The sequence below is a fragment of the Myxococcus sp. XM-1-1-1 genome, from assembly GCF_020037095.1.
Classification (GTDB): domain Bacteria; phylum Myxococcota; class Myxococcia; order Myxococcales; family Myxococcaceae; genus Myxococcus; species Myxococcus fulvus.
The window spans coordinates 345,075-402,745 of record NZ_JAIQDH010000005.1 but is presented as its reverse complement, the minus strand read 5'-3'; the positions used below and the strand labels follow the sequence as shown (position 1 = coordinate 402,745).

The window sequence follows — 57,671 nt, the reverse complement described above, 5'->3', positions numbered from 1 at the left end:
TTCACCGAGCGGCCCATCAGCGGCTTCAGCCCGTCGAACGAGCCGCGATTCCCGGTGAAGCCGTGGAGCAGCACGAGCGGTCGGGGGCCTTCGCCCCACGTCTCGTACGCCAGCGTCACGCCCATGGTCCCTCTCCGAGTGCGGCGGCCATTCTCGCGAAGAGCTGCCGGTGGTCATCCACGTTCGCGGCCCGGTCCACGCGCACCTCCACCAGGTGCAGGCCGCCTTCCAGTCCTTCACGCACCGCCGCTCGCAGCGCCGCGGGCGTCGTGGGCCGATGCAGCCGAGCCCCACCCAGCGCCGCCGCGTGCGACAGGTCCACGCCGTGCGGCGTGCCGAACAATGCCTCGAACTCGTCCGGCTTCGCCGCCTGCGCGATGGGTAGGAACGAGAAGATGCCGCCGCCGTCGTTGTTCACCGCGACCACCGTGAGCGGAACGCGCGAGCGCGCCGCCGTCACGAACGCGCCCACGTCGTGCAGCAGCGCCAGATCCCCCGTCAGCAGCACGGCGGGACGCGACGCCGCGGCCGCGACACCGAGCGCGCTGGAGATGATGCCGTCGATTCCATTCGCGCCCCGGTTGGCCAGCACGCGCAGCGGCACACCACTCGCCGGGGCGAACGCGTCCACGTCCCGGATGGGCATGCTGCTGGAGACGAACAGCGGGACCTCGGCCGGAAGCGCGGCCACCACCTCGCGAGCGATGCGCGGCTCGCTGAGCAAGTCCGGTCGCTCGGCGAAGGCCGTCTCCAACGCGCCGCGCACCATCCGCTCCGCGGCGAGGAAGCCCTGGGTCCACCGGCCCACGCTCCGCTTCACGCCCTTCGCCAGCGCGGCACACGCCGCCACTGCCGAGCCCTCCACCACCGTGGCCGCGCGGTGCGCGGGGTCGAACAGCGCCCCCCCGTCACTGAAGAGCACGATGTCCGCGCCCGAGCCGTCCAGCCACTGCTGCGGCACCTTGGGCGTCAGCCCACCCCCGAACCGCAGCACCAGCTCCGGCCGATGCGCCCTGGCGAACGGCGCGTGACGAAGCATCGCGTCGTAGTGCGAGAGCGTCAGCGGACCGCCGCCATACCGAGCCTGGGACGTGGCCTCCGCCAGCACCGGGTAGCCCGTGGCCTGCGACAGCGCGGAGATGGCCTCGGCGAAACCGTCCACTTCGTCGCGAGGACCGCAGACGATGACACCCCGCTCCGTCGCGGCGATGCGCTGACGCACCGACTCCAGCACCGCCGCGTCCGGCACCGGCGCGGGCGCGGCGATGCGCGTGAACGGCATCCCCGGGCGACCGTGCTTCGCGAGCGCGGACAGGCGCTCCTCACCATATGCCTCGGTCACCGGCGCGAGCGGCTCGCGGAAGGGCACGTTGAGCTGCACGGCGCCCCGAGGGGCCCGCAGCGAGGTGGCCACGGCGCGGGCGGCGGTCGCGCGCAGGTGAGACAGCGCCACGTCGCTCGACTCCGGCACGCCCACGTCCGTGAAGCTGCGCGCGTGCTCACCATAGAAGCGCGCCTGCGGCACCGTCTGCGCCGCGCCCCACCCCTGCAGCTCCAGCGGTCGGTCCGCGGTGAGCACGATGAGGGGCACCTGGGACAGCGAGGCCTCGATGACCGCCGGGTAGAAGTGCGCGCCCGCGGTGCCGCTCGTCGCGACCAGGATCACCGGCGTGCGCGATTGCTTCGCGAGCCCCAACCCGAAGAAGGCCGCGCTCCGCTCGTCGATGACGGACCAGGTGCGAAGGCCCTCCGCGCGCGCGCAGGCGATGGCCAGCGGCGAGGAGCGCGACCCCGGACACACCACCGCGTGTCGCGCGCCGCCGCGCACCAGCTCCTCCACGAGCGCGCGAGCCCACAGCAGGTTGAGATTACTGTCGCCCGACATCCCCGCCTCCCAACGCACGCAACACGGCCAGACTCTTCATCTCCGTCTCCCGCCACTCCGCCTCCGCGATGGAGCCGGCCACGATTCCGCAACCCACGTACAGCCGCGCGCGAGCACCCCGCACCCGCGCCGAGCGCAGCCCCACCATCAGGTGCGCCCGCTCGGGCCCCACCCACCCCACCGGCCCCGCGTACCAGCCCCGGTCCAGCCCCTCGTGCTCCACCAGGAAGGACAACGCGCGCTCCCGAGGCGTCCCGCCCACCGCCGGCGTCGGATGCAGCGCCTCCACCACCTGCGCGGCCGACACCCCCTCGCGCAGCCGCGCGCCGATGCCCGTGCGCAGGTGCACCACGTTCTTCAACGCCAGCAGCTGGGGCTCCGCGTCGGAGTGGACCTCGTCCGCGAGCGTGCGCAGCGCCGCGAGGATGTAGCGGACCACCGCGGCGTGCTCACGCGCGTCCTTGTCCTGTCCTCGCAACCCCTCGGCCTCGCGCGGCGCCGCGGTGCCCGCCAGGGCCTCCGTCTCCAGCGCCCGGCCCTCCACCCGACACAGCGTCTCCGGCGTCGCGCCCAGGAAGCACGTCCCGTCCAGCGCGCGGAAAAGGAAGGTGGCGCAGCGCGGGTTCTGCTCACGCAGCCTCGCCAGCACGTCCACCACGTCGAACGCCTCGGCGGCCTCCACATCCACGGGCCGCGCCAGCACGACCTTCTGGAGCTGTCCCGAGGCAATCGCCTCCAGCGCCCGCTCCACGCGCGCCTCGAACTCCGGCCGCGACGACACCACCGTGAGCGCGACGTCCGCGCCCCGCGCGTGGCGATACCCCGCGGAGAACCGCGCGCGGACCCGCTCGAGCCGCGAGCGCACCACGTCCTCGCCCCCTCGCTCCTCGGGCGCGAACGCGGCCACCGCCAGCCCGCTCCCGGTGCGCCACACCAGCACCTCCGGCAGCGTCCAGCGCGCCACGCCATGCGCGGCCCACGCCTCGTCCACCACCCCCGCCGCGCCGAAGCGGAGCCCGCCGAACCAGGGACCCGGCATGTCCGACGGAGATGGGCCCAACCACCGCAACGAGAGGACACCCAAGGAGCCCAGCACCGCGGGGACCTGTGCGGGCACGGTCGCCTCGACGACCGCCGCCTCGCCCCAGCCCGCCGCCGCCTCGCGCGCCAGGGGCCGCTCCCAATACACCGTCGGAACGCCCAGCGAATCCGCTCCGGAGAGTGGATCCACCGCCGCCAGGGGCATCATTCCGGCCACCCAGCGCTGGCCCTCAACGGGATTGAGCGTCTTCATCAGCGGTCCTCATCCGCGACTGCCCTGAAATCACCTTCGGTTGTCTTCTAAGCCATAACGGCTATACATGCACCAAGGAGTTCAAAACCTCTTGAACTCGGTGGATGGGAGGGCTCGTGGGAGGCAAGCAGCCAGACGAATCCGCGCCGGCGGTGGCCGGGAAGGAGACGGGCGCGCGGCGTGTGCTCCGAGCCTTCCGTCCCGAGGGCACGCGGGTGCGTGCGGGCTCGGTGGAGGTGGGTGGACCGGGGTTCGTGGTGATGGCGGGGCCGTGCGCCGTCGAAGGTCTGGAGCAGGTGGACCGGACTGCCGCCGCCGTGGCCCAGGCGGGCGCCCACGTGCTGAGGGGTGGCGTGTTCAAGCCCCGCACCAGTCCCTATGCGTTCCAAGGAATGGGCGAGCCCGGCCTGCACCTGCTGGCCGAGGCGGGCCGTCGCCACGGGCTGCCCATCATCAGTGAGGTGATGGAGACCGCGCAGATTCCCTTCATGGCGGAGTCCTCGGACATCCTCCAGGTGGGCGCGCGGAACATGCAGAACTTCTCGCTGCTGCGCGCGCTGGGCAAGGTGCGCCGGCCGGTGTTGGTGAAGCGGGGCCTGTCGGCGACGCTGCAGGAGTGGCTGCTGGCGGCGGAGTACGTGCTCGAGGGCGGCAACGAGCAGGTGATGCTGTGCGAGCGGGGCATCCGGACGTTCGAGACAGAGATGCGCAACACGCTGGACCTGGCGGCGGTCGCCTGGGCCAAGCAGCGCACGCACCTGCCCGTCATCGTCGACCCGTCCCATGCGACGGGGCAGGTGGACCTCATCCTGCCCATGTCCCTGGCCGCCGCGGCGGCGGGCGCGGACGGGCTGCTGATTGAAGTCCATCCCCGGCCCGAGCAGGCGCTGTGCGATGGGAACCAGGCGCTGACGCCGGAGCGCTTCCAAACGTTGATGCAGCGGCTACCACCCGTGCTAGACGCGGTGGGTCGACATCTTTGGCGGCCGGAGAGTCCGGCCCAGGTCGTGAGGGCGAGATGAGCACCGAAGTCCGTCAGATGTTCTCCTCCATCGCCACGAAGTACGACGTGACGAACGAGGTCCTGTCGTTCGGCATCCATCGTCTGTGGCGACGGACGGCGGTGCGCCTGAGCCAGGCGAAGCCGGGGGACAGCGTCCTCGACTGCGCCTCCGGCACGGGTGACCTGGCGCTCGCGTTCAAGCGCAAGGTGGGCGCCACGGGCCACGTGATTGGCACCGACTTCTGCGCGGAGATGCTGGAGAGCGGCCCCGCCAAGGCGGCGAAGGCGGGGCTCCCAGTGGACTTCCAGGTGGCCGACGCCATGGACCTGCCCTTCGAGGACAACCGCTTCGACGTGGCGTCCATCGCCTTCGGCATCCGCAACGTGGATGACCCGGTGAAGTGCCTGAGCGAGATGGGCCGCGTGGTGAAGCCGGGCGGCCGCGTCGTCGTGCTGGAGTTCGGTCAGCCCACGGGCGTCTTCGGCGCGCTGTTCCGCTTCTACAGCAAGACGGTGATGCCCACGGTGGGCGGCCTGCTCACCGGCAACCGCGCGGCGTATGAGTACCTGCCCCGCACGTCGGCGGCGTTCCCCGCGGGGGAGCGCTTCCTGTCGCTGATGGACCAGTCCGGCGCCTATGCGGAGCGAAGCGCGCATCCGCTGACGTTCGGAACGGCGAACGTGTATGTCGGCCTCGTCCGCTGAGCCGCGGCAACACCTCGTCGAGAATGTCCTCTCCTCGGTGGATCCCCGGCTCAGGCCGGCACTGAGGGACGCCCTCACGCGCCCGGGGCCCACGCCCCGTCCCGCTGCGGGGCAGACCGTGGTGCTGGGTGGCCACCGGGGCGCCGGCAAGTCCACGCTGCTGCCCCGCGTGGCCCGGCTGCTCGGGCGCACGGGCGTGGACCTGGACGCGCACCTGGAGAAGACGCACGGACGTCCGCTGCGCACCTGGGTGGCCCAGGCCCCCGCCGAGTTCCGCGCCGCCGAGCGCCGCGCGCTGCTGGAGCTGCCCCCCGGGGGGCTCGTGGCCGTGGGCGGCGGGTTCCTGTCGCATCACCCGGACGCGCTCGCCGGCACCTTCACCCTCATCATCCCCGTGACGTTCGAGACCTACCGCGAGCGGCTGCTCACGGACCGGACGCGCCCCCGGCTGCGACCGGAGGTCTCCCTGGAAGAGGAGATCGCCTCCATCTTCCGCGAGCGCGAGGCGCTGCACGCCCGCGTTCCCACCGTCGCCCTGGTGGACTTCCTCCGGGGCTGCCTGCATCCCGAGGAGGTCTTGTGACGCCCGCCCGGCGCATCGTGACGCTGCCCCCCACCCTGCTCGGCCCCGACGCCGTGCACTTCGCCCGGGGGTGCCAGCGTCGCGGCGCCGACGTGCTGGAGATTCGCACCGACCTGCACGCCCCCGACGCCGTGGACGCCGCCGCGCTCGCGGACGTGCTCCCGCTGCTCGTGTCCGAGCGTGGCAAGCCCCTTCCTCCCGCCTGGGTCGCCGCCGCGTGGCGCGTGGACCGGGACCTGATGGACGCCACCGGGCAGAAGGGCCCGCTCGACGCGCCCTCCGGCAAGCTGCTCGCGTCGCACCACGCGGACCGGCAGCTCACCACCGATGAAGCGCTCGCGCTGTGGTCGCGCGAGCTGCCCGCCGACGCGCTGGTGAAGCACGTGGAGCCCATGACGGACCCGGCCCACCTCTCCGTGCTGCTGGAGACGCAGCGACAGCTGGGCGAGCGCTTCGGCGTGTCGCGCGTCACCGTGCTCGGCATGGGCGCGGTGGCGCTGCCGGCGCGCGCGGTGCTGGCGCGCAACAACCTGCTCGACTACGTGGCCGCGGGCGGCTCCTGGGCCGCGGCGCCGGGACAGCGGCTGCTCGACGACGCCGTGCGCGAGTGGAGGGGCGCGGACCGCACGACGCTCCCCGCCCCCCTGCGCCTGGGCATCTTCGGGACGGCCATCACCCACTCCCGCTCGCCCCGCATCCACCGCCAGCCTTTCGACCGCATCGACCTCCCCGAGGACGGACCCGTCGAGGCGGTGCTCGACTCGCTCGTGCCCCACTACGGCGGCTTCGCCGTCACCAGCCCCTTCAAGCTGCGGCTCGCGAAGCACACCGGCTCGTCGCTGGACGCCATCAACACCCTGGTCCGCCGGGGCTCCCAGTGGGAGTCCTTCAACACCGACACCGAGGGCGCCCGGAAGGTCCTGGAGCGCCTGGACGCGAAGGACGTCGTCATCCTGGGCGACGGCGGGGCGACCTCCGCGCTGCGCACCGTGGCCGCCGAGCGTGGCCAGGCGCTGCGAGTCCTGCGGCGCGCCGACATCCAGGGGCCGGTGACGGGGGCCGTCGTGTGGACCTGGCCGGACCGGGTGGCTCCACCGGATTCCCTGCGATTCGAGCGAGCACGCGTCGCGGTGATCGCGTACGGTGCGCCCGGCCGACGCATCGCGGCGGAGATCACGCGGCGCGGCGGAACCCCGGTCCTGCTGGGTGCGGCGTGGTTCGTCGCGCAGGCCCGGCGACAGCGCCAGCTCTGGGAGACCGCGACATGAACACCTTCGGCGTCCTCTTTCGCTTGACGACCTTTGGCGAGAGCCACGGCCCCGCGCTCGGCGCGGTGGTGGACGGCTGCCCCGCGGGTGTGCCGCTGACGAGCGCTCGCATCCAGGCCGCGCTGGACCGCCGCCGCCCGGGCCAGTCCGCGCTCGTCACACCCCGCAACGAGCCGGACCAGGTGGAGATCCTCTCCGGTGTGTTCGAGGACAAGACGCTCGGCACGCCCATCGCCGCCATCGTCCGCAACACCAACCAGCGCTCCGGTGACTACAAGGAGCTCAAGCAGGTGGACCGGCCCGGCCACGCGGACGCCGTGTGGCGCGAGCGCTACAAGCACCGCGACCACCGCGGCGGCGGGCGCACCAGCGGCCGCGAGACGCTCTGCCGCGTCATCGGCGGCACCATCGCCGAGGCGTACCTGGAGCGGGACATGCCCACCCTGAGCACCGTCGCGTACGTGTCCCAGGTGGGCGACCTCATCGCCTCCGTGCCCGCCCCGGGCCTGACGCGCGCCATGGTGGACGCACACCCCACGCGCTGCCCCGATGAGGCGGTGCGCGAGGAGATGTCCCGCCGCATCCTCGCCGCCAAGGAGGCCGGAGACAGCCTGGGCGGCTCCATCGACATCCGCGTGGAGGGCCTGCCGGTGGGACTGGGCGAGCCCATCTTCGGGAAGATCAAGGCGCTCATCGCCCAGGCCCTGGGCAGCGTGGGCGCCGTCACCGGCGTCGTCTGGGGACCGCCGGACCTGATGCAGCGCATCGGTCAGCCGGGCACCCAGTTCCACTCCGTGAAGGACGTCTACGGCGGCATCCAGGGCGGGCTCACCAACGGCGAGCCGCTCCAGGTCCGCGCCTACTTCAAACCCCCAGCGACGCTGGCGGACCACGCGAAGGGTGGCCGTCACGACCCGTGCATCATGCCCCGCGCCGTCCCGGTGCTGGAGTCCATGGTGTCCCTGGTCATCGCAGACCTCGTCCAACAGATGAACGCACGCCCCAACACCCTATGACCCCCTACCCTCCCGGCGCCTACCGTCCACCCAACGATCGCTGGGGACCCTTCACCCGACTCGCCAGGCGCCTCCCCGAGGGAAGCCTCGCGGTGGTGGACCGCACCGTCGCCAGGCTCCACCCGACGCTCCTCCCCGCGCTCGAGGCCCGCGCGCCTCGCGCCATCGTCCAATTGGTGGGCGGTGAGAGCGCCAAGAGCTTCGCGGCGCTGGAGAAGGTGCTCGCCGCGGGCCTGTCCCTGCCGCGCTCGGGCACGCTCGTCGCCGTGGGCGGCGGCACCGTGGGAGATGTCTCCACCGTGGCCGCGCACCTGCTCAAGCGCGGCGTGCGGCTGGTGCAGGTGCCCACCACGTTGCTCGCCGCCGTCGACAGCAGCCTCGGCGGCAAGGGCGCGGTGGACCTCACCGTGAAGGGCCGCGTGGTGAAGAACCCCGCCGGCGTCTTCCACTACGCCGACGAGTCGTGGATCTGCCCGGAGCTGTTCGCCTCGCTGTCGCCCACGCAGGTGCGGGAGGGCTCGCTCGAGGCGTGGAAGATGGTCATCAGCCTGGATGCGGCCCTGTTCCGCCGCTACACGCGCACGCCCCCCGCGCTGGAGAGGCTGGTCAAGCACGCGCGCGGGCTCAAGGAGAAGGTCTGCGCCCAGGACCCGTACGAGTTCCAGGGCCTGCGCCGGGTGCTCAACTTCGGCCACACCTTCGGCCACGTGCTGGAGAGCGTGTCCCACTTCAAGCTGTCGCACGGCGACGCGGTGGGGCTGGGCATCCTGCTGGCCCTGGACGTGGGCCGCCACCTGGGCGTCACCCCCGAGCCCATCGCCGCCCAGGCGGAGGCCGCGCTGGAGAACGGCCCCGGCGTGCTCGGCCGCGAGCGCGTGGCCCAACTGCTGCGCCCCGCATCGCTCAAGACCATCACCACCCTGCTCGACGCCGACAAGAAGGCCGGCGCCAAGGGCGAGCTGCGCATGGTGCTGCTGACGGCCATCGGCGCCACCGAGGTCCGCGACGTGGGCCCGGAGACGTGGCGCGCGCTGTGGCCCGCGTGGGCGAAGGGGGTGCGCCCGTGAGCGCCAGCACCCATCGCATCGTGGTGGAGACCTCGGGCCTGAAGGCTTCGCCCCTCACGCCGCCCGTGTCCAAGTCGGACGCGCAGCGGGCGCTGGTGCTGGGCCACCTCACCGGCTCCTGGCCGCTGCCCTCCGTGCAGGCCGAGTCCGACGAGGACCTGCCCGCCGACGTGCGCGTGCTGCGCCGGGGCGTGGAGGCCCTGCGCCTTCCGGCCGGCCCCGTGCGAGACGTGGACTGCGCCGACGGTGGCGCCCCGTTCCGCATCCTGGCCACCCAGGTCGCGGTGACGCCCGGCGCGCGCGTGCGCCTCACCGGCACCCCTCGCCTGGGCGAGCGTCCCCACGGGCCGCTCTTCACGTCGCTGAAGGACGCGCTCGGCCCCGCGGGGCTCACCCTCACCGAGGGACAGCCCTGGCCGGTGGAAATCACCGCGCCCACGGACACGTCCTCCGTCGAGCCCGTGTTCCGTGTCCCCGGCTCGCAGAGCAGCCAGTACGCCTCCAGCCTCCTGTTGGGCTGCGCGGCGCTGTACCTGCGCGAGCGCCGCGCGTGGAGCGTGGACATCGAGGGCACGCTGACGAGCGCGGGCTACCTGGACCTCACGCTGACGTGGCTGGAGCGCTTCGGCTTCGAGCTGAAGAAGTCCGCCTCCCGCTACACCGTCTGCGGCTACACCCCGCCGCCGAGCGTCCCCACGCTCCCGGGCGACTGGTCCTCGCTGGGCTACCTGCTGCTCGTGGCCTGGAAGGCCGGCGGCACCGTGGAGCGCGCGGACACGGCCAGCGCCCATCCGGACCAGGCCATCCTCCGGCTCATCGAGCAGGTGGGCTTGAGGACCGAACCCGCGTCGGAGGCGCACGTCCTGCAGGTGACGGGACGGCCCACGGGCGGCCTGCGGGCTTCGGGCAAGGAGTGCCCGGACCTGTTGCCGACCCTGGCGGCGCTCGCCTGTGTGCTCCCCGCGCCCTCCACGCTCACGGACGTCGGAATCCTCCGACTGAAGGAGAGCGACCGGTTGGAAGGCATCCGGGACCTGGTGACGGCCTTCGGCGGCAAGGCGGAGCTGGAGGATGACACCCTCCTCGTGACGTCCCCGTCCACGCCGCCCGCCCGTTTCGAGATGGACAGCCGGGGTGACCACCGGCTCGCCATGACGGCCGCGACCCTGAGCGTGCTGTCCGGAGTGACCCTCGTCCTCACCGGCCCCGAGTGTGTCGAGAAGAGCTTTCCGGGCTTCTGGCGTCAGCTCACCCGCTCGGGCGTCCGCATTTCAGCGTCCCCGTAGGAAACATCAGTGTCTCCCTCACCGACTTATCGTTCTTTTTTGTTGAAAGCGATCTGCGCCCTGTGAAATCTCCGCCCATGCCCAAGGACACGCTGACGATCACCGACAATCGGACCGGCAAGACGTACGAGGTCCCGGTCGAGCACGGCTGTATTCGCACCAACGCCCTCCGCCAGATCAAGGTCTCGGACGATGACTTCGGTCTGATGGGCTACGACCCGGCGTTCCTCAACACCGCGAACTGTAAGAGCGCCATCACCTTCATCGACGGTGACAAGGGCATCCTGGAGTACCGCGGCTACCCCATCGAGCAGCTGGCCGAGAAGTCCAGCTATCTGGAGGTCGCCTACCTCCTGCTGAACGGTGAGCTCCCCACCCCGAAGGAGCTGGAGCAGTTCGTCCACCTGGTGACGCACCACACGTTCGTGCACGAGAACGTGAAGTCCTTCATGGACGGGTTCCGCTACGACGCGCACCCCATGTCCATGCTGGGCTCCACCGTGGCCGCGCTGTCCAGCTTCTACCCGGACGCGAAGAACACCAAGGATGCGCTCAGCCGCCGCATCCAGATCACCCGGCTCATCGCCAAGATGCCCACCCTGGCCGCGTTCTCCTACCGGCACACGATGGGCCTGCCCTACATCTACCCGGACAATGACCTGTCCTACGTCGCCAACTTCCTGGCGATGGTGAAGCGCATCGGCACCACCACCTACAAGGTGCACCCGGTGCTCGAGCGCGCGCTCGACGTCCTCTTCATCCTGCACGCGGACCACGAGCAGAACTGCTCGACGACGTCCGTGCGCACGGTGGGCTCGTCGGAAGTGGACCCGTACTCGGCCGTCACGGCGGGCATCGGCGCCCTCTACGGCCCGCTGCACGGCGGCGCCAACGAGGCGGTGCTGCGCATGCTGCGTGAGATCGGCCACATCTCCAAGGTCCCGGACTTCATCAAGTCGGTGAAGAGCGGCGAGGGCGAGAAGAAGCTGATGGGCTTCGGCCACCGCGTCTACAAGTCGTACGATCCGCGCGCCAAGGTCATCAAGCGCGTGGCGGACGAGGTCTTCGAGGTGACGGGCAAGAACCCGTTGCTGGAGCTGGCCGTGGAGCTGGAGCGCATCGCGCTGCAGGACGAGTACTTCGTCAAGCGCAAGCTCTACCCGAACGTCGACTTCTACTCCGGCCTCATCTACGAGGCGATGGGCTTCCAGGCGGAGATGTTCCCCGTCCTCTTCGCCATCCCCCGCACGGTGGGCTGGTGCGCGCAGTGGGAGGAGATGGTCCTGGACTCCGAGCAGAAGATCGCCCGTCCGCGCCAGGTCTACACGGGCCAGAAGCGCCGGGACTACGTCCCCATGGACAAGCGCGCCGCGAAGTAGGCCGCGGTCCTCCGTGAGGTGAGAAGGGGCGAGGGACCCAAGAGGTTCCCGCCCCTTTCTGCTTGCGGGCCACCCTGCCCCGCACCGCCTCAGCCCGTGTGGGCCGCGCCGAGCTCCGCGTAGAGCGACTCGATGAGCGCCGCGTGCTTCTGCTCCACGGCCTTGCGGCGGACCTTCAGCGTGGGCGTCAAATCACCGGCGTCCACGGAGAGCTCCTGCTCCAGCACCGCGAAGCGCTTGATGGTCTCGAAGCGGGACAGCTTCGGGTTGATGTCGCGGTCCAGCTTCTCCTGGAGCAGCTGGCGCAGGCGCGCGTCGCGGGCGAGCGTGCCCACGTCCTCGGGCCAGCCCTTCTCCTTCGCCAGGGCGCGCACCTTCTCCACGTCCAGCGCCAGCAGGGCCACCAGGTAGTTGCGCCGCTCGCCCACCACCACCGCGTGGCCCACCGCGGGCAGCGACTTGAGCAGCTCCTCGATGTTTCCCGGGGCCGTCTTCTTCCCGCCAGAGGTGACGATGATCTCCTTCTTGCGGCCGGTGATGTGCAGGTAGCCCTCGCCGTCCAGTTGCCCCACGTCCCCCGAGTGCAGCCACCCGCCCTCCAGCAGCTCCGCGGTGGCCTCCGGGTTCTTGTAGTAGCCCATGCACACGTTGCCGCCCTTGACGAGGATCTCCCCGTCCTCGGCGATGCGCACCTCCACGCCGATCATCGCGCGCCCCACGGTGCCCAGGTGCGTGGCCTCCTGGGTGTTGACGGTGCCGGGGCCGGACACCTCCGTCATGCCCCACACCTCGTGGATGAAGATGTCGATGGAGGCGAAGAACTCCAGCACCTCCCGGGCGATGGGCGCCGCCGCGGTGGCGAAGAAGTCCACCCGCTCCATGCCGATGCGGGCCTTGAGCGGCTCGAACACCAGCCGCTGCGCCAGCTTGTACTGCGCGTCCAGCGTCACGGGGATGCGCTCGTGGCGCTGGGCCCGGGAGTGGTACTCGGACGCCACGCCGCGCGCCCAGGACACGATGCGGCGCTTGAGCGGGGGCTGGGAGCGCAGGCCCTCCTCCGCCTTGGCCCGGAACTTCTCCCACACGCGGGGCACGCCGAAGAAGAACGTGGGGCGCACGTCCTTGAGGTTGCCCGGCATCGCCTCCACCGAGTCGGCGAAGTACACCTGGACGCCGAGCATCAGCGGGCTGTGCAGCGAGATGACCTGCTCGGCGATGTGCGACAGCGGCAGATACGAGAGGATGACGCCGTCCTGCTTGCCGAACTCCACGGCCATGATGAGCTGGCGCGACGTCCAGGCGATGTTGTGGTGGCTGAGCATCACCCCCTTGGGGTGGCCCGTCGTCCCGGAGGTGTAGATGAGCGTACACAGCGCCTCCGGCTGGAGCGCATTGACGCTGTCCCAGTAGGGCTTGTCGTCCACGCCCGTGCCGCGCGCCAGCACCTCCGAGTAGCGCCACACGCCCTCGGGCAGGGGCCCCTCCGGCACGTCCAGGGCGATGATGTGGCGCAGCTTGGGCAGCCGGGCCTTGAGCGCCAGGCCCGTGGCCAGGTGCTTCTCGTTCTCCACGACGAGGACGGTGGCCTCACAGTGGCCCAGGATGTACTCGAGCTGCTCGAGCGCGCTGGTGGTGTACAGGCCCACCGGCACCCCGCCCATGGCCATGGCGGCCAGGTCCGCGACGTGCCACTCCTCGCGGTTGAAGCTGATGATGCCCAGCGGCTGGCCCGCGCCGTAGCCCAGGCTCCTCAGGCCCAGGGCGAAGGCCTTGACCTTCTGGGCGTACTCGAACCAGGAGGTGGGGACATAGGCGCGTCCTCGACGCGTCCAGAGGGCCGGCCGATGCTCATGCTGCGCGGCCCGGTCATGGAGGGCATGCACCATCGTCTTCGGGAGGTCCATCCGACGGACGCTACCGGATGTAGGGCCCTCACCACCACGCCCCCTTTTCGCGGACGTTGACAGCTGGTTGGAGGGCTTTGTATGCCGCGCCCGACCATGAGCATCGACTTCACCTGCCAGAAGTGCGAGGCAAGCTTCGAGCTTGACGTTCAAGACCTCATCGAGGGGACGGAGAAGATCGTCTGTCCCCACTGCGACGCGAAGGCGCCCGCGAATCTCACGGAGGACTTCGTCGCCGCGCTCTCGGAGATGCGCGCGCAGATCGCCGTGCTCGACAAGAAGTTCGCCGTCTCCATGACGCTGGAGTCGGAGGACGTCGCGGACACCCTCGACGACGAGGATGAAGACGAGGACGAGGACTCCGAGGACGAGGATGACGACCTCGACGAGGATGAGGACGAGGACGTCGACGACGAAGAGGACTACGACGACGAGGACGAGGACGACGAGCGCCGCTGACGTTCGCTCCCTTGCCCTCCGGGCGGCCGGTTCGTGGCGCCCAGGGCAACCGGGCGGAAGCCGTACCCTCCCGACAGGGGTGCGGGTGCGTAGCTTCAGGGTGTGAGAACACCCAACCGCGCCACTTTCTTCTTCGCCCCCCTCTCGGCGCTGTTGCTGGCGCTGGGGGGGACGTTGCTGCTCCCCGCCTTCACGGCGCCCGGTGCTGTCGCCGCCACCCTGCCTGGCGCCACCGAGCAACCCTGCATCACCGAGCACGGGGGCGACCCCAAGGCCTGCTCGGAGCTGGTCGAACTGGAAGTCCAGGACGTCGTGCCGCTGATGGAGGCCCAGACGCACGCGGTGGTCCTCACCACCAAGGACCGCCAGGTGGTGCTGCCCGTCTTCGTGGACGAGGCCTCCGCCGTCTCCATCGCCTTCCGCCTGGCCAAGCGCGAGCCGCCGCAGCCGCTGGCCCAGGACCTCCTGGACAACGTGGTGGACGAGCTGGGCGGCAAGGTGACGGAGGTCCGCATCGACGACCTGCGCGACAACGTCTACTCGGGCCGCGTCTTCCTGGAGCAGGGCGCGAAGAAGATGACGCTGGAGGCCCGGCCCTCGGACTCCATCGCCATGGCGCTCACCAGCCACGCGCGCATCCGCGTCACGCGCAAGGTGCTCACGCTCGCGGGCATCAGCCGCGAGGAGATCGAATCCCTCCAGGAGGGCGGCCCTGGCGTGGGTGGCAGCGGCCCGGGAGGCCTGATGGACGAGCCCGCCCCGCTGCCTCCTCCCGGCATGCCCGCCCCGGGCAGCGCGCCTCCCATCGACATGGACGCGGAGGTGCTGCCGCCGGGCCACCCGCCGCTGGGCGGGCCCAAGGGCACGGGGAAGACCCTCGAGCTGTGACGCGCCCCATTGGACGCGAGAAAGCCCGGCCCCCCCTCCCAGGGAAGCCGGGCTTTCTTGCTGAAGCTCGGTACTTGGACGCGAAGAGTTAGTCCCCCGAGCGCGAAGCTGTCAAGCCACGCACCCGGGCGCCTAGGATGCGCGCACCTATGCGCAAGGCGAAGATCATCTGCACCCTGGGGCCCGCAACGAGCTCGCTGGAGGCCATCGAGGGCCTCATCCGCGCGGGCATGAACGTGGCCCGGCTGAACTTCTCGCACGGCACGCATGACGAGCACCGCCACCGGGTGTCCCTCATCCGCAAGGCGGCCCAGCGGCTGAAGCTGCCGGTGGCCATCCTCCAGGACATCCAGGGGCCGAAGATCCGCCTGGGAAAGTTCGAGGGAGGACAGCTCGTGGTGAAGCCGGGCCAACGCGTCACGGTGACGACCCGGGCCGTGGTGGGCCAGGGCTCCATCATCCCCACCCCCATCAAGTCCCTGGTGAAGGACGTGGCGGCCAGGGACGCCATCCTGCTGGACGACGGCCGGGTGCGCCTGCGGGTGCGCAAGGTGTCCGGCCAGGACGTGCTGTGCGAGGTGGAGGTGGGCGGCCTGCTCAAGGACCACAAGGGGTTGAACCTGCCCGGCTCGCCCATGTCCGTGCCCACGATTACCGCCAAGGACGAGGCGGACCTCGCCTTCGGCCAGGAGGTGGGCGTGGACTACGTGGCGCTGTCCTTCGTGCGCACCGCCGAGGACATCCACCGCGCCCGCAAGCACGTGGCGAAGAACAAGACGCCGCTCATCGCCAAGATTGAGAAGCCCCAGGCCGTGGAGCAGTTGGAGGCCATCGCCCGCGCCGCGGACGGCATCATGGTGGCGCGCGGGGACCTGGGCGTGGAGATGCCGCTGGAGCAGCTGCCCGCCATCCAGAAGCACATGGTGAAGGTGGTCAACCAGATGGGCGGCCTGGTCATCGTCGCCACGGAGATGCTGGAGAGCATGGTGGGCAACCCGCGCCCCACGCGCGCGGAGGTGTCCGACGTGGCCAACGCGATTCTCGACGGCGCGGACGCGGTGATGCTGTCGGGCGAGACGGCCGCGGGGCGCTACCCCACGGAGGCCGCGGCCACCATGGCCCGCATCGTCGAGGAGACGGAGCGCGGCGTGACGCGCCACCAGCACCACTCCCCCTTCGAGCGCTCGGAGGATCTGGGCACGGGCGTGGCGGCGGCGGCGGTGGCGGCGGCCGGTCAGCTCAACATCGGGACGATTGTCGCGTACACGGAGAGCGGCCACACCGCGCGCCTCATCTCCGAGTTCCGCCCCAACGCGCGCATCATCGCGCTGACGCCGAGCGAGACCACCGTCAACCGGATGTCGCTGTACTGGGGCGTGACGGGGCTGCAGGTGCGCCGGGTGCGCTCCACCGACGCGATGCTGGGCCAGGTGCGAAAGCTGTGCCTGCGCGAGGGCATCTGCGAGGAGGGCGCGCCCGTCGTCGTCGTCGCGGGCGTGCCGCTCAACATCCCGGGGAACACCAACCTGATGAGCATCCACCGCGTGTGAGCGCGGTGGACGCGCGTCGTCAGAGCACCTTCTGCTCGAAGTCGTAGATCTTCTCGACGGAGAGCTGGCGGTAGCGGTCCATGTTGAGGGCGCGGCGGGCGCACTCCCAGACGAGCTCGTTGGGGGTGCGCTGCGGCTCCTTCTTCTTGCGGCGTTTGACTTCGGCCTTGATGGACTTCAGCGCCACGCGCGGGTGGTAGCAGAACGCGGCGGAGAACAGCAGGTGCCCGCCGAAGGGGATGAGCCGGGCCTCCAGGATGTCGCCCGTCTCCAGCCCCGCGATGTGGCGGCGCTCCGTCACGTCGAAGTCCTTGCCCGAGTACAGCTCGCGCAGCCGCACCAGGCCCTTGGCCAGCTTGCGGACCTCGAAGAGCCCGTGGACCGTCTCGGTGAAGCTGCGGAAGGCGTTGGCTTCCTCGGGCGGGGTGTTGGCCAGCCGCTGCTCGTAGAACTCCGCGGCCGGTGTCTTGCCAGTGAGCGGCGAGACGCGGTCGTAGAGGTAGAAGTCGAGGAACGACGCCATGCGCAGCTCGAAGAGCTTGTCGTCCTCGAAGACCTCTCCCGTCAGGCGGAAGTACTCCGCCTTGGCCGCGAGGAGGTCCTCCTTCCGGGACTCCGCGCTGCCGAAGGCGATGAGCTGGTCCAGGTACGGCTGGTAGGAGAGCGGTGACAGCGGGGAGTCCATATTGGGTGGTAGATCCTACCCCGCCATCAGCTTCGCGAAGCGGCCGAAGAGATAGCGTGCGTCGTGGGGGCCCGGAGAGGCCTCGGGGTGGTACTGCACGCTGAAGGCCCGCGCGTCCGGGACGGCCAGACCCTCCACCGTGCCATCGTTCAGGTTGATGTGCGTCACCACGGCCTTGCCCTTGAGGCTGGCGTCGTCCACGGCGAACCCGTGGTTCTGCGCGGTGATCTCCACCTTGCCCGTCGTCAAATCCTTCACGGGCTGGTTGCCGCCGCGGTGGCCGAACTTCATCTTGTACGTCCGGCCGCCCAGCGCCAGGGCCATGATCTGATGCCCCAGGCAGATGCCGAACACCGGCACCTTGCCCAGCAGCGCCGCCACCGTGCGGTCCGCGCCCTTCACCGCCGCCGGGTCTCCGGGGCCGTTGGCCAGGAAGACGCCGTGGGGCTTGCGGGCCAGCACCTCGTCCGCCGTGGTGTGGGACGGCACCACCGTCACGCGGCAGCCCACGTCGACCAGGAAGTGCAGCATCGACTTCTTCAGGCCGTAGTCGTACGCGACGACGTCGAAGCGGGGCTCGCCCTGGGGGTGGGCCTCGCCGATGCCCGTGAAGACGTCCGGAGAGGGCGCGGTGAAGGTGTACGGCGTCTTGGTGGACACGCCGGTGGCCAGGTCCAGGCCCTCCATGCCGTGCGCCGTGCGGGCGCGCTCGGCCAGGGCGTTCGGGGACAGGCCCTCGCTGGAGATGACGCCCATCTGCGCGCCGTGGGTGCGCAGGTGGCGGACCAGGCGGCGGGTGTCCAGGCCCTCGATGCCGGCGACGTTGTGGCGCTTCAGGTACGCGTCCAGCGACTCCTTCGAGCGCCAGTTGGAGGGCTGGCTCGCGAGGGCGCGCACCACCATGCCCACCGCGTGCGGCTTGCCCGCCTCCTCGTCCTCCGGCGTCGTGCCGACGTTGCCCATCTCCGGGTAGGACATGGTGACGATCTGCCCGACGTACGAGGGGTCCGTGAGGATCTCCTGGTAGCCGTACATGGACGTGTTGAAGACCACCTCACCCACCGTCTCGCCGACCGCGCCGAAAGCGCGACCCTCGAAGGTGGTGCCATCCGCCAGGGCGAGCACTGCCCGCTTCGTCATCACCGCGACTCCTTCACCTGACCGTCGGCGTACACCTTCCGGCCAGAAACCCAGGTCTGCACCACGCGTCCCTTCTGCTTACGGCCATGGAAGGGGGTATTCCGGCTGCGGGAATAGAACCGGTGGGCATCCACCGTCCACTCCTCCGAGGGGTCCACCACGGTGATGTCCGCCGGAGCCCCGGGGGCCAGGTGGCCGCCCGGCAGGCCGAACGCCTTCGCCGGGCCATGCGAGAGCAGTTCCACCGCCCGCTTCGCGTCCAGCCGCCCCGCGTGCACCAGCTCCATCGTCAGCCCGAGGGCCGTCTCCAGCCCCACGATTCCGTTGATGCCCTTCTCGAACTCCACCTGCTTGTCCAGCACGCCATGGGGCGCGTGGTCCGTGGCGATGGCGTCGATGGTGCCATCGACGATGGCCTCGCGCAGCGCCTCCACGTCCCGGTCCGCGCGCAGGGGCGGCGCCATCTTCGCGTGCGTGTCGTAGTCCCCCACCGCCCGGTCATCCAGGATGAGGTGGTGCGGCGTCACCTCGGCCGTCACGAAGAGGCCCCGGCGCTTGGCCTCGCGGATGAGCCGCACGCTGCCCTCGCAGGACACGTGGGCGATGTGCAGCCGGCCCTTCGTCTCCTCGAGCAGCACCAGGTCGCGCGCCACCATGGCCACCTCGGCGGACGCGGGGATGCCGCGCAGGCCCAGCCGAGTGGACGTGGGCCCCTCGTGCATGGCGCCACCGGCGGACAGCGTGAGGTCCTCCTCGTGCACCATCACCGGCACGCCGAACTGCGTGGCGTACTGGAGCGCGCGGCGCATCAGGGCCGCGTTCATCACCGGCCGGCCGTCGTCGGTGATCGCCACGCAGCCGGAGGAGATGAGCTCGCCCGTCTCCGCCAGCTCCTCGCCCTTGAGGCCCTTGGTGATGGCCCCCGCGGGATACACGTGGCACAGGTTCGCGGCGCGGGCGCGCGACAGCACCAGCTCCGTGACGAGCCCGCTGTCGTTGACCACCTTGGTGTTGGGCATGGCCACCACGGCGGTGAAGCCTCCGGCCACGGCGGCGCGGCAGCCGGTGAGCACCGTCTCCTTGCCCTCCTCGCCTGGCTCGCGCAGGTGCACGTGCAGGTCGATGAAGCCCGGCAGCACCCACTTGCCGTCGGCGTCCACCACCTCGGCCCCGGCGGGCGCGGACAGCGGCGCGTCGGAGACCTGGGCCACCTTGCCGTCCTGCACCAGGACGTCGCGCACGCCGTCCACGCCGTTGCGCGGGTCGATGACGCGGCCTCTGCGGAAAAGCACCGTGGCACTCATGACGTGCAGACCTCGAGGATGGCCCGCCGCACGGCGACGCCGTTGGACACCTGCTCCAGGATGACGCTGCGCGCCCCGTCCGCCACCGAGGGCGCCAGCTCCAGCCCTCGGTTGATGGGGCCCGGGTGCATCACCAGCGCGCCCGCCTTCATCCGCTCCTCGCGCGCGGCGGTGAGGCCGAACAGCCGCGAGTACTCCTTCGTGGAGGGCAGGAACGCCTCGCCCATCCGCTCCAGTTGCAGCCGCAGGCACATCACCGCGTCCGCCTGGGGCAGCGCGGCGTCCAGGTTGTGCGTCACCTCCGCGCCCAGTTCCGCCAGCCCCGGGGGCATCAGCGTGGGCGGACCGCAGAACACCACGCGCGCGCCCAGCGCCTTCAGGCACCAGAGGTTGGAGCGGGCCACGCGGCTGTGGAGGATGTCGCCGACGATGAGCACCGTGCGGCCGTCCAGGCCGCCCCAGCGCTGGCGCAGGGTGAAGGCGTCCAGCAGCGCCTGGGAGGGGTGCTCGTGGGTGCCGTCGCCCGCGTTGATGACGGCGCAGCGCACGTGCCTGGCGACGAGGTGCGGCGCGCCCGAGGAGCGGTGCCGCATGACGATGGCCACGGGGCCCGTCGCCTCGATGTTCCGGGCGGTGTCCAGCAGCGTCTCGCCCTTGGAGGTGGACGAGCCGGAGGGGCTCCAGTTGAGCACGCCCGCTCCCAGGCCGCGGGCGGCCATGTGGAACGAGGTGCGAGTGCGCGTCGAGTCCTCGAAGAAGAGGTTGGCGACGACCTTGCCGCGCAGGGTGTGGGTGGCATCCGGGCCACCGGGCAGGTGCGCACGCGCCCTGTCGAGCACCGCTTCGAGCTCGTCCCGGCGCCAGCCTTCGATTCCAAGGAGGTGTCTCATGGCCGGGGCCGCCGCGTACCCCGGGCCGTGCGGCGCGTCAAGCACCGTCCGAGGGACGGCGGGTCGCTCGCCCCCTGGGTGTGGTTCAGCGCACGGGCTCGAAGAAGCGGTCCACCCGCAGACCGGTGCCGCCGAACAGTCCGTGCAACAGACCGCCGTGGCTCACCGACAGCCACATCACCAGCGCCTTGCCCTTGATGTGGCCATACGGGACGTAGGCCGGCTCGCCGTAGCCCCCGGGCCTGCCGAGCCCGTGGCGGCTGTCCGCGCTGTTGTCCCGGTTGTCCCCCAGGACGAAGACATGGCCCTCGGGGACGACGTAGGGCCCCTCGTGGCGAGGCGTCCGCGTGGGCGTCTGGAGCACCGCGTGCGACACCCCTCCCAGGTCCTCCCGGTAGAGCGCCTCCCGCCGCTCGAACCACGTCCCCTCCGCGAGGTCGTGCACGACGAACTCCGGGTCCTCGAGCTGGCGGGCCTGCGGCTGGCCGTTGATGTGCACCACGCCGTCGAACAGCTCCACCGTGTCCCCCGGCACGGCCACCACGCGCTTGATGTAGTCGGCAGACGTGTCGACCGGGTTGTTGAACACGATGACATCCCCGCGGGCCGGGGGACGCAGGATGACGAACGGCACCACGTTGGCGAACGGCACGCGCACGCCGTAGATGAACTTGTTGATGAGGACGAAGTCGCCGATGTGCAGCGTGGGCAGCATGGAGCCGGACGGAATCCGATAGGGCTCCACGCAGGCGGTGCGGAACACCAGGGCGATGAGCAGGAACTTCGCCACGCCGCCGAAGAGCTCCACGGTGGACTCCTTGCGGAAGGCGCCCAGGTGCCGCTCCGTGAGGGCCGACAGGAGCTTCACCTCGCCGCGCAGCACGTCCGCGTCCCCGCGCACCGAGGCTGACTCCACCTTCAGCGCCTGCTCGGCGAAGAGCTCGCCCGTCCCCACGGCCAATGCCTGCTTCGCCTGCGCCCGGGCCAGGGCCCGCTCGCTCTCGTCGAGCTGCTCGCGCGCGGCGCGACGGGCCTGGAACCAGGTGGGCTGGACGCCACGCCGGACCCAGAGGACGACGTAGTACGCCACCATGAGCAGCCCCAGCCCCTTCATCAGCGGCTGCGCCCAGCTCGCCGCCGAGGGCACGTACGCAATGAGCGTCATGTACGGGAACAGCGCCGCGGCGATGATGAGCACCGGGGCCCACAGGCTGGTGAGCCGCTCTCGCCACCGGAGCCGCTGGTAGGCCTGCCGTTGCGCGACGGTGCGCCGGGTCGCCATCAGGGAGGGCAACGACACCACGGACACGGCGAAGGGACGCGAGGAGCTCATGGTCGACCGCTCCCCTCTACGAACCACGAGGGGAACGATTGCCAGGAGCTCCCGTCAACCCGGGACGGGCGACGTCACCGCACGGGCTCGAAGAAGCGGTCCAACCGCAGACCGGTGCCGCCGAACAGCCCGTGGAACAGGCCGTGGTAGCCCAGGGACAGCCACACCACCATGGCCTTGCCCTTGATGTGGCCGTACGGCACGAACTCCGTGCGGCCGTAGCCGGTGACGCCCAGGCCGTGGCGGCTGTCGGAGCTGTTGTCGCGGTTGTCGCCCATCACGAAGACGTGGCCCTCGGGGACGACGTAGGGGCCCTCGTGGCGGGGCATGCGCGTGGGCGTCTGGAGCACGCTGTGCGGCACGCCGCTCAGGCTCTCCTGGTAGAGCGCCTCCTGCTGGTCGTACCACTGGCCGCTGTCGGTGATGTTGTGGACGATGTACTCGCCGTCCACCAGCTGGCGCGCCTGCGGCTGACCGTTGATGTGGACCACGCCGTCGTACATCTCCACCGTGTCGCCCGGCACGCCCACCACACGCTTGATGTAGTCGGTGGCCTCGTTGACGGGGTTGTTGAACACGATGACGTCGCCGCGCGCGGGGGGCCGGACGATGACGAACGGCACCACGTTGGCGAACGGCACACGCACGCCGTAGATGAACTTGTTGATGAAGACCTGGTCGCCGATCTGCAGCGTGGGCAGCATGGAGCCGGACGGAATCCGGTAGGGCTCCACGATGAAGGTGCGGAACACCAGCGCCACCAGCAGCATCTTCACGAAGCCGCCCACGAAGTCCGCCGCCGACTCCTTGCGGAACGCCCCCAGGTGCTGCGTGGTCAGCGCCTCCAGCGCCTTCACCTCGCGCACCAGCGCGTCCGAGTCACCCGCCGCCGACGCGCCCTCCACCTTCAGCGCCTGCTCGGCGATCTGCTCCGCCACCGCCGGGGAGACCTTCTCCCGCACGCCCGGCTTCTGGAGGATGCGCTCGTTCTCCGAGATGAGCTCGTGCGCCTCGTGCCGCAGGCGCCGCAGCTGCTTCTCCTTGGGCGACACGTTGCGCCACACGAGCAGCGCCGCGAAGTACGCCACCATCAACAGCCCCAGCCCCTTCATCGCCGGCTGCGCCCACGAGGCCGCCGTGGGCACGTACTCGATGAGCACCGTGTACGGGAACAGGACGATGGCGATGATGCACAGCGGGGCCCACAGGCTGGTGAGCATCTCCCGCCACACCAGCGTGCGCCGGGCGCGCACCTGTTCAGGGGTGCGCCGGGCCGCCATCACGGACGCCAGCTTCGCGGGAGGGGTGGCCGAAGGACTGGCGGCGTTCATGGGCTACTGCTCCGTCTTCAGGACCGCGAGGAAGGCCTCCTGCGGAATCTCCACCGTGCCCACCTGCTTCATGCGCTTCTTGCCCTCCTTCTGCTTCTCGAGGAGCTTGCGCTTGCGGCTGATGTCGCCGCCGTAGCACTTGGCGAGCACGTTCTTGCGCATGGCGGAGATGGTCTCGCGCGAGATGATCTTCGCGCCGATGGCCGCCTGGATGGCCACCTCGTACATCTGCTTCGGGATGACCTCCTTGAGCTTCTGGCACACCTCGCGGCCGCGCAGGTACGCGCGCTCGCGGTGCACGATGACGCTCAGCGCGTCCACCGGGTCCCCGTTGATGAGGATGTCCAGGCGCGCCAGGTCCGCCTCCTCGTAGCCCGTCAGCTCGTAGTCCAGGCTCGCGTAGCCGCGCGACACGCTCTTGAGCTTGTCGAAGAAGTCGAAGACCACCTCGGCCATCGGCATCTCGTACGTCACCTGCACGCGCTGACCGCTGCTGCCCAGGTACTTCATGTCCTTCTGCACGCCGCGGCGCTCCTGGCACAGCTTCAGGATAGCGCCCAGGTGATCATTCGGGACGTGGATGTGACAGGTGAGGATGGGCTCCTCGAACTTCTCGATGCTCTGCACCGGCGGCAGCTTCGCGGGGTTGTCCACGAGCAGGACGTCCCCCTTGCTGGTGGTGATGCGGTACACCACGCTGGGCGCCGTGGTGATGAGGTCCAGGTTGTACTCGCGCTCCAGGCGCTCCTGGACGATCTCCATGTGCAACAGGCCCAGGTAGCCGCAGCGGAAGCCGAAGCCGAGCGCCGTGGAGGACTCGGGCTCGTACGTGAAGGCGGAGTCGTTGAGCTTCAGCTTCGCCAGCGCGTCGCGCAGGTTCTCGTACTGGTCCGAGTCCACCGGGAAGATGCCGGAGAACACCATCGGCTTGACTTCCTGGAAGCCGGGGAACGGCGCGTCCGTGGGACGGGCCTCCTCCGTGACGGTGTCACCGACCTTGGCGTCCTGGAGCTCCTTGATGTTGGCCACCAGCACGCCCACCTCGCCGGCCATCAGCTGCTGCACCGGACGGGAGAACGGGCTGAAGACCCCCAGCTCCTGGACCTCGAAGACCTTGTTGTTGCTCCACAGCTTGATCTTCTGCTTGAGCTTCAGCGTGCCCTCGAGCACGCGCACCAGCGTCACCACGCCCCGGTAGTTGTCGTACCAGGAGTCGAACACGAGCGCCTTGAGGGGCGCGTCCGGCATGCCCGTCGGCGGGGGCACGCGGGCCACCACGGACTCGAGGATCTCGTGGATGCCGATGCCCTCCTTCGCGGACGCGGGCACGGCCACCGACGCGTCGATGCCGATGACGTCTTCAATCTCGGCGCGCGTGCGGTCCACGTCGGCGCTGGGCAGATCGATCTTGTTGATGACCGGGATGATCTCCAGGTCGTGATCCAACGCCATGTAGACGTTGGCGAGCGTCTGCGCCTCCACGCCCTGCGACGCGTCCACCACCAGCAGCGCGCCCTCGCACGCGGCCAGGCTGCGGCTCACCTCGTAGGCGAAGTCGACGTGCCCCGGCGTGTCGATGAGGTTCAGGACGTACTGCTTGCCGTCCTTCGCCGTGTAGTTCATCCGCACGGACTGGGCCTTGATGGTGATGCCCCGTTCGCGCTCGATGTCCATGTTGTCGAGGAACTGGGCCTGCGCCTCGCGCTTGCTCAGCGTCCCCGTCTTGTCGAGGAGGCGGTCGGCCAGCGTCGACTTCCCATGGTCGATATGGGCGATGATGCAGAAGTTGCGGATGTGCGCGTTTTCAGCCGGCATGTTCGGGGCGCTCGTCGAAAGAAGCGGGCGTGAGTAACATCGAACCGCGCGAAAATCTACGCGCGAACGACTGCCCGACGAGCAACCCGTCAGGGGCGCTCGATTGTTCCCCAAGCATCATGCCGCCCGAGGCACGCCCCAGGCCATGACAGGACCCCGGGAGGCACCCCGAGGGCCCCTCCCGGACTCCCCTGCCCTGCGACCCGGCGGGCTTCAGCCGTGGGCGCGGCCGGGCTCGGCCTTCTCGCGGAAGAACGCCACCGTGCGGCGGGCGCCCTCGCGCAGGTCCACCGTGGGCTCCCAGCCCAGGACCTTCTTCGCGAGCGAGTTGTCGATGCACGAGCGCAGCTGCTCACCCGGCTTGCCCGGGGCGTGGGCCGCGGGCGCGGACGAGCCGGCCGCCTCGGCCAGCAGACCATAGAGGCGGTTGATGTCCGTCTCCACGCCGGTGCCGATGTTGATGGCGCCCACGTAGTCCTTCTCGAAGGCCAGCCGGTTGGCGCGGGCCACGTCGGGACCGAAGACGAAGTCACGCGTCTGCTTGCCCTCGCCGAAGATGGTGCAGCCCTGCCCGGACAAGAGGCGCTGGCAGAAGATGGCCACCACGCCCGCCTCGCCGTGCGGATTCTGGCGCGGGCCGTAGACGTTCGCGTACCGGAGGGCGACGTACGGCAGGCCGTACTGGGCCTTGTAGTAGCCCAGGTACAGCTCGCCGGCCGCCTTGGAGACGCCGTACGGCGACACCGGCCGCGTGGCGTGGGACTCCGGCGCGGGGAACACGTCCTGCTCTCCGTAGATGGCGCCGCCCGTGGAGCTGAAGATGACCTTCTTGACGCCGGAGACGCGCGCGGCCTCCAGGAGGTTGAGCATGCCGCGGATGTTCACGTCCGCGTCGAAGCCCGGGTCGTCCACGCTGCGCCGCACGTCCATCTGCGCGGCCAGGTGGCAGAGGACGTCCGGCTTCTCCGCCTTGATGAGCTCCGAGGCCTCCCGGCTGCGGATGTCATGCACCGCCAGCCGGACGCGAGGGTCCAGGTTCTCCTTCCGGCCGCCGGACAGGTCATCCAGGGCGATGACCTCATGCCCACCCCGGAGGAACTCGTCACACACGTGCGAGCCAATGAAGCCCGCGCCACCCGTCACCAGGACTTTCACGCTATCGCTCTCCCCGCCATCCGGCCGTGGCCGGACCCGTCTTCACATCCAGGATCACTCGCGGCGGCAACCTATGCCGGGGAGCGTCGCACGGCAACCTCGCGGAAGTACGCGATGGTCTCTCGCAAACCCTCTTCCAGCGGCACCTTGGGCTCCCAGCCCAGGAGCGTGCGGGCCCGGGTGATGTCTGGCTGACGCTGCTTGGGGTCGTCCTTGGGCAAGGGCTTCTCGATGATCTTCCCGCCCCCGCCCGCCGCCGTGCGCACGGCCTCCGCGAACTGGCGGATGGTCATCTCCCGGGGGTTGCCGATGTTGACCGGGTTGGGCTCGTCCGACAGCGCCAGCCGCACCAGGCCGTCCACCAGGTCCTTCACGTAACAGAACGAGCGCGTCTGGCTGCCGTCACCGAACACCGTGAAGTCCTCGCCCTGCAGCGCCTGGCCCACGAAGGCCGGCACCACGCGGCCGTCGTTGAGGCGCATGCGCGGGCCGTAGGTGTTGAAGATGCGCACGATGCGCACCTGCACGCCCTTGCGCCCGTAGGCCGCGGTGATCGCCTCCGAGTAGCGCTTGGCCTCGTCGTACACCGAGCGCGGACCGATGGGATTGACGTTGCCCCAGTAGTCCTCGCGCTGCGGGTGCACCAACGGGTCTCCATACACCTCGGAGGTGGAGGCCATCAGGAAGACGGCGTGGTGCTTCTCCGCCAGCTTCAGCCCGTTCTCCGTGCCGATGGAGCCCACGCGCAAGGTCTCCAGCGGGAGGTTCGCGTAGTCGATGGGCGAGGCGGGCGAGGCCAGGTTCAACACGTAGTCGAGCGGCCCCTCCACGGGGATGCCCTCGGTGATGTCCGCCTTCACGTACGAGAAGCCCGGGCGCCCCTTCAGCGTGCGCAGGTTCTCCTCATTGCCCGTGATCAGGTTGTCCACCGCCGTCACCCGGGCCGCGCCGTCATCCAGCAAGCGCTCACACAGGTGCGAGCCAACGAAGCCCGCGCCGCCCAGGACCACCACTCGCTTCCCCTGCATGCTCTTCACGTGCCGCCTCTTTCTTCTCTCAAATCTCGTCGAAGGTCGCCTGCCCCGGCAGCTGCGCCTTGTACTTCTCCAGGACCAGGTCGATGCCCTGGCGGATGTACTCGGCCACGGGCACCTTGGTCTTCTGGTTCAGCGCCTTGAGGAGCTCGTTCTGCTCCGGGGTAATGTAGATGGTGGTGCTGACTTTCTTTCGGGCCATGGCGATATGTGAAAATATATGGAATGACGTGGCGCGCGGAAGCATCTCGTGCACATGTCCTGGCCCAGACGCCCCATCGTCGCGGGAGCCCCGGATGACAGTCGGCAAGCGCTGGATTTTCCTCGGATTCGTCACCACGGGCCTGCTCGCGGGCTGTGCCGGGAACAAGGCCTCCGGGCCCAAGCAGGGCGCCTCGGGTCAATCCTCACCCACCACCACCGGCGAGTCCGTGCAGCCCGAGCGCGCGCGCGGCGAGCACGTCACGGCGCAGGACGTGAATGGCGACGGCAAGCCCGACGTGTGGACGTACACGGTGGACGTGGAGGGCTCGGACACGCTGCGCAAGGTGCGCCAGGAGCTGGACCTGAACTGGGACGGGCGCGTGGACCTGACGCGCTTCTTCGACGAGTCCGGCGCGCTGATGCGCGAGGTGATGGACCTGGACTACGACGGCAAGGTGGACGCCACCTACTTCTACGAGAAGGGGGCCAACACGCGCCGCGAGCGGGACTTCGACGGGGACGGCAAGCCCGACAGCGTCACGTACTACGAGCGCGGCGTGCTGGTGCGCAAGGAGCGCGACACCAACGGCGACGGCCGCGTGGACTATTGGGAGTACTGGGAGAAGGGCCAGGTGGACCGCATCGGCGAGGACCTGGACGGCGACGGCACCGTCGACAAGTGGACCCGCAATCCCAACAACGCGGCCAGCGACTGAAGGCGCCGGGCCGCGTCCACCTTCCGGGTGCGGCGAGGACGGCTACGGCTTGCTGGTGCCGGTGCGACCGTAGGAGTCCTCCAGCCGGACGACGTCATCCAGCTCGGGGGTGCTCACCTCGAGGATGTCGCAGTCGGTGAGGGCCACCATGCGGTGCTTGGTGAGCGGCTTGATGTGGTAGCTCTCGCCGGGGTTCATCTCCTTCTCGATGAGCCCCTGTCCCTCGTCGACGACGAAGAGCAGCTTGCCGCTCTGGACGTGGATCGTCTCGTCCTTCTGGTTGTGGTACTGCAGGCTGAGCTTGTGGCCCTGCTTCACGTGCAGCAGCTTGCCCACATAGCGCTCGGTGTGGGCCCAGATGAGCTCGTGGCCCCAGGGCTTCTCCACCCGCCTCGTCGTCGTCATGGTGCTTCCTGTCTTCCTCGGCCGCTCTTCAGTTCGTGCCGGCCACGAACGCGTCGAGCTGCGTCTCTCGCTTGAAGTCTGACAGATACCGGGTGGCAGCGTCCTTCGAGGCGAAGGTGCCCATGCGCACGCGGTACCAGGTGCCCTTGCCGGCCACCTCCGCGGTGACGATATACGGGGCATAGCCGCGGTCGCGCAACCGACCCATGAAACGCTCGGCCTCCTGCTTGTCCTGGAACGCCGAGAGCTGGAGCGTGAACGCCCCACCCTTCACCGCGGGGTCCGGCAACTGCGCGGCCCGGGCGATGGCCTCCTTCAGTCCGCCACCCTCCTTCTGCGTCGTGCGCGTGGGGACGGCCGCCACCTCCACCTTGCCGGACACCACCGCGGGCTTCACCGCGAGGGCCGCGGGCTTCTCGGCCGGCTTCTCGGCGGCGGGCTTCTCCACGGGCTTGGGTGCCTCGACGACGGCCTTGGGCTCCTCGGCCGGCTCCTCCGGGGGCAGCTCACCGGTGTCCGGGTCCGGCGTCGGGGCGAGCGCGGCGGTCTTCACCGGCTCGGCGGGCTTCGCCACGGGCTTCTCGGCGACGACGGGCGCCTTGGGGGCGGGCTTGGGCGCGACAGGCGCGATGGGCTCCGCGCTGGCCTTGCGCGTCAGCTCGTCCTGGAACGTCAGCTGCGGCTCCTTGCGCACGGCCTGCAGCGCCTGGGCGTTGGCGTCCAGGGCGGAGAGCAGGTCGGGGGCGCTGGCCGTCTGGGCATCGCCCGCGAGCTTCTTGCCCACGACGACGCCCAGCACGAAGACGGCGCCGAGCACCACGATGCCGGCGATCAACAGGCTGACAATCTGCCGGTTGTCCAGAGAGACATCGAACTTCTCTTTCATCCGGTGGGCATCACGCATGACTCAGGAATCCTCGCGCGCGGACAGAGCGGGCCACACGAGTCCGTGTTGCGGCCTGTAGCGTCGGCGTCGAGGGAAGGTACGCCCCACCTCCCACACGGTCAAATTCACGGAAAGCCGCGCGCCCGCGCCCCCGCTAAGGGGCGAGCGACGTCGACGCGAGCGGCTGCGTGGCGAGCACCCCCGGCGGCAGCACGGAGCCCACGGGCTCCTGTCGGGGCGCTGGCGCGTTGAGGCGCGCGCGCAGCTCCTTGCCCGCGGCGAACGAGAGCGTGCGGCGCTCGGGCACGGCGACGCTCTTGCCCGTCTTCGGGTTGCGGCCGGTGCGCGCGCGCCGGGTGCGCAGCGAGAAGACGCCGAAGCCGCGCAGCTCGATGCGCCGGCCGGCCACGAGGGCCTCCGCCATGCAGTCGAAGACGGCGTGGACGATGGACTCCAACTCACGTCGCGGCACGTGGGGCGCACGCTCCGCGATGCGTTCGATGAGCTCACTCCTCGTCATGGCACACCCCGGCCGAGAGGGACGAGGGACTCTACAGAAGCCGGCCCCGCGAGGACAAACCGTCCCCGGGTCCAGGCTCAACGCAGGCGCACGTCGGCGGGCCCTTCCACCTCCACCTCGACGCCGCCCGCGCCCTTGAGGGTGACCTCCGCGCCGTCCGGCACCAGCAGGCGCACGGTGCGGCCCAGCGGCACCTCGCGCCCCTCCAGCAGCACCGCGGTGGCCAGGTCATCCGTCTCCGCCACGGCGAAGCCGTCCTCCACCACCGCCACCAGCCCGCCCTCGCCCAGGTCTCCGGCGTGGATGAAGGGGACCTTGGGGCGGAACGGCGGCGCGGGCAGCGGCTGGTGGGGCCCCTCGTGCTTCGTGTCGGAGCCGAGCCGGCTCAGGCCGTTGGGCGTGAAGAAGGCGACGAAGTACTGGGTGGACGTGTACGCGTCCTCGTGCGCGCTCTTGGGCGTCACCTGCACGTTGGTGTAGCGGGCGGCGACGATGCGCAGCGCGCGGGGCGCCTCCTGCACGCCGCCGTCCGCCCAGCGGTACGACGGGAGGTTGGAGCCGTGCAGCTTCGCCTCGTCCGCGTCGCCCACCTCCAGCGTGTCACCCTTCTCCAGGAAGCGCAGGCCGCCGCCGAAGTACTCGAGCACCGCGGGCCCGGTGGCGGTGAGCTTCACGTCGCCCAGGAGCTGCGCGCCCACGGCGATGGTGTACTCGGCCTTGCCTTCCTTGCGCACCACGGGGGCGCCGGCCGCGAGCAGTCCGGCGATGGGCTTGTCCGAGCGCTCCTTGCAGCCGGCGACGAGACTGGCCGCGACCAGCAGGCATCCCACGAGGCGCTGCGCCATGTCCCGTACTCCTCCCGGTTGACTCGAGCTCAGACGATCCACCCACCACCCAGGACCCGGTCCTGAGCGTAGACCACGGCGGCCTGTCCCGGCGTGACGGCGCGCGCCGGCGCCTCCAGCTTCACCGAAACGAGCCCGTGGGGGGAGATCTCCACGCGCCCGGCGGCGCCGGCGTGGCGGTGGCGGATGCGGACCTCCACGGGCGTCTCGGGAGACGGGGGCGCGTCCACCCAGTGGGGCTGGAGCAGCCCGAAGCGATCCCGCCCCGTGTCCTCGGCGTTGCCCACGACGACGCGGTGGGTGTCCGGCTCCAGGCGCTGGACGTAGCGCACCTGGCCGCCGCCCAGGTTGAGGCCCTTGCGCTGGCCCACCGTGTAGCGATGGATGCCGTGGTGCTTGCCGAGCACCTGCCCTTCCGCGTCGACGATGTCGCCCTCGGGCTGGGGGCCGGCGACCTTCTCCACGAAGCCCGCGTAGTCGCCGTCCGGCACGAAGCAGATCTCCATGCTCTCCGGCTTGTGGCTGGTGGGCAGCGCGTGGCGCTCGGCGACGGCGCGCACCTGGGCCTTGGTCATGTCGCCCACGGGGAAGACGATGTCGCGCAGCTCGTCCTGGCCCAGCGTGAAGAGGAAGTAGCTCTGGTCCTTGGCCAGGTCCGCGGCGCGGCGCAGGACGTAGCGGCCGTCCTGCTCCTCGACGCGCGCGTAGTGGCCCGTGGCCAACCTGGCGCCGAGCGCCCGGGCCCGCTTGAGCAGGAAGTTGAACTTCACGTCGCGGTTGCAGGCCACGCACGGGATGGGCGTGCGTCCGCCCAGGTACGACTGGACGAAGGGGTTGACGACGCGGTCCTGGAAGATCTCCTCCGCGTTGGCGACGTAGTACGGGATGCCCAGCGCCTGGGCGACGGCGCGCGCGTCATCGATGTCGTCGGGACTGCAGCAACTGCCGCACTTCGCCTTGCCCTCGTAGGACCAGACGCGCAGGGTGATGCCGATGACCTCGTGGCCCTGCTCCTTGAGCAGGGCGGCAGCGGCCGAGGAATCCACCCCGCCGCTCATCGCAACGACGACTCGCATGGTGTCCCTTCCTACACGCCCCGGCCTCCGGGCGCACGCGGCAGGACGCTGGATGCCCCCGGAACCCGACCGGGAGCCCCCCTTGGACAGGGCAGCCCCGGCCGACACGAGAGCAGGCGCGCCCTCGTGCGCCCCGGTGGGCCCACGCCCGACAGGGGAAGCGAGCCGCCCCTGGCGGCTCTGGCAAGCCGCGTGTCAGCTCGGACGCCGGGCCGCCAACCTCGGGGCCCCTCTGACAAGCCATGCGCCGCCGCGCGAGGGGCTCACCTCGGGCCTTCGACCGAGCCAGGTGGCAGCCCGCGCACCGCCGCGCGAGCAGTCCCCGCCTCAAGCCTTCGGGCGGGCCGCGTGCCAGTCCTTGAGCCGCTGCGCCAGGGCCTCGCGGGTGTTCAGCGCGGGGTCATCCAGCACGGAGTCCATGAGGAAGCGGGTGGCCTCTCCGACGATGGGCGACGGGCCGACCCCGAGCGTGGACATGATGTCGCCGCCGGTGAGCGCCAGGTCCTTGGCCACCAGGGGCGGCTTCGCGGCGGCGAGCGCCTCCAGCCGGGCGCACAGCCGCTCCAGCTCCGCCGAACGCTCGGGCGCCCGAGCCTGGACGCGGGCCCGGGCCACGGTGATCAGCGCGGGCAGCTGCGCGAGCCCCACCCGGGCCAGGAGCCGGCGCAGCGCGGGGTCCGGGTCCGCGAAGCGCTCCTCGAGCTTCGCGGTCTCCACGAGCAGCGCCACCAGGTCCGCGACCTTGTTGGGGAACTTCAGGCGCAGGCCGATGTCCCGGGCCTGGCTCCGGTCCACCAGGTCCGCGAGGAGCGCGGCCATCCGGACCTCCACCTCCGCCGGCGCGGCCTGCACGGCGGCGCGCGCGAGCCGGGCCTCTTCGGGCGCGGCGCGGGCCACCTCGGGGAGGAACACGTCCAACAGCCCCGTCTCCACCAGCAACACGAGCCCGCCCTCGGCGCGCGGGGACAGCAGCAGCTTGACCAGCTCCTCGCGCACGCGCTCCAGCGCGACCTTGCGGAAGACGCCGAGCGTGGCGGGGATGGCGTCGCGCGTGGCCGAGTCCAGCGAGAAGCCGAGCACCGCGGCGAAGCGGACCGCGCGCATGGGGCGCAGGCCATCCTCGGAGAAGCGCTCGAACGCGGAGCCCACGCACTTGATGAGCTGGGCCCGCAGGTCCGTCTGGCCGCCGAACGGGTCCACCAGGTCGCGGTCCAACGGGTTGTAGGCCATCGCGTTGATGGTGAAGTCGCGGCGGGACAGGTCCTTGACGATGTCGCGCTCGAAGGCGACGGAGCTGGGCCGGCGCCCGTCCAGGTAGTCCCCCTCCGAGCGGAACGTCGTCACCTCCACATGCGTGCCGCCCTGGACGACGGTGACGGTGCCGTGCTGGATGCCGGTGGGGATGACCTTGCGGAAGGCGCGCTGGACCTCCTCCGGCAGCGCGCTGGTGGCCACGTCGAAGTCCTTCGGGGGGACCTGGCGCACCATGTCCCGCACGCAGCCGCCCACCAGGTACACGGCGTGGTTGAGCTCCCGCAGCCGCGCGATGACGTCGAGCACGGGGCGGGGAATGTCGGCGTTATGGAGATTGGCGAGCATGCGTCCCAGGTCGGCGGGCGTCGTGCCCGCCTGACACCTGGGTTGTACTTGCGCCCCCCGCTCTGGATCCAGGCCCAGGATGCGCCGTCGTGTTCAGGACTCCGGCGCGCAGGACAGTCCGACGGACTCGTGGGGCTGCGCGGAGGTGGCGCAGGCGATGATGAAACACTCGTTCTTGGAGCGGCACACCCCGTCACAGCACAGCTGCTGCCCCGTCGGGCACGCGCCGCCGTCCGGGCACGGGCCGCAGTTCACCGACGTCCCACAGTTGTTGGCGACGCAGCCGCAGCGGTTCTGGCAGGTGGTGAGGAGGGGGTCCGGCACACAGCTCGACTCGCAGTAGTTCAGCGGGTTGCACTCGTAGCCGACCCCGCAGGAGCCACACTCCAGCTTGCCGCCGCAGCCATCCGAGGGGCTGCCGCACTGCCAGTTGTTCGCCAGGCACGACGTCTTCGGCACACAGCCCGTCGAGTACAGCTCGCTGGGCTGGCGGGACCACACGCCATTCGAGTCGACGTTCCACCCGCCGTTGAGCAGCACCTGGTCCGGCGCGTTTCCAACGAGCGACATGCCGAAGTCCCGCCGCGCCAGCGCGAGCGCCGTCAACGCGGTCCAGCCGCCCGTGCCGATGTCGTAGCGCGAGACCCACTGCGCCGGCGCGCCCGTCGTCGGGTGATATCCGCCGACCACCAGCACCGAGCCGTTGCTCAGCTCCACCGCGCCGTGTCCGACGCGAGGGAACGGCGCCCAGATGGCGGTCGTCCAGGTGTTCGCGACGGGGTCGTAGCGGGAGGCCATCTGGCTGGGCACATCGCTCTGCCACTGCGGCCCCACGACGAGCACCTCGCCATTGACCGTGGTCGTCAGCAACGTCGCCGAGTGTCCCGCCGCGAGCACCGCGCCGCTGTTCGCCGTGGCGATCCACGTGTTGGTGCTCGGCCGATAGCGCTCGTGCTGGTTGCGGTTTCCCAGGAGCAGCACGTCGCCATTGCGCAGCAGCGTCGCGGTGTGGCCGGAGTACCCGCCCCTCGAAGGCGAGGCGGCGAGGGTCCACGTGCCGGTGGCGGGGTCATACAGCTCCGCGGAGCCAAGGCCCTGCGTGGTGGCGGTGCCGTCGCCGCCCACCACCAGCACCTTGCCGTTCTGGAGCAGCGTCTGGGTGTGTCGGGCCCGCGCCGCGATGAGCGAGCCGGTGGCGGTCCACGTCCCCGTGGCCGGGTCATACAGCTCCGCGTCGCGGCCATTTCCCAGGGGGGTGATGCCTCCGGACACGAGCACGCGCCCGTCCTGGAGCCGGGTGGCGGCATGCTCGTACCGCGCCACCACCATGTCCCCGGTGGTGCTCCACGGCGTCGAGGCGCCCGGCGTGTAGAGCTCGGTGGCGCGGAAGTCGGCGGGAGCGCCCTGCGCGGTGCCTCCGGCGACGAGCACCCGCCCATCCGCGAGCGTCGTCTGCGTGAAGCCCGTCCGGTTGTACGTGGGCGAGGCCGTCAGGACCCGCGTCTGCTGGGACACCAGCGCGGCGGGCTCGGCGCTCTTCGGCGCGGGCGAGCCGCATGCCATCACGAAGAACACTCCCAGGAGCGCGGCGCCCCTCTTCATCCCAGCCTGCTGGCTCACGACGCCTCCGGAGAACAGTCCGTGACGTATACGGAGCGGGCCCGGAAGTCCGGCAGTTGCCTCCTCGCATTCCCCTACCCGGCCCCTTGTGGGAGCCGGGCGTCGGGGGTGCTCAGCCCTCGATGTCGCCGAGGATCTTCCCGATGGGGGTCGGGGTGCCGATCATCTTCTGGAAGACGCTGCGATTGTCGGAGCCCTCGTCGTAGCGCTGGATGGCCTCGTTCGTCGGGTTGGGCAGGTTCGGCGCGCGGCCCGAGTAGTCATTGCGGCTGGGCAGGCCGTGCTCGGCGCGGATCTTGTTCTCCGTGGGCGCCCAGCCCGCGGGCGTGTGCGGCGTGGGCTTCAGGCCCACCGTCTCGAACTCCTCGGTCAGCATCGTGCGACGGTTGAGGTTCGCCTTCATGTTGTCGGCGAAGTCGGGGTAGCGCTTGAAGACGTCGGCGTTGGCGTGCTTGCTCGACTCGATGGAGCCCACCTGGAGGCCGTTGGAGGCGCGCCACGCGTGGACCGACTCGTGGCCCAGGCTGTTGAAGCGCATGTTGCCGGGGGCCGTCTCATCGTAGTTGATGCGGCTGGGCAGGCCCGCGCTGGGCTGGCCATCGTGACGGTAGGCCGGGCGGATGGACTCGTAGGTGCCCTGGTGCCTCGGCAGGTGCGACATGGGCATGTCGGCGTTGCGGCCCGAGTAGATGTCCGTGGAGGTGATGGGGTTGCGCACGGTGCCCGTCTGGCCGGGGTTGAGCGCCTGGGTGCGGCCGTCCAGCTCCGTCAACATGCGATTGCCGGTGGGCCGGTTCATCAACGTGTGGGTGGACTCGCGCGTGTCGCGGGTGAAGTCCGCGAACTGGGCGCCGCTCTGGCCGCCATCGCGGCGGGTCCGGATGCCCGGGAGGTCCGGGTGCGTGACGCCGTAGTCGGTGGGCTTGAGGTGGTTCTTCCCATCCTGGAGCTCCGTGGCGGACGGACGGGCCTTGGGCAGCGACGTCGTTTCGGGCTTCGCCGGGGTGCTGTTGGAGCGGGGGCGCGACGTCGTGTCCGTCTTGGGGGCCGGCGTGGAGAACGACGGGCGGGAGCGGAGCTTCATGGGGGATCGCCTCGGAGTGGGAGTCGGTGACGTGGAAGCCCTGGAGCATTCGCCGTGCCGACCCTTCCCCACTTCGACTCCGTCACCTGGGGCTCGTGATTCCAGTGGGTTGCGGTTTTGAGGGGACGATTTCGGGCGGGGGCGGTGATGTCTGGGGGCAAGGGGGTGATGACGGTCGTCATCAGGGGCGGGGCCGGGATTGGAGGCGCGGGGCTCGGACGTGGCACGCTGGGCGGTGGCCGTGCGGCGTGCGCATGGCCAGGGTGTTGGTGTTGGAGCGGGTCCCCACCAGTCGCGGGAGGCTCACGGATGCTTCGCCACACGCTCACGCAGGCCTTGAAGGAGCTCCGGACCCGGATTGCCTCGGGGGACCCGGACTTGAAGGCCGCGCGGCACCTGGTCGAGCGACAGGTGCGTATGTCCCCGGAGGCCCACGCGTACCTCGACAAGCTGCTGGCCGAGACGCGCAAGGAGTCGAGTCGCGAGGAGCTGCGGCGGCCCTTCCCGGCGGAGCCATCGGCGGCCCAGGTCGTCGAGCACCGGCTCTGGGATGAGGCGTGTGAGAGCGCGCGGCGGAACATGGCGCCGCCGTTGAGCCTCACGGTGTGGAGCGATGAGGAAGGGCTGACGCGCCTGGAGGTGCTGGGGTTGTTGACGTTGGCGTTGCGCAGGCTCGCGGCGACGCCGGAGTTCGGCGCCGGGCCGCTGCTGCCAGGACTACAGCGGTGAGCCGATACGCTCCGTCGGCGAGCCCTGCGGACAGGAGCTCGCCGGGCCTGCCTGGGACTCGGCCTGGCGCCCGGCTTTGAAGCCAGGCGTTCACAGGTCCGGGGGTACTCCGCGCCCGAGCCGCTGCGGCGCGCGGTGGAGAACCTGACCAGCAACGCGGTGCAGTACGGCTCTTCGGAGCGGCCCATCACCATCACCGTGGACAGCCTTCCCGAGCGTGGCACCCGTTTCACCATCGACATTCCCAAGGACGCGCGGCCGTTCCAGCAGGCGCCGACGCTCGCTCGGTGAGTGATTGCCACCAGCGTCCATCAGCGGACGGAGACCTGCCCGACAGAGACAGTGGCCGGCTCCAGCCGTGGACCCAAGGATAGAGCAGCCAGGCACACTCCCTGGTGCCTGACCGCCCAGCCTGTCATGACAAGCATTGGGCGCGCACCCCCGCCGGTCCAGACATGCCCATCCCTCCCAGAGCAGTCTTTTCGTCGTTGAGCTGTGCCCTGCTGTTGAGCGCCTGCGGCCCCGATTACGAAGGCGACGTCGGCGCTCCTTCTCGGTCGGAGGACGTTTCGCCCGAAGTCGAAGAGCCAGGAGAGGACGGCAGCGTGTCGCAGGCGACGTTCGGGGGGCATCTGGGCAGTGCGCTGGGCCACATCGCCTCATTCGATAGCTGCGCCGCCAACAACGAGTGGCGCACGACCTGCGGCACGGGCGCGGCGCGGGACATGTCGTACACGTGGACGGTTCCTGTCACCGGGGACTACTCCATCACCACCTACGGGTCGTCGTACGACACGATCTTGGAGGTCCGCAGGGCCGCGGACACGGGCGTTGTCTATGCCTGCAATGACGATTGGGCGGATGGCAACTATCGGTCTCGAGTCGTGCTCCGGGACCAACCCAAGGGCCGCAAACTCTTCATCATCGTCGACGGCTACAGCGGCGATTGCGGAGCAGGCCGCCTGTACATCAACGGCCTCTAATCCGAACCCACCCTCGGATCCGCCGATCCTCGCGTAAACGGCGCCCTGTCCTCATGGAGCGAGGCTGCTTTAGATGCCCTGTGCATTCACAGCAGCCTTCCCGGAGGATCTCTTGCTCGCGCGTCCGACCCTCACCGTGTTCGTCACCGTTGTCTGCCTGATGGGCTGTCGAGGCACGTCCTCGAACACCGCCTCCGTGCAACCCTCGATGGCCGAATCCGCGGCCCCTGCGGCGTCAGCAGTGTCTGACGCCGCCAGGGAGCTGACCGGGACCTGGACCTGCAACGGCTCCATCCACGGACCCGGCGGTGCGAGCCCGAGCAAAGTCCGATTCGAGGCCCGGCTCGAGCTCGACAAGGCCTGGCTGCGCACCGACTTCGTGGCGGTGTCCGGTGAGTACCCCTACAAGTTCACGTCGTACCGGACGTTCGATTCAACGGCTCGCACGTGGAGGAATGTCATCCTCGACAACATGGGAGGCGATGCCACGTCTTCGTCCACGGACGGCGTCACCTGGGTCGGCGAGTCGACCGGCCCCATGGGCAGGATGAAGATCCAGGACACCGAGCACCTCGTCTCGCCTGGGATGCTGACCCTGCGCGGCCAGTATTCGATGGATGGCATGAGCTGGAACACCGGCTACGACCTGACCTGCGAGAAGTGACGAGTCACGGGATGCGGGGCCGGGACGACTCAGGTGTCTGGAATCGACCCAGGTTGCTCCCCGCACTTGAATCCCCGACGATGCGCGCGGCCCGGTCGTCCTTCGCTCGCACATCTTCACATCAGGGGATTCTCCATGAACCGCTTGAAGCTGTTGTTGCTGGGATGCGTCGCCGTGCTCGCATTCGGTTGCGGAACTCCGTCGGACGAACTCGCCGTCGAGGACGCGACCGGCGCTGCCCAGGAGCTGACTGGATGTACCGCGACCTGCGAGCAGGGCACGGTCAGCTGTCCGTCTTCGTCGACGACGTGCTCCGCGACCCACTACGTGGGCGTGACGTGCGACGGCGTTGACATCCCGTGCCCTCCGCCGGAGCCGCAGGAGTGCGACCCTTCCCTGCCGCTCTGCACGACGCTTCAGGGCCAGCTTTGCAACTCCCTCAACGCCGAGACGCCCTGCTGTATCGTGGAGACGTCCGGCTCGTGGGAGAGCTCCTGCGTGTGCTTCCGAGCTGGCGCGACGCGGCCTCCCTACCGGTGGGCCTGCGCGTTCTAGTCGCGGCGCATTGACGGCCGTCCTCGATTCCGCTCGAGGATGGCTGGAATCACGCCCCTCCCGTCCCATGCCGGACATGGGAGGGGCGGCGGTGCACGAGTCTTCCAGGTAGGATGGCGAGGGATTCTTCTGTGTGGCGCTGCCGGCGCGTCACCCGGAATCCCTGGAGGGATTCGACGCCATGCTGAACAAGGCCTTCGTCGTCCTCGCGCTGGTGTTCATCAGCGGTCTCGAGGCCTCGGTCTTCTGCTACAGCCTCTGGGGTTACTTCATCACGCCGCCAAGTGGAGCGGGCGTGCTGGCCGCCTCGCGCCGACTCGAAGCACTGACGTCCTTCAGGAGCGACCCGAACGGGGATGTGGAGCTGCGTCCGACTCAGCCCATCGTGCCGAGCGAGTTCATCGGATGCCCGCTCTTCGACTTCACGTCCAGGTGCATGCATGACCGGCTGATGGCGGCGGTGATCACGTTACCGGGAGACCTCTCTCGGACGGAGTCGGTGGAAGAACTTCGTCCGCAGATTGAGAGCGTCTGCGGGAACTGGGCCTCGTCACGACGAGGTAAGGCGATCACCGTGCAAGGCGACTCGGGGCAGATGCGATTGATCACCTGCACGTCGGGAGAACTCAGCAATGACCTCTTTGCCTATCGGGAGGTGCTGTTCACCCAAGGCGAGGAGAAAGAGATCGCATCCATCGAATATGAGGTCTCGGGCTCCGAGTTCCTCACGATGCCCTTCTTCTTCACGTATCTGCTGCCCTTCAACATCTGCCTCTATGTGATTGGACGGGTCGCTGGGAGGCAATGGTACGGCCCGCCGCTCCCAGCAGCAGAGGGCGGACTCCCCACCGTCACATAGAGGGCTCCGGGCAGGAAATCACCTGGCCGCGGCGTGGCGCTTCTTCGCGGCGCTCGCCCTGGCCGACCGCCACGGCGCGGGCCCGCCTTCCTTCCACCATCAGCAAATGCCAGACCCCGGGTATTGCCGCAAGCCCCCCCGGTCATGGTCCACCCTCGCCCGTTTCGACCCAGGAGCGGGAGGACCGAGCCATGCACAGGGACATGATAACGCAACACGCCGTGGTGATTGCGGGAGGAGGCCCGACCGGGCTGATGCTGGCGGCGGAGCTGGCGTTGGCGAAGGTGGACGTGGCCATCGTCGAGCGTCGTGCCAGTCAGGATGTCGCCGGCTCGCGCTCGCGAGGCCTGCACGCGCGCAGCCTGGAGGTGCTCGATCAGCGCGGAGTCGTCGAGCGCTTCGTCTCACAAGGGCAGCCGGTCCAGAACGTGGCGTTCGGACAGACGCCGCTGGACCTCAGTGACTTCCCGACGCGTCACAACCACGGGCTCGCGCTCCTGCAGGAGCGCTTCGAGCGCATCCTGGCGCAGTGGGTCGAGGAGCTCGCGGTGCCCATCTACCGAGGATGCGAGGTGACGGGCTTCGCGCAGGACGACACGGGCGTCGACGTGGCGCTGTCCGACGGCCGCTCGCTGCGGGCGAAGTACCTCGTCGGGTGCGATGGGGGCCGGAGTCTGGTCCGCAAGTCAGCGGGCATCGAGTTCCCGGGCTGGGACGCGTCGATCAGCTACCTCATCGCCGAGGTCGAGATGACCGGAGCCCCCGCGTTCGGCATCCGGCGGGACGAGAAGGGCACGTTCGCCATGGGCAAGCAGGCGGACGGAAGCGTCGGCGTCGTGCTGCGAGAGGAACAGGTCAACACGGGCGAGGCGCCGACACTCGAGACGCTGCGCGAGGGCCTCGTCAAGCTCTACGGGTCGGACTTCGGCTTGCGAAGCGCCACGTACCTCTCCAGGTTCACCGACATGACGCGGCAGGCGGCGTCCTACCGGGACCGTCGGGTGCTGCTGGCTGGAGACGCGGCCCACGTGCACTCGCCGATGGGCGGACAGGGGCTCAACCTCGGTGTGCAGGATGCCGTGAACCTGGGGTGGAAGCTGGCGCAGGTCGTGCGAGGCGTTTCGCCGGAGAGCCTGCTCGACACGTACCAGGCCGAGCGACACCCCGTCGCGGCCCGCGCGTTACGCAAGACCATGGCGCAGACCGCGCTCAGTCGCGGCGACGCGCGGATGGATGCCGTGCGCGAGACGCTGTCGGAGCTGTTGCGGATGGACGAGCCTCGCAAGCAGTACGCGGCGATGATGTCGGGGCTGGACGTCCAGTATGACCTGGGCGCTGGACACCCGTTGCTCGGGCGGCGCGTGCCGGACCTCGACCTGGTGACCGCCGACGGCCCACGCCGCGTGTTCCAACTGCTGCACGAGGCACGGGCGGTGTTGCTCGACCTGGGCGAACCAGGGTTGCTCGACATCGCGCCCTGGGCGGACCGGGTTCAACGGGTCTCGGCTCGCGACCCGGGCGAGTGGGTGCTCCCAGTGCTCGGCGTGGTCCCCGCACCCGTCGCGGTGCTGATTCGTCCGGACGGACACGTCGCATGGGTCGGCGAGGGCACGGAGCAGGGACTGCCTGAAGCCCTGGCCCGATGGTTCGGGCCGCCGAGCACGACGTAACACGCGCTCGTCCCCGGTGGCGCATAGGATGCGCCGCCATGGACTTCCAGGCGCGGCTCGAGGCGCTCACGCACCAACTCCGCCCCTGGTCCGCGCTCTGGTCCCGCTCCATCCTCCAGGGCTGGCCCGAGTCCGGCGCCGCCTATCCCGAGGAGTGGCGGGCCTATGCCCGGTCACTCGATGAAGCAGGCGAGCGGAGCTTGGACCAAGGAGTGCTCCAGGGAGTGCCGCCTCCCTCCCTGGCTGCGCTCCTGGGCGCGCTCCAGGAGCTGACGGCGATTCCCTGGCACGACGGCCGTCACGCGCTGACGGTCACGGAGACGCAGGGACTCAGCGACAAGAAGACCCACGAGCTCGAACGGGTGCTGGCCCTGCTGGGGCCCAGAACGCGCTTCATCCAGCAGGCGGTCGACATCGGCGGCGGCATGGGGCACCTGGCCCGCCTCTGTGCGCGGACGTTCGGCTGGACCTTCCACAGCATCGACAGGGACGCCGCGTTGCAGGACAAGGGCCGACAGTGGCTGAAGAGGACCCGCTCCGCTGTCGGGGGCCCCTTGAGCTTCATCCAAGCCTCCGTCGAGGACGGCAGCCAACCGCGGCTCGACCCGCTCTTCTCCGGTCCAGACCGGGCGTCCATCGGCCTGCACACCTGCGGGCCACTCGCGCTCACGCAGATCCGCAAGAGCCAGGGGGCGGGCTTCATCCTGAACATCGGCTGTTGCTACGACAAGCTCGAGGTCCCAAGGGACTACCCCGTCTCCCGAGTCGGCCGCGAACATCCCCTGCCCTTCACGCCACATGCCCTGGCACTGACGACGCGGGAACGGCCGCGGAAGACCGAGGCGGAGTTCGCGCGGATGAAGCAGGTGTACGCGTGGCGCTTCGCGTTCCATCTCCTGTCGAAGCAGCGGTTTCCCGAGCGAGACTTCGTGAGGGCGGGAGACGCGCCCCGGGCGCTCTATGACGGCCCCTTCGCCATCTATGCGCTCGACCGCCTGGAGCGCCTGGGGCTCTCCTCGGGAATGACCGAGGCCGAACTGGATGCCTTCGAGGTCTCCGTTCGCGCCGAGACGCGGGAGCTCCTGCTCTGCCATCTGCTGAGGGACCGCTTCGCGAGGGCGTTGGAGGTCGTGCTCCTGCTCGATCGCGCGATGTTCCTGGAGGAACTGGGCTTCCAGGTCGAGTTGCTCCAGCTCTTCGAGCCCGACGTGTCGCCGCGAAACCTCGCGCTCATCGCGTCACGGAACACCTGAGGAAAGCAGGAGGAGCACCACGACGGGGCTCCCCAGCCCAGGAGACTGGAGGAGCCCCCATGGCGGCCTACCAATCAACGTCGACGCAGGACCATCCGCCCAGACACGTGCACTGACTCTTCCCTCCAGCGCTGTTGCAGCAGAGGACACTCTCTCCTCCCCAGCACTGCTGACTGGTGACCGAACTGCACGGCGCATACGCGCACGTGGGATCCGGAGGATTCGTAGGAGGACACGCATGGAAGACCCCACTGCATGTCACTCCCGAGTAGTCGACGGCCTGACACGGCGTTCCCGAGCAGCTGATGGGCCCGTTGGCGCAGTTGGCATAGCACGTCGCCAGTTCCTGCGAGCTTTCACTCAATGCCTCTTCGCCGACGACTTCTGTCGCGGCTCCGCCACACCCCAGTGCGAACATGACGGCGAAAGCCACCCACAGCAGCTTCAAACTCTTCATGAGGGTTCCCCTGTCGTGAGCGTGTGCGAGCGAGGGACCACCGGGCCACGGACATCCTCCGGGATTTGAGGGCCCAGGGCAAACCATACCCAATCGCAAGAGCCATCCTGGAGCGACTCGTCGCGACGCGCCTGGGCATTCGAGGAGTCCCCGGAGACGTTCGTCGGCTCCTCCTCGAGGGCATGACACTGACGCATGGCGGACACCCCAGGAACTGGGGCGCTTGTCGAAAGCCCGTGCCCAGGACGAAGCGTGGAGTTTTGGACGCTGGATGCCCGAAACGAACCCCATCGCCAGGACCCGACATCCATGTATGCGAATGACCGAAGCGCGCCCGGGCTGAGCGGAATCGAGAACGAGGGATACCGAGCCCTCGTGGAGCGGGTCCTCGATGCGGGCTGTCTGTGGACAGCTGCTTCAGGTGATGGGTGCGGATCCAAGCGCCCCCGCCGACCTGCGCTATGTGCCACGGGTGGACCTGGCGAGCATCGACCGTGAGGTCGCCACGATTCAGGCGGAGATGGATGCCCGCGGGTTCATCCTGGCAGCGGCCCCACCCGGGGCGGAGCGGATGCGCTCACTGCTGGAGAATGACATGAAGGGCTACATCTACTTTCACATGTCCTGTGAGCGTTACGGATGGAAGGATGTGTTCCCGGAGCTGACGTACTTCGAGGACGTGTCCGTCCAACCTGGACAGGGGATTGCAACCAAGCCCCATAGACACATCCCTGCACACGACTGACAAAGCAGCAACCAGAACTTTCCATTCCAACCACAAACACCCATCCGTCAACTCCAGCACACCCGAACCCCTGACAGCGTCAGAACCGCGCCCCACGACCTTGCCCTTCACATGTCCGTCATCCAGGCTGCGCACAGACACAAACGAAGTGGAGGCCGCAATGACAGCTGTTGGACTGCGCCGTTATGTGTTGTGGGTTGGGCTCACGTTGATGACCGCGTGTGGAGGCCCCCTCCCGGAGGAGCAGGAGGGAGTCGAGGCGGCCCCCCGCGAGGAGTCGGCGGAGGTGGTCGAGAAGCCAGGTGCGGACCTCGCGTGCTTCGAGTTCGCGGAAGCCTGCGTTCCCGGGTGGCGCACGTGCGAAGTCCGTTGCTGTGATGGAGACCTGGACAGTTCCTACCAGGTCTGTGGCAACTGTCTGGATTGGGCTCAGGGCAGGTGTAGCAACCACGGCGGCGTTCGGCGCGTTCGCTGGTCGCCGTAGCCTACCGACTCACTCCGGACGGCGGAGCCACGCCGTCCGGAGCAGTCGGACAAGGGAAGGACATCCAAGGGCGGCGCTGGAATCAGCATTGATGCGCCGATGACCGGGACGTCGGCGCTGCCGTCGTCAACCTCGTCGTCGTCTGCATGGTGACAAGGCCTACGCATCGAAGAGGAGCTGACGTGGGCTGCGCCTGCGCGGCATCACCGCTCGCATGGCGCGTCCCGGCGGTGAATCCAAGGAACGACTGGGGCGCCACCTCGACCACCCGTGCGTGAGGGCGCTTGGCCCGGACGTGGGCGAGGAGCGCGGGACGTACGTCGGCGTCGTGCATGCCCGCGAGAAGGGGTGGACGGTTCGGGTCCGCCCGTTCTCCCGGCCACGCACACCATGCCCCTATCGCCCCTGGGCATTGGCACGGTCGTGACACGCGGCGTGCAGGAGAGTTCTGCTCGGCAGTGGACTGCCGGCCTCCCTCGCGACTGATGGCTGGCACCTTTCTGTCCTGCGACGGTGAGTCCTCTCTCAGGGGTTCTCGGGATGATTCGAATATCGTGGTTTGCTGGGCTTGGAGCGCTGCTGTCAACCCTGGGTTGTCGTGATCCGGAGCCCGAGCAGCCGTATTGCGCGCTCCTCGACGAGCGAGTGGCTGCGTGTAGAGACGGCTCCTGCGACTCTGAGACGCAATTGGCGATTTGCAATAACATCATTGCCTTCTCGTCACTATCTCCGTACCTCTGTGGAGAGTATGAGCCGTTACCGGAGCCCATTCCCACATCATGCGAAGACTGTAGCATCGACTTCTGTGAGCCTCTCCTTGAGGAGTTGAAGGCTGAATACCAAGACACCCGCTCTCCTGTCGTGGTGCGGAGCCAGCTCAAGCAGTTGCATGACAAGCTGAGCACACTGTGTGAGGCACAGCCAAACGAGGACCGGCCAACTGCTTCGCAGCGCCCACAGTGCATGGCGCCGTCGCGGTGACGTCCGAGTGACCAATGGCCAAGAAGTAACGACCGCCCCTTCTTGGCCCTCATGAACCCACGATTGAAAACTCCATCTTCGCCCTCGCCGTCGGCCAGCTCCTGGTGCCACGCCCGTTAGCATTAACGGCGGGTGCTGGGAGAAGGTGGAGCTGTGGATCAGAGACTGCGGTTCTGTTGGCTACGTTCACGAGGGCGGCTGCTATGTGCCCGCGAAGACGCCCCATGCGCGTGTTCCGCCGGGGTAGCGCTTCGCCGCAACCGCCCGCACGTCCGACGGACGCCCCGGTGTGAGGCCATGGCGAGCTGCCCTCCACTACTGGCCGAACGTCCAGCGAGCGCCGATGCCGGCCAGCCCAGCACCGCGACAAGCGCGCCCCCCAGAGAACCCCGGCGATTCGCGATGAGCGGTGCTCGCCGCCCGGCACGCGCGCGGACAAGCCTGGTGGTGACGGCGGCGGGCTACGCAGAGGCCGTCTCGCGGATGGATGGGAGCATCGCTGCGGTGATCATGGAGCGTGAATGTCATATCTGGGCAATCTCATGCTGGGACCAGGGAGACTCCTTTTCCTCGTGGCCCAAGGCCTTCGCCCCGCGCGTCACCGGGGGGTAGACGCGCCTGTTGGCGCGAGACCGCTGCTTCCTCGATAGAAGAGCCAGTGGCTGTTGGCGCCGCCACTGCTGCAGCCATTGGCGGTCGTGTAGAACGTCATATGGACGACCTTGTCCCCCGGCGCAAAGGGGTTGAATCGCACGATGGCGGTCCTGCCTACATCCGTCGTTTCAAACGACAGGACCTCGGCGCTCGCTCCCGTGGGCTCCCCCAGGAGCCAGTACCCACCGATGCCTGGGCTGGTCACGGAGGCCCGCAGCAGCAAGCCATTCGTGCCGTAGGTCCAACCGTAGAAGTCCGTCCCGGTCACCAGCTCCACCGTCCTGTAGGAGCCTGCATTGGTCTCGAAAGTGAGGGTTCCGTAGGGCCGGGTCAATGAGTAGGGGCCAGAACGGACCCTCTTGGCGAGGGTGGTGGTTCCACAGGCGCCGGTGATGGTCGCGGTCAGGTCGACATCGCCGATTTGAGGACCTCGAGCGAGCGTTCCAGTGTTGTTGCCGTGGGTGGTCGCCGTCGCCAAGGTCGGGTTGCTTGAGTTCCAGACGACGGAGGCACCACAAGGCAGCCCTGTAACTCGATACTCCTGGGGTGTCGCGGCGCAAAGGATGTCGGGGCCTGTAATAGCCATCGTGGGGTAGCCAGAGTTCGCCACGCTGGACCGATAGGGCCCATGAGTGGTGCTCCCGGCCTTCACCGAGACGGCGATGCCCGACTGAGCAGCTCCGCAGTTGGGAGTCAACGTGAGGGACGGTTCGGAGGTCGTCAGCGTGGCCGGTGCTGGTCCGCCCTGGTGGAGCCAGCCATTGCTCGCCGAGCCAAGGTCCCACTCGTACGCCGTGACGTTCGGAATTCCTCCGAGGTTGTTCACAGTGAAGGTCCGCGCCGACGTGTCCCCGCACGCCAGGGCGATGGACGCAGGGGTGAGGGAGAACACGGGAGGAATCGTCTCCGTAATGGAGATCTTGTTGATCAAGACCTGCGTCGACTTCGTGCTGGAGCCCTGGGTCGCCAGGACGAAGAGGTAGTCCAGGTCCTCGCTGGCGGTCCACTCGGTGAGGGGGTAGTTGCTGGCGGTCGCCGAGCTGATGTAGGCCGCCCCCACGACGTCATCCAGCAGCATCGACCAGCGGTCCGCGCCAACGGGCCCGCAGCTCGTGGGTTGGGTCTCATTGGGCGCAGGGAGCGACGTGCGCACAGAGAAGATGAGATGGGGGCTGGACACAGGATCATCTGAGATCTTCGACGCAGTCACCGCGAGGGTGTACTTGCGTCCGGCCTTGAACCCGACCTTCAGGGCATAGGCCGTTCCCAGGTTCGAGGCTGAGGTGTTTCCTGCCTGGGCTTCGAGGATGACTGCGCTGCCATTGAATCTGGCCCCTCCAGAGACCGGGTAATGAATGATGTCGTTGACTTTCGCAGGCGTCGCGAGATTGAAGACGTTGCAGATGCCGGTCGAGAGTCCGCTTGAGCTGTTGTAGGTGATGGTCCTCTGCGCGAGGGCGCTTGAGGTCGTCAGCAAGGCCACGAGCGCGAGTGTCTTCGCTAGGCCCCACGGAGATATGCCTCTCATTGAATGCTCCTGGGATGGGAGGATTCCGAGCTTGAGCGAGAATGTGATTGATGTCCAGGTCCAGCCCTGCTCGAAATGTCATCCTTCATCGACCTTCGATGTGCAGCTGTTCCCGGATAGCATGTCGCGGAGGGCAGCGGCATTCCTGAACTCCCGCTTCCGTCCGAGTCGTGGAGTGGGTCCGAATCAAAGTCTTCGATGCGATGGCGCGGGGGCTTCCCGTGTCCGAGGCGAACGAGCGCCAGGTCGCGCAGTTCGTCAAGCAGCAGCGTCTGCCCTACCCGTCTGTCGGTCCGGATGTCAGGCATTGCGCTGACATCCGGACGGGAGGCTCCAAGGCAGCGCGAAAGGCGATGGTTCCTGGACCGGTGGTCCTGCGTTGGGCGTTCCAACTCGCCGCCGCGCAGGCCCAACGCCACGTGGACGCCACGCCGGGAGCCACTTCACCGGCGACATCCTCCGCCGCCCCAGGAAACCGCTGGGGTTCCAGGGAGTTGGCGAGTGACCCCGACAGGAATCGAACCTGTGGCCTGCGGTTTAGGAAACCGCCGCTCTATCCAACTGAGCTACGGGGTCGTGCCAACAAACGCCTGAAACAACGGCGCTTTCTAGCAAGAGCCCCGGGGTACCTCAAGCACCACGTACGTCCCCCCTCGCCCGGCTGCCCAAGCGCACCGAATCCGGTCGAATTCCGGCAGTTCGACACCGGGTACGTCCCTGCTGGACCCTACGTACGGGTTCGCGGCACCGACCGCCAGGGCTCCGTCCACCCATCAACAGATCGCCCGTCCACGCCGTGGGCCACGGGACCCGGCGTGAACCGCGCAGAGGCCGGGCGCCCCCACATTCCTGGGATGGACCTGCCCGTGAGGCCTCGCTCACGCTGGGTCTCCACCCAGGAGCGTCACCAGCGCTCAGTCCCTGGAGCACCCGCCAGGATTCCCGGGGGAAGGCACCATGCTGGCTCCACTGACGCTCGCGTTGCTCCTGCGCCACCTCGTCGCGGCCTGGTTGGGGCGTCGCGACGCGGATGCCCCCGCACCCACGCAGCCCCTCGAGGAGTCGTGAATGCAACCAGGACCGTCCTGCCGTGTGGCACTGCTCTCCACCCTGCTCGCCCTGACGGGCTGCGGAGGCAATGCCGCCCCCGAGGCCCTCCCCTTCGCAGACGACCGCTTCCTCCTCGAAGACGCCGGAGGTGACCCGGATGGCGGAGCGTCCGAGGACGCGGGAGAAGAGGACGCAGGCGAGGAGGACGCGGGCGAGGAGGACGCCGGGAGCGAGGATGCGGGCAGCGAGGACGCCGGCACCGATGAGGACGCTGGAACGGGCGGCGGCCCCACCAACCCTGGCGGCCCCAACGGCCCGTACATCTGCCCCTACTTCCTCAACGTCGAGACGACCTATTACAGCGACGGGTACTACACCTACTCGGTCGGCACCGACATCTGCCGCTGCGGCGTGGGCTACAAATCCGGCGTCGAGACGAACTGGTACCTCACCTTCGACTTCGGCCACTGCTGAACGACGCTCCGGCCCGCGCTCCTCCTCGAGCGCGGGCCGTGTTCCCTCCACTCACTCCTGACGGATGCTGAGCTGGAAGCTGCCGACGTCCCAGTCGCTGTAGCCATCCACGACGATGGAGATGGCCTGACCGGCCGCCAGCGGCATCCGGACCTCCGAGACGCCCTCGCCCCGGTAGTTCCCATCACACGTGAGCACTTGCCTCGGCTCGCACGTGCGCGGGTACACCGCCACCACCGTGCCGATGCTCGAGCCCGCCGTATCAATCACATACGAGCCCGCCGCCGGCGCCTCCCAGAAGAACACCTTCTCCGGCGCCGAGGAGGGATAGCGGCACGCCGGCACATCGTGGTCGATATGACCGGCCCCCGACGTGCTCCCCGCCGTCCAGAGGGGTAGCGCCCCCGTCAGCGTCACCCCCTCCACGCCCTGGCAGTTGGCGCGCTCCGTCCGGCCCGAGGCCGCCTGACAATCCGCGTCCTGCGGATAGTCCATCTCTCCGTCGCCATCGTTGTCCACGCCGTCGAAGCACGTGGGCAGCACCGCCGGGTCCACCTCGGACTCATCCTTGGGCGAATCGCACCCGGGCTCATCCGGGTAGTCGACGCGCCCGTCACCATCGTCGTCGCGCCCGTTGCTGCACGCGTACGGCATGTCCACGTTCAGCGTGAAGTCCTGCGGGCCGTAGCTCTCCAGGACGACGACCACGCGCTCGTTCGCGGCGAGCGTCACCTCGCCCATCACGCCGTCCGGCCAGTTGTTCCGGCTGCACTTCGCGACGAAACCACCCCGGCAATTCTCCTGGCGCAGGGACAGGTAGAGGTTCGAGCGCCCCTCCACCGCGAACCGGTACGTCCCCGCGATGGGCGCCACCAGGTCATAGGCCACCGCGTTGATGGACGCCCCGCTCACCCCGCCACACTGCGCCGCCACGTACCGCCCCGCCCGCGCCGTCTTCCCCGCGAGGACCAGCGGCGCCGTGGGGAGGTTCTGCGCCGGCAGGACCTGTCCACACGCGACCTCGTTGTCATCCGCGGCGCTCGTGCAGGACGGGTCTCCCCCCGGCGCCAGGGCGAAGTCGATCAACCCATCCGTGAAGCCCACCGGCTCGCTGTCCACCGAGTCGCCACACGCCGGCACCGGGGTCGGGTCCGTCTCGTCATCGTCCATCGGACTCTCGCACCCCGGGTCGTACGGGAAGTCGTTCTTCCCATCCTCATCCGAGTCCTCCCCGTCCGAGCACCGGGGCAGCCGGCACTGGAACAGCGTGGAGGACACGCCTCCCCCTTCCAGCTCCTTCGGCCGGCAGACCTGCGTCTCCGAGCACTGGAACCAGGGCTGCAGCGGGTCGCATGCGGCGTCGTCATCGAGCAGGCCGGACACGTCGATGCGTCCCAGGCCCGTCCCCTCGACGACGGCGAAGACCACGCCTGCCTCCGGCAGGTACGTGTAGCCGGTGACCTGCGCTTCCGACGCCACGTCACAGGTCCGGGTCCGCGAGTCCAGCGCGCACGCATCCCGCAGCGAGATGCCCTGCACCTGCGGGTCTCCCACCACGAAGACCGACCCGGGCCCCGGCACCCGGATGCCCACCACCCGGTCCACCTGCCCCGCCGTCGAGCAGCTCAACCGGTGGTCATCCACGGCCTCGGTGAAGTCGAGCGGCAGCACGGCCCGCGGCTCCAGGCCCACGCTCGCCTCCGTCGTCAGGTCGATGGGCGCCTCGCAGCTGTCGCCCTCACCCGACTCGGACGTCCCGGCCGCGCTGCCACACCCCGGGTCCTCCGGCCAGTCCACCAGACCGTCCCCGTCGTCGTCGTCGCCATCCGCACAGGCGGGCTGCGGCAGCAGGTCCGTCTCGTCGTCGTCCTCGGGCGACTCACAGCCCGGGTCGCTCGGGTAGTCGTAGACCAGGTCTCCGTCCGCGTTGTTCTTGCCGTCGTCACACGCGTTCGCCTGGCAGCGGTACACCGGTGAGCCATCCGGGTCCTGCTCGTTCTCCTGCTCGCCGCAGACACCGTGGCCACAGACGAAGTTCGCGTTCCCGGGCGTGCACCGCGCCCCGACCCCCAGCACGGCGCTCGCCAGCCGCAGCCCCACGCCCGGCCCGGAGTTCGGGAAGTAGATCTTCGCGTCCTTCGACAGCGGCCCCGTCGTGAGGCTCGTCACCGCCGTCGTCCGGCACGTGGCGCGCTCGGGGACCGGCGTGCAGCCCTCCTCGCCCGTCATGTCCTGGATGAAGAACGCCAGCGGCAGGTAGTAGCCCGAGCTCCCCGACACCTCCAGGCGCTCGACCGGGCCATCGAACGGCAGCGACAACCACGTCCCGCTGCCCGAGTTGGAGCCATACCCGCAGGGCTGCTGCACCGTCGTGGCATGCGCCACGTTCAGCGGGAAGAAGTCCACGCCCGTGGGAATCGTGATGGAGGACTGGCACGCCCCGCCCCGGTCGGACGGATAGACAGGCACCTGGAGCGGCGCGGACGTCGCGGTCGCGCCGAGCCAGTCCGCCGCGAACGACGTGACGGTCATCGTCCCCGGGGCCGACGGCGTGTGCGTGCCCGTCAGCGTGTAACCGGAGTACGGATTCACGTCGATCCCACCGTTGCCGCCCAGCGTGACGCCGTCCGCCGTCAGCGACATCAGCGCGATGCGCTTCTCGTCGTAGACGGTCGCCCGCACCTGGATGGGACGGCCGGCCAGCGCATAGCTCTCACGTGAGGAGAGGTAGAACCACGGCGCGCGGTTCACCGCGACCTGGTGCGTGGCCTCGATGGACACGGACAGCCCCCGGACGTCGGTGAGGTCCGCCTCGAGGTGCAGCGCACCCGCCGGGAAGGCCCTGGACGGGAGCGCCACGTAGCAGTTGTTCGTGCCCGAGCAGGTGGTCGACGCGGTGAAGACCGCACCCGTGGAGTCGGTCACCGTCAGCGACACCGACTGGAGCCCCACGTCATCCCACGCGCTGACCCCCGCCTCGACGGGATGGTCCGCGACCAGCTCCCGGCCCCACGGCCATGAGCCGAAGTTGAAGCTGCCCTCGGGCACCTCGTTCTCGCTGATGTTCAGCTCGGTGTAGCGCCGGCTCTCGTGGCCCATCAAATCCCGGGCGACCACCATCACCACCAGGGACGTCTTGCCCGCCAACACCGGGTCCGACAGCAGCGGGACCGGGAAGGTGGCCTCGACATAGCCGTCGGTGCTGGTGGCCAGGTGCTGCGGCGTCCCGCCTCCCACGATGTGCGTGGGGCTCACCCAGGTCGCGCCGTAGATGATCCACGCGCTCACCGTGTCCAGGTCTCCGTCCACGTCGCTGGCCTCGGCGCTCATGTTCGTGGACGTCCCCTCCGCTCGCGTCTCGTACATCGACACGTACTCGATGTCCGGCAGGGCCACGGGCTCCAGCAGCGTGTAGCTGCGCTCACCCGTATCCACGCGCTGGCCCAGGGTGTCCTCCACCACCAGCCGCAGCGTCACCGTGTCTCCCGCCTGCTTCGTCGGGAACTCGAGCAGGTGCTCGAAGCCGTGCTCGCCGCCCTGCTCGTCCGAGGCGCTGCTCGCGACGACCACACCGTCCACGGAGAAGCGCAGCACGGACGGCCCGTCGTCCCACGCCGACAGGTAGAGCGGGTTCTTCGCGGGGCTCGCGAACAGGCGCGGCGGCAGACCCGACAGCAGCGTCGGCGGACTCGACGAGTCACGCACCTGGAGCGGCAGGGTTCCACGCACCGACTGGCCCAGGGCGTCCACCACGTCCACATGGACCTCGGGGTTGCCCACCAGGTGCGCCGGCAGCCGGACGACCCCCGCGTAGTTTCTCGGAGCGCCCACGACGGGCGACAGCACACCGACGAACACGTCCTCCATGCTCACCGTCACGGTGTACGGCCGGGCGCCGCCGGACACGTCCACCCGGACCGGGACCAGCTGACCGCTGGCGAACTCCTGATAGGCATACGGCTCCTGCATCGACACCCACAGCGACTCCTCCTCGGGAGCGCTCACGCGGATGATCTGGGCCTCGGACTGCGCCTCGGCGCCGCTGGCGGTCCGTCCGCGGACCTGGAGCAACCACTCCGAGCCGGGCAGCGCCGACTCCGGCACCCACCACTGCCCCGACACCGCGCCAGTCTCCAGGTGCGCGAAGGGCGCCCCGTCCACCCACAGCGTCGCGCTCCCCAGCCGCGCCCCGGACGTGCGGGCGTCGAACGACACCAGCGTGCCCGGCTCCACGATGAGCGGCGCGGCCGCCAACCGCAGGGTCGCCGAAGGAGGCGCGAGCTGCGCGGGCGCCGTGAACACCGACAGGCCCTGGAAGCCCCGCGCCACGACGACCTGGTCGCCGGCCAGCACCGCGTCGCGCGCGTCCGGCGCGTCGAGCGTGGCCCTCAACACGGGCGTATGGGACGAGACATCCCAGAGCTGCACGTCCTCGTCCGTCGACACCAGCGCCAGCAGGCCCACCATCCGGATGCGGCGCACGGCCCCCTCGGTGGGCACCGTGCCCACCTCGCGCAGGCTCCCCGCCGCGTCCAGCGTGTACACGCGGAAGCCGTCGTCGTTGCCCGCCAGCAGTCGCTGTCCCTCCAGCGCCACCACGTTCGCGGCCTGACCGGACACGCTCGCCCTCCGGAGGATGTCTCCGGCGCTGTCACGCTCCGCCCAGGTGAAGCCCAGGGTGCCCTGCGCGATGACGGCGCGGCGCTCATCACCCGCCACGTCGAGCGTGGGCCCCTGCAGGTCCAGCTTCTTGATGGACTCCACCGTGGGCAGGCTGGCCGTGGCGAGCACTCCGCCGCCCACCGTCCACAGCCGGCCGGTGCTCACTGCGAACCGCTCCACGCTCCCGATGCCGCCCAGCCGGCTTCCCCGCGTGGAGTCCACGGTGAAGGCTCCCGTGGTGTTCGCGTCGGTATGCACGGACAGCGTCGCGTCGTTCAGCAGGAAGGTGTCTCCGCCGAGCCGCTCCGTCTGCCGCACCGCCTTCAGCGTGGTGGAGACCGCGCGATTCAAGATCGGGTGCGACGGGTCGGCCAGGTCCAGCAGCGACGCGCCACCCAGCCCGGCCGCCACGATGACACCCCGCCGCGCCGCTGCCACGCCCACCACGGCATCGGTCGTGGACCAGCCATCGCCCAGCATCGGCGGCTGCGTCCCGTCCGAGACCCGGTCGACGAGCTTCAGCACCACCAGCCCCCGCGGGGTCGCCGCCAGCAGCGCGCCACCCGACACGCGCAGCGAACGGGCCGCCACTGGCAGCTGCCCCAGCACTCGCGGCGCCGTGGGCTCGCGGAGGTCCACCACGCGCAGCACGTCGTCGTCGCCGGCCACGTAGGCCAGACCCCGACTGACGGTCAGCGCCCGCGTCCCGATGCCCAGCTGCGCCTCGCCCAGCGCCACCATGTTCGACGCGCCCAGGTGCACCACGTGGATGCCCCGCGCGGTGCCCACCACCGCCATGCCCCCCTCCACGTCCACCTGCCGGACCGTGGACTGCAGGCCCACGGACATGGGCCCACCGCAGCAAGGCACCGACTCCGACTCCACCTTGTGCGAGTAGAGCGTCTGCGCGGACGCGTAGAACAGCCGGTCGTTCGACACGCCCAGCAGCGGCGTGTTCAGCCACGGGTTGTAGCGCTCCACGTACCGCCGCAGCTCGGGCGCCGAGGGCTCCGTCAGGTGCACCTCGTCGACGTTGTACGAGGACTCGTGCGCCACGAAGGCCCGGCTCGACGCGCCCATCGACATCACCAACGACGTCTCGTGCCGGCCCACCACGCGCGGGGCCTCCGGCCTCGACACGTCCACCACCCACAGGCCGCCCTGCTCCACCGCCACCAGGGCGTGATGTCCCTGGACCACCAGCGAGCGGGGCGTGCCCTCCACGCGCACCTGTCCCACGGGCGTCACGGTGACGCCCTGCGCGTCCTCCACCCGGAGACCCACGGCCACTCCCGAGGGCGTGGCGACGACGACCCGGTCGCCGAGCACCGCGAGGTCCACCGCGTTGGCGAACATGCCCGCCACCGTCACCGCGCCGTCGGACAACACCGGCGCGCTCACGGTCCGCTCCCGGAACGCCTCGCCGACGCGGCCCTGGAGGTCCTTCACCCAACCCTCCACGCGCAGCACGGTGCCCGAGGGCGTGCCCACCGGCACGGTGTAGCTCAGCGCCGGCCCACCCGAGGCCACCAGCGCCCCGCCCAGCTTCACGCGCAGCACCTGCTCCGCCAGCGGCAACGTCCCATCCGCGGCCACCAGCTTCGCCGTCACCGTCGAGCCCGCGGACACCTCGGTCCCCGTCGGCGTCACCACGATGTCGGAGATGGTCGGGTTCGACACATCCTCCAGCACCAGCACCTGCGTGCTCGCCACCGACTCGCGGCCGTCACCATCGACCAGGCGCGCGGTGATGAGCATCTGCGCCTGGACCTCTCCCTGGGCCAGGTTCGGCATCCGGGGCGTGGCCACGGTGGCGGGCGAGACGATGACCTGCTGCTCCGTCTGCGTCATCGTCGTCCTGCCCACCGAGAAGCTCACCGTGTACCGCTCCGGCGCGCTCACCCCGCTGCCGAAGGCCATCGTCACCTGCACCGGCTGGCCCTCGACGACCTGGGCCACCGCGGGAGTCAGCGTGAACGCCGTCCCCACCGGCTGGGGGTTGGTGAAGACGAGCACGGGCGTGGGCGCGGAGATGGCCGTGTGGACGTCGTCCGTCGCGGTCGCCTCCACCGTCACGCCATGGCCCACGCCGGTGCCCACCATGGGCACGCGCAGCACCGCCCGCAGGAAGGGCGCGCTCACGGTGACGCTGTCGAGCACCGTCGCCCCATCCTTCAGCGTCACCGTCACCTGCTTCACCCGCGACGGGTCCACGAACCTCGGGACCACCGTCATGAGCGTGCCCTCGTACACCTGCGCGGGCGCGTCCAGCGACACGAACTCCGGGCCCGTCGTCGGCGGCGTCAGCCCCACCTCGACGACCTTCGCGTCGGACCTGCCCGCCTGGTCGAACACCGACAGCTCGAGGCGAGCGGTGGCCCCCGTCAACGGCAGGTCCACCGCGGACGGCAACCGTCCGTCCAGCACCTGCACCGTGCGGCCGTTCACCTTCAGCACCGAGACGAAGGCCTCGAAGGTGTCCACCTCATCGGTCATGGACGCGGCCAGCGCCAGGCGGCTCCCCGCCACGGCCGTCGACGACGCCACCTGGAGCGACAGCTCGGGCCTGGCCGGCCCACGGACCAGCGGCAGGCGCGCCACCGTCCCGGCCTCCGCGGACAGGAGGTCTCCCGCCGCCAGGACCGCCGCCCCCGTCAGCGCGGGGAAGTCACCCGCGCCGAACGGATACACCCCACCCGACACCGGCTCCGAGCGCACGTCGAACACGCGCACGCCCAGGTCCGTCCCCACCGCGAGCCACGGCCCGAGCACGGAGGCCGAGCGCACCGGCGCATCCACGCCGGCCCCCGTCCCCTGCTGCTCCAGGAGGCTCCCGGCTTCCTCGAAGCAGCGCACGGTATGGGTCCCCATCACACAGGCCTGGTCCGCGCCCACGCCCACGACGAGCTGCCCATCCGACACGGGCGCCGACGCCTTCTGCGTGGGCGCGTGCGGCGTGGACAGGTCCAGCGACACCAGTCGGGTGGACTCGAGCACCAGCGCGCGCGTCCCGTTCGCCGACAGGGACTTCACCGGCGCTCCGGACAGCCGCGCGGCGAGCGCACCCGAGGCCGTGAGGACCTCCACGCCCTCGCCCGTGCCCACCATCAACAGCGCGCCACGCACCGAGGCCAGCGCAGTGGGCGTGCGCCGCACGGGCACCGTCGTCACCGTCAGGTCGGGCAGCGACATCAGCTCGATGACGCCCGCGCCGTCGCGACGCACCGCCACCGCGAGCGAGTCCTCGACAAAGGCCAAGCCCACCGCGCGGCCCTTCACCCGACGCTCGGCCAACACCCCCAGCGCGCCGCGCGAGCGCAGCTCCACCAGGCTCTCGCCCGCCGGGTCCTCACGCACCACCGCCCACGCGTCGCTCCGCGCCGCCACCGCGATGACCGGCAGCGACGGCTCCCGCACCACGGACGCCTCCGTGCCCGCGAACACCGCCAGCGTTCCGGACTTCGTGCTCGCCAGCCGCTGCGAGCCCGTCTCCAGCGCCTCCACCCTCGCCACCACCGGCGCCGACTCCGGCCCGGACGGCAGGTGGTACACGCCCGGCGCCGTCTCCGTGAGGGCGACCGATCCCACCTGGAGCGAGGGCACGGGCGTCATGTTGCCCGCCTCGGCGCCCACGCGCAGGAACGAGCCTCCCAGCCACATCGGCCCCGCGGGGCGCGTCGCGACCTGGATGACCGGGTCCGGCTGCGTGTTCACCACGGAGAAGAAGTGCACCAGCTGCTCGCTCTGCAGTCCCTCCACGTCCGTGGCCACCGCCCGGACGGGCACGTAGTACGGCGCGTCCTTCACCAGCACGGGCACCTTGAACGTGTGCCGCCACGGCGCGTTCGTCAGCGTCACCGACTGCGTGTCCATCTCCAGCCGCACGGACTCGATGCCGGCGGGCGCGCTCACGTCCACGAGCACGTCCACGAGCGCCCCTTCCGCGAGCGTGTTGCCCACGGCGGGCTCACGCAGGCTCACCATCGGCCGCGTC

At 69.8% G+C, this 57,671-nt stretch carries 45 protein-coding genes and 1 tRNA gene (2 of these 46 cut by a window edge); 21 read left to right on the top strand and 25 right to left on the bottom strand.

The genetic code is table 11. The features are described from left to right. The 3 genes in view from menH to K8640_RS13745 are tightly spaced (each overlapping or abutting the next) and all read right to left on the bottom strand, a layout consistent with a single transcriptional unit that may run on beyond the window. A protein-coding gene (gene menH, locus K8640_RS13755; protein ID WP_223747451.1) for a 2-succinyl-6-hydroxy-2,4-cyclohexadiene-1-carboxylate synthase crosses the window boundary here: on the bottom strand, positions 1 to 125 show its beginning. 736 nt of this gene lie to the left of the window's left edge; the window shows 125 of its 861 coding nt (coding positions 1–125); its start codon is at positions 123 to 125; the stop codon falls past the left edge of the window. Continuing rightward, entirely contained in the window at positions 116 to 1,885 is a 1,770-nt protein-coding gene (gene menD / locus K8640_RS13750; protein ID WP_223747450.1) for a 2-succinyl-5-enolpyruvyl-6-hydroxy-3-cyclohexene-1-carboxylic-acid synthase, read from the bottom strand. The genes menH and menD overlap by 10 nt, the downstream gene beginning before the upstream one ends. Next, positions 1,869 to 3,179, bottom strand: coding sequence for an isochorismate synthase MenF (locus K8640_RS13745; RefSeq protein WP_223747449.1), 1,311 nt, complete (start codon positions 3,177 to 3,179; stop codon positions 1,869 to 1,871). Before K8640_RS13745 ends, menD begins: the two co-directional genes overlap by 17 nt. Before the next feature lie 116 nt (positions 3,180 to 3,295). On the opposite strand from K8640_RS13745, the gene aroF reads away from it, so the two are divergent. From aroF to K8640_RS13705, 8 genes are all read left to right on the top strand, one after another. After that, positions 3,296 to 4,201, top strand: coding sequence for a 3-deoxy-7-phosphoheptulonate synthase (aroF, locus tag K8640_RS13740; RefSeq protein ID WP_223747448.1), 906 nt, complete (start codon positions 3,296 to 3,298; stop codon positions 4,199 to 4,201). Continuing rightward, the gene (gene ubiE / locus K8640_RS13735; protein WP_223747447.1) at positions 4,198 to 4,887 is read left to right on the top strand and encodes a bifunctional demethylmenaquinone methyltransferase/2-methoxy-6-polyprenyl-1,4-benzoquinol methylase UbiE; all 690 of its coding nucleotides are present in this window, start codon (positions 4,198 to 4,200) and stop codon (positions 4,885 to 4,887) included. The genes aroF and ubiE overlap by 4 nt, the downstream gene beginning before the upstream one ends. A 37-nt stretch (positions 4,888 to 4,924) precedes the next feature. Next, the gene (locus K8640_RS13730; protein WP_223747446.1) at positions 4,925 to 5,470 is read left to right on the top strand and encodes a shikimate kinase; all 546 of its coding nucleotides are present in this window, start codon (positions 4,925 to 4,927) and stop codon (positions 5,468 to 5,470) included. After that, positions 5,467 to 6,738, top strand: a complete 1,272-nt coding sequence (locus K8640_RS13725) for a shikimate dehydrogenase (RefSeq protein WP_223747445.1) — start codon at positions 5,467 to 5,469, stop codon at positions 6,736 to 6,738. Before K8640_RS13730 ends, K8640_RS13725 begins: the two co-directional genes overlap by 4 nt. After that, positions 6,735 to 7,754 carry a chorismate synthase gene (aroC, locus tag K8640_RS13720; protein WP_223747444.1) on the top strand — a complete coding sequence of 340 codons (1,020 nt, stop codon included), beginning with the start codon at positions 6,735 to 6,737 and terminating at the stop codon, positions 7,752 to 7,754. The genes K8640_RS13725 and aroC overlap by 4 nt, the downstream gene beginning before the upstream one ends. Next, positions 7,751 to 8,821: a 3-dehydroquinate synthase family protein gene (locus K8640_RS13715; RefSeq protein ID WP_223747443.1), complete on the top strand. Its 1,071-nt coding sequence runs from the start codon at positions 7,751 to 7,753 to the stop codon at positions 8,819 to 8,821. Before aroC ends, K8640_RS13715 begins: the two co-directional genes overlap by 4 nt. Beyond that, on the top strand, positions 8,818 to 10,107 hold the full coding sequence (locus K8640_RS13710; RefSeq protein ID WP_223747442.1) for a 3-phosphoshikimate 1-carboxyvinyltransferase: 1,290 nt from the start codon (positions 8,818 to 8,820) through the stop codon (positions 10,105 to 10,107). The genes K8640_RS13715 and K8640_RS13710 overlap by 4 nt, the downstream gene beginning before the upstream one ends. A gap of 77 nt (positions 10,108 to 10,184) precedes the next feature. After that, a complete protein-coding gene (locus K8640_RS13705; protein ID WP_223747441.1) occupies positions 10,185 to 11,486 on the top strand; it encodes a citrate synthase in 1,302 nt (433 codons plus the stop codon). Between the two features lie 89 nt (positions 11,487 to 11,575). Here K8640_RS13705 and K8640_RS13700 read toward each other — a convergent pair whose 3' ends face one another. Next, positions 11,576 to 13,390: a long-chain fatty acid--CoA ligase gene (locus K8640_RS13700; RefSeq protein ID WP_223747440.1), complete on the bottom strand. Its 1,815-nt coding sequence runs from the start codon at positions 13,388 to 13,390 to the stop codon at positions 11,576 to 11,578. Positions 13,391 to 13,471: 81 nt separating this feature from the next. Here K8640_RS13700 and K8640_RS13695 point away from each other — a divergent pair, with 81 nt between their 5' ends. The 3 genes from K8640_RS13695 to pyk all read left to right on the top strand — a co-directional run bounded on the left by K8640_RS13695 (position 13,472) and on the right by pyk (position 16,287). Continuing rightward, entirely contained in the window at positions 13,472 to 13,849 is a 378-nt protein-coding gene (locus K8640_RS13695; protein WP_194869028.1) for a hypothetical protein, read from the top strand. Positions 13,850 to 13,951: 102 nt separating this feature from the next. Continuing rightward, positions 13,952 to 14,737 carry a bifunctional nuclease family protein gene (locus tag K8640_RS13690; protein WP_223747439.1) on the top strand — a complete coding sequence of 262 codons (786 nt, stop codon included), beginning with the start codon at positions 13,952 to 13,954 and terminating at the stop codon, positions 14,735 to 14,737. A gap of 149 nt (positions 14,738 to 14,886) precedes the next feature. Then, positions 14,887 to 16,287, top strand: coding sequence for a pyruvate kinase (gene pyk, locus K8640_RS13685; protein WP_223747438.1), 1,401 nt, complete (start codon positions 14,887 to 14,889; stop codon positions 16,285 to 16,287). 19 nt (positions 16,288 to 16,306) lie between these two features. On the opposite strand, the gene K8640_RS13680 is transcribed toward pyk, so the two are convergent. The 10 genes from K8640_RS13680 to K8640_RS13635 all read right to left on the bottom strand — a co-directional run bounded on the left by K8640_RS13680 (position 16,307) and on the right by K8640_RS13635 (position 27,176). After that, positions 16,307 to 16,972, bottom strand: a complete 666-nt coding sequence (locus K8640_RS13680) for a hypothetical protein (RefSeq protein WP_223747437.1) — start codon at positions 16,970 to 16,972, stop codon at positions 16,307 to 16,309. Between the two features lie 15 nt (positions 16,973 to 16,987). Next, positions 16,988 to 18,112 (bottom strand): glutamine-hydrolyzing carbamoyl-phosphate synthase small subunit, encoded by a 1,125-nt coding sequence (gene carA, locus K8640_RS13675; protein ID WP_223747436.1) that lies wholly within the window; start codon positions 18,110 to 18,112, stop codon positions 16,988 to 16,990. Further along, the gene (locus K8640_RS13670; RefSeq protein WP_141323313.1) at positions 18,112 to 19,416 is read right to left on the bottom strand and encodes a dihydroorotase; all 1,305 of its coding nucleotides are present in this window, start codon (positions 19,414 to 19,416) and stop codon (positions 18,112 to 18,114) included. Before K8640_RS13670 ends, carA begins: the two co-directional genes overlap by 1 nt. Then, positions 19,413 to 20,306, bottom strand: a complete 894-nt coding sequence (locus K8640_RS13665) for an aspartate carbamoyltransferase catalytic subunit (RefSeq protein ID WP_223747435.1) — start codon at positions 20,304 to 20,306, stop codon at positions 19,413 to 19,415. The genes K8640_RS13670 and K8640_RS13665 overlap by 4 nt, the downstream gene beginning before the upstream one ends. 85 nt (positions 20,307 to 20,391) lie before the next feature. Continuing rightward, positions 20,392 to 21,639 carry a signal peptidase I gene (lepB, locus tag K8640_RS13660; protein ID WP_223747434.1) on the bottom strand — a complete coding sequence of 416 codons (1,248 nt, stop codon included), beginning with the start codon at positions 21,637 to 21,639 and terminating at the stop codon, positions 20,392 to 20,394. A 74-nt stretch (positions 21,640 to 21,713) separates the two neighbouring features. Beyond that, a complete protein-coding gene (gene lepB / locus K8640_RS13655) occupies positions 21,714 to 22,970 on the bottom strand; it encodes a signal peptidase I (RefSeq protein WP_223747433.1) in 1,257 nt (418 codons plus the stop codon). Positions 22,971 to 22,973: 3 nt separating this feature from the next. Next, positions 22,974 to 24,785: a translation elongation factor 4 gene (gene lepA, locus K8640_RS13650; RefSeq protein WP_141323305.1), complete on the bottom strand. Its 1,812-nt coding sequence runs from the start codon at positions 24,783 to 24,785 to the stop codon at positions 22,974 to 22,976. A gap of 213 nt (positions 24,786 to 24,998) precedes the next feature. Next, positions 24,999 to 25,940 (bottom strand): NAD-dependent epimerase/dehydratase family protein, encoded by a 942-nt coding sequence (locus K8640_RS13645; protein WP_223747432.1) that lies wholly within the window; start codon positions 25,938 to 25,940, stop codon positions 24,999 to 25,001. Between the two features lie 71 nt (positions 25,941 to 26,011). Continuing rightward, positions 26,012 to 26,968, bottom strand: coding sequence for a UDP-glucuronic acid decarboxylase family protein (locus tag K8640_RS13640; protein WP_223747431.1), 957 nt, complete (start codon positions 26,966 to 26,968; stop codon positions 26,012 to 26,014). 28 nt (positions 26,969 to 26,996) lie between these two features. After that, positions 26,997 to 27,176 (bottom strand): ribbon-helix-helix domain-containing protein, encoded by a 180-nt coding sequence (locus K8640_RS13635; protein WP_046714083.1) that lies wholly within the window; start codon positions 27,174 to 27,176, stop codon positions 26,997 to 26,999. 94 nt (positions 27,177 to 27,270) lie between these two features. Here K8640_RS13635 and K8640_RS13630 point away from each other — a divergent pair, with 94 nt between their 5' ends. Next, positions 27,271 to 27,894 (top strand): hypothetical protein, encoded by a 624-nt coding sequence (locus K8640_RS13630; RefSeq protein ID WP_223747430.1) that lies wholly within the window; start codon positions 27,271 to 27,273, stop codon positions 27,892 to 27,894. A gap of 42 nt (positions 27,895 to 27,936) precedes the next feature. On the opposite strand, the gene K8640_RS13625 is transcribed toward K8640_RS13630, so the two are convergent. From K8640_RS13625 to K8640_RS13590, 8 genes are all read right to left on the bottom strand, one after another. Beyond that, entirely contained in the window at positions 27,937 to 28,299 is a 363-nt protein-coding gene (locus K8640_RS13625; protein ID WP_046714085.1) for a cupin domain-containing protein, read from the bottom strand. A gap of 28 nt (positions 28,300 to 28,327) precedes the next feature. Beyond that, positions 28,328 to 29,203 (bottom strand): SPOR domain-containing protein, encoded by an 876-nt coding sequence (locus tag K8640_RS13620; RefSeq protein ID WP_223747429.1) that lies wholly within the window; start codon positions 29,201 to 29,203, stop codon positions 28,328 to 28,330. Between the two features lie 136 nt (positions 29,204 to 29,339). Further along, positions 29,340 to 29,705 carry an integration host factor subunit beta gene (locus K8640_RS13615; RefSeq protein WP_223747428.1) on the bottom strand — a complete coding sequence of 122 codons (366 nt, stop codon included), beginning with the start codon at positions 29,703 to 29,705 and terminating at the stop codon, positions 29,340 to 29,342. Positions 29,706 to 29,782: 77 nt separating this feature from the next. Next, positions 29,783 to 30,550: a hypothetical protein gene (locus K8640_RS13610; protein WP_141323298.1), complete on the bottom strand. Its 768-nt coding sequence runs from the start codon at positions 30,548 to 30,550 to the stop codon at positions 29,783 to 29,785. A 29-nt stretch (positions 30,551 to 30,579) separates the two neighbouring features. After that, positions 30,580 to 31,626, bottom strand: a complete 1,047-nt coding sequence (mnmA, locus tag K8640_RS13605; protein ID WP_223747427.1) for a tRNA 2-thiouridine(34) synthase MnmA — start codon at positions 31,624 to 31,626, stop codon at positions 30,580 to 30,582. A 327-nt stretch (positions 31,627 to 31,953) separates the two neighbouring features. Beyond that, on the bottom strand, positions 31,954 to 33,225 hold the full coding sequence (locus K8640_RS13600; RefSeq protein ID WP_223747426.1) for a CCA tRNA nucleotidyltransferase: 1,272 nt from the start codon (positions 33,223 to 33,225) through the stop codon (positions 31,954 to 31,956). Between the two features lie 93 nt (positions 33,226 to 33,318). Next, positions 33,319 to 34,845 (bottom strand): kelch repeat-containing protein, encoded by a 1,527-nt coding sequence (locus K8640_RS13595; RefSeq protein WP_223747425.1) that lies wholly within the window; start codon positions 34,843 to 34,845, stop codon positions 33,319 to 33,321. Between the two features lie 112 nt (positions 34,846 to 34,957). Next, positions 34,958 to 35,929: a M91 family zinc metallopeptidase gene (locus K8640_RS13590; protein WP_223747424.1), complete on the bottom strand. Its 972-nt coding sequence runs from the start codon at positions 35,927 to 35,929 to the stop codon at positions 34,958 to 34,960. A gap of 309 nt (positions 35,930 to 36,238) precedes the next feature. Between K8640_RS13590 and K8640_RS13585 the strand changes: the two genes are divergently transcribed. The 8 genes from K8640_RS13585 to K8640_RS13550 all read left to right on the top strand — a co-directional run bounded on the left by K8640_RS13585 (position 36,239) and on the right by K8640_RS13550 (position 43,844). After that, complete coding sequence (locus tag K8640_RS13585) at positions 36,239 to 36,658, top strand: hypothetical protein (protein ID WP_223747423.1); 420 nt, start codon at positions 36,239 to 36,241, stop codon at positions 36,656 to 36,658. 135 nt (positions 36,659 to 36,793) lie between these two features. Then, positions 36,794 to 36,949, top strand: coding sequence for a hypothetical protein (locus tag K8640_RS13580; RefSeq protein ID WP_223747422.1), 156 nt, complete (start codon positions 36,794 to 36,796; stop codon positions 36,947 to 36,949). Positions 36,950 to 37,146: 197 nt separating this feature from the next. After that, entirely contained in the window at positions 37,147 to 37,641 is a 495-nt protein-coding gene (locus tag K8640_RS13575) for a hypothetical protein (RefSeq protein WP_223747421.1), read from the top strand. 112 nt (positions 37,642 to 37,753) lie between these two features. Beyond that, positions 37,754 to 38,305 carry a DUF1579 domain-containing protein gene (locus K8640_RS13570; protein WP_223747420.1) on the top strand — a complete coding sequence of 184 codons (552 nt, stop codon included), beginning with the start codon at positions 37,754 to 37,756 and terminating at the stop codon, positions 38,303 to 38,305. 688 nt (positions 38,306 to 38,993) lie between these two features. Next, positions 38,994 to 39,719 carry a hypothetical protein gene (locus K8640_RS13565; RefSeq protein WP_223747419.1) on the top strand — a complete coding sequence of 242 codons (726 nt, stop codon included), beginning with the start codon at positions 38,994 to 38,996 and terminating at the stop codon, positions 39,717 to 39,719. 191 nt (positions 39,720 to 39,910) lie between these two features. Further along, positions 39,911 to 41,389, top strand: coding sequence for an FAD-dependent monooxygenase (locus K8640_RS13560; RefSeq protein WP_223747418.1), 1,479 nt, complete (start codon positions 39,911 to 39,913; stop codon positions 41,387 to 41,389). A 38-nt stretch (positions 41,390 to 41,427) separates the two neighbouring features. Continuing rightward, positions 41,428 to 42,642: a methyltransferase gene (locus K8640_RS13555; RefSeq protein ID WP_223747417.1), complete on the top strand. Its 1,215-nt coding sequence runs from the start codon at positions 41,428 to 41,430 to the stop codon at positions 42,640 to 42,642. Positions 42,643 to 43,490: 848 nt separating this feature from the next. Continuing rightward, on the top strand, positions 43,491 to 43,844 hold the full coding sequence (locus K8640_RS13550) for a hypothetical protein (protein WP_223747416.1): 354 nt from the start codon (positions 43,491 to 43,493) through the stop codon (positions 43,842 to 43,844). 2,063 nt (positions 43,845 to 45,907) lie between these two features. On the opposite strand, the gene K8640_RS13545 is transcribed toward K8640_RS13550, so the two are convergent. Together K8640_RS13545 and K8640_RS13540 are read right to left on the bottom strand one after the other, a co-directional pair. Beyond that, positions 45,908 to 47,446, bottom strand: coding sequence for a hypothetical protein (locus K8640_RS13545; RefSeq protein ID WP_223747415.1), 1,539 nt, complete (start codon positions 47,444 to 47,446; stop codon positions 45,908 to 45,910). A 547-nt stretch (positions 47,447 to 47,993) separates the two neighbouring features. After that, positions 47,994 to 48,067, bottom strand: a tRNA-Arg gene (locus K8640_RS13540). A 492-nt stretch (positions 48,068 to 48,559) separates the two neighbouring features. On the opposite strand from K8640_RS13540, the gene K8640_RS13535 reads away from it, so the two are divergent. Further along, positions 48,560 to 49,015, top strand: coding sequence for a hypothetical protein (locus K8640_RS13535; RefSeq protein ID WP_223747414.1), 456 nt, complete (start codon positions 48,560 to 48,562; stop codon positions 49,013 to 49,015). A 51-nt stretch (positions 49,016 to 49,066) separates the two neighbouring features. Here K8640_RS13535 and K8640_RS42860 read toward each other — a convergent pair whose 3' ends face one another. Further along, positions 49,067 to 57,671, bottom strand: partial view of an IPT/TIG domain-containing protein gene (locus K8640_RS42860; RefSeq protein WP_370640341.1) — the end only. The gene runs 23,474 nt beyond the window's last position; only the last 8,605 of its 32,079 coding nucleotides appear in the window; the start codon falls outside the window, past its right edge — the gene reads right to left on this strand; its stop codon occupies positions 49,067 to 49,069.

Coding starts and splice junctions, on each gene's coding strand:
- menD (WP_223747450.1), bottom strand. CDS start 1,885: ATGTCGGGCGACAGTAATCTCAACCTGCTGTGGGCTCGCGCGCTCGTG.
- K8640_RS13745 (WP_223747449.1), bottom strand. CDS start 3,179: ATGAAGACGCTCAATCCCGTTGAGGGCCAGCGCTGGGTGGCCGGAATG.
- ubiE (WP_223747447.1), top strand. CDS start 4,198: ATGAGCACCGAAGTCCGTCAGATGTTCTCCTCCATCGCCACGAAGTAC.
- aroC (WP_223747444.1), top strand. CDS start 6,735: ATGAACACCTTCGGCGTCCTCTTTCGCTTGACGACCTTTGGCGAGAGC.
- K8640_RS13715 (WP_223747443.1), top strand. CDS start 7,751: ATGACCCCCTACCCTCCCGGCGCCTACCGTCCACCCAACGATCGCTGG.
- K8640_RS13705 (WP_223747441.1), top strand. CDS start 10,185: ATGCCCAAGGACACGCTGACGATCACCGACAATCGGACCGGCAAGACG.
- K8640_RS13700 (WP_223747440.1), bottom strand. CDS start 13,390: ATGGACCTCCCGAAGACGATGGTGCATGCCCTCCATGACCGGGCCGCG.
- K8640_RS13695 (WP_194869028.1), top strand. CDS start 13,472: ATGCCGCGCCCGACCATGAGCATCGACTTCACCTGCCAGAAGTGCGAG.
- pyk (WP_223747438.1), top strand. CDS start 14,887: ATGCGCAAGGCGAAGATCATCTGCACCCTGGGGCCCGCAACGAGCTCG.
- K8640_RS13680 (WP_223747437.1), bottom strand. CDS start 16,972: ATGGACTCCCCGCTGTCACCGCTCTCCTACCAGCCGTACCTGGACCAG.
- carA (WP_223747436.1), bottom strand. CDS start 18,112: ATGACGAAGCGGGCAGTGCTCGCCCTGGCGGATGGCACCACCTTCGAG.
- K8640_RS13670 (WP_141323313.1), bottom strand. CDS start 19,416: ATGAGTGCCACGGTGCTTTTCCGCAGAGGCCGCGTCATCGACCCGCGC.
- K8640_RS13665 (WP_223747435.1), bottom strand. CDS start 20,306: ATGAGACACCTCCTTGGAATCGAAGGCTGGCGCCGGGACGAGCTCGAA.
- lepB (WP_223747434.1), bottom strand. CDS start 21,639: ATGAGCTCCTCGCGTCCCTTCGCCGTGTCCGTGGTGTCGTTGCCCTCC.
- lepB (WP_223747433.1), bottom strand. CDS start 22,970: ATGAACGCCGCCAGTCCTTCGGCCACCCCTCCCGCGAAGCTGGCGTCC.
- lepA (WP_141323305.1), bottom strand. CDS start 24,785: ATGCCGGCTGAAAACGCGCACATCCGCAACTTCTGCATCATCGCCCAT.
- K8640_RS13640 (WP_223747431.1), bottom strand. CDS start 26,968: ATGCAGGGGAAGCGAGTGGTGGTCCTGGGCGGCGCGGGCTTCGTTGGC.
- K8640_RS13635 (WP_046714083.1), bottom strand. CDS start 27,176: ATGGCCCGAAAGAAAGTCAGCACCACCATCTACATTACCCCGGAGCAG.
- K8640_RS13630 (WP_223747430.1), top strand. CDS start 27,271: ATGACAGTCGGCAAGCGCTGGATTTTCCTCGGATTCGTCACCACGGGC.
- K8640_RS13625 (WP_046714085.1), bottom strand. CDS start 28,299: ATGACGACGACGAGGCGGGTGGAGAAGCCCTGGGGCCACGAGCTCATC.
- K8640_RS13620 (WP_223747429.1), bottom strand. CDS start 29,203: ATGCGTGATGCCCACCGGATGAAAGAGAAGTTCGATGTCTCTCTGGAC.
- K8640_RS13615 (WP_223747428.1), bottom strand. CDS start 29,705: ATGACGAGGAGTGAGCTCATCGAACGCATCGCGGAGCGTGCGCCCCAC.
- K8640_RS13610 (WP_141323298.1), bottom strand. CDS start 30,550: ATGGCGCAGCGCCTCGTGGGATGCCTGCTGGTCGCGGCCAGTCTCGTC.
- mnmA (WP_223747427.1), bottom strand. CDS start 31,626: ATGCGAGTCGTCGTTGCGATGAGCGGCGGGGTGGATTCCTCGGCCGCT.
- K8640_RS13600 (WP_223747426.1), bottom strand. CDS start 33,225: ATGCTCGCCAATCTCCATAACGCCGACATTCCCCGCCCCGTGCTCGAC.
- K8640_RS13590 (WP_223747424.1), bottom strand. CDS start 35,929: ATGAAGCTCCGCTCCCGCCCGTCGTTCTCCACGCCGGCCCCCAAGACG.
- K8640_RS13585 (WP_223747423.1), top strand. CDS start 36,239: ATGCTTCGCCACACGCTCACGCAGGCCTTGAAGGAGCTCCGGACCCGG.
- K8640_RS13560 (WP_223747418.1), top strand. CDS start 39,911: ATGCACAGGGACATGATAACGCAACACGCCGTGGTGATTGCGGGAGGA.
- K8640_RS13555 (WP_223747417.1), top strand. CDS start 41,428: ATGGACTTCCAGGCGCGGCTCGAGGCGCTCACGCACCAACTCCGCCCC.
- K8640_RS13550 (WP_223747416.1), top strand. CDS start 43,491: ATGCGGGCTGTCTGTGGACAGCTGCTTCAGGTGATGGGTGCGGATCCA.
- K8640_RS13535 (WP_223747414.1), top strand. CDS start 48,560: ATGCAACCAGGACCGTCCTGCCGTGTGGCACTGCTCTCCACCCTGCTC.